Genomic DNA, 55,844 nt, shown 5'->3' with positions numbered 1-55,844 from the left:
TTGCCCCAGCCGAACAAACAGCCATTCCCTTAGTAGTGGAAGAACAGCATTTACTTTCGGCTAATTCCCTGTACACCACAACCATGATGGCCTCGGTGATTGTGGGTTTTGCTGTTGGAGAACCACTATTAGCGATCGCGGATCAACTGTGGTTACAAATAGGTGGACATGGTGGATTAGGTAAGGAAATTTTAGTCGGTGGGAGTTATGCGATCGCGGGCATAATTTTGAGTTTCTTAGTAACTAAAGAAAAACCCCACGACGCCGCCACGGAATTTCCCCATGTTTTTGCTGACTTACGCGATGGATTGCGTTATCTCAAAGACAATCATCGTGTACGTAGCGCTTTAGTGCAATTAATCATATTATTTTCTATCTTTGCTGCCTTAACTGTTTTAGCTGTGCGCATGGCAGAAATAATTCCTAACATGAAAGCCTCACAATTTGGCTTTTTACTAGCAGCTGGTGGCGTCGGGATTGCTGGAGGAGCTACAATACTCGGTCAGTTTGGTCAACGCTTCTCTTATACAGCCTTAAGTCTTTGTGGTTGTTTGGGTATGGCAGCAGCGCTGATTGGTTTATCCATCTTTACAACCAACCTCTGGATCGTACTTTTGTTAGTAGCAATGTTGGGTGTTTTTGGCTCACTCGTTGGCATTCCGATGCAAACCACAATCCAAACCGAAACCCCACCAGACATGCGGGGTAAAGTCTTTGGTCTGCAAAATAATGTCATTAATATTGCCCTTTCATTACCTTTAGCATTAGCTGGGGTTGCAGAAACCTTTATCGGCTTACAAGCTGTGTTTTTGGCATTAGCTGTAATCGTCTTTTTTGGAGGTATCTTTACCTGGTATAACGCTCATCGGTAGTTATTAATCATTAATTTGACAACCTTAATCATTTACTGCAAGCTGAAGTTTTCGTGATAGACTGAACTCAGCCATAAATTACCATAGGCATAACTAGGGAGCATTGTGAATCCTGGCTCAAAAGGTTTCATTAACTCATATCTATTAACAAATTCTCCATAGCATAACTAAAGCGATAAATAGACATTGTTGCTGTTGGGAAGTGCAAACATCAAAGCTAAAGATTTAGACCTTTGTTGAGTTTGAATGTTATCTTTATTCCATTCCGAATTTACAAGTTGAATCAAGCTGAAAATTTGCCTATTTGAACCGGAGAAAATTATGAGGTTTGATGACTGCTAACCAGCCAGTGATAACAACAAGATAAAAGCGAAAGCATAAAGGAAAAATAACTAAATACTAAACCCGCTCTTCCTATAACTAAATAAAGAATGCGTATAGCCTGGATTGGAAAAAAATCACCATTTTGTGGCAATGTAACCTATAGTCGAGAAATTACAAATGCCTTGCTAGATCGAGGGCATGAGGTTAGCTTTCTCCACTTTGCCCAAGAAGAATCTGAACCTGATAACTGGCCCAAATTTCAAGAAGTTTCCTTACCCTTCCTTTACAAGTCGCAGGTTTACACAATTCCCACATTTAAAGCAACCAAAGTATTAACTGAGTCGTTGCGGGAAATTAAACCAGATATCGTCCACGCTTCTTTGACTTTATCTCCCCTGGACTTTATTCTTCCAGAAATTTGCGAGCAATTGAATTTGCCCCTCATCGCTACTTTTCACACACCATTTGCAGGTAAAGGGGCAAAACTGATCTCCGGAACTCAACTTTTGGCCTATCAGCTATACGCACCTTTTTTGGTGAACTACGATCGCGTGATTGTATTTTCCCAAATTCAGCGAGATTTATTAGGGCGGATGGGCGTGCGGGAAGAAAAAGTTGCTGTGATTCCCAACGGAGTTGATACCACTAAATATACTCCTGGAAGTTCTCAAGTCAAAGCAGAATTTAAAGCCGAACGCTTATTTGTCTATCAAGGAAGGATAGCACCAGAGAAAAACGTCGAACCCCTGCTGCGTGCTTGGAAGCAGTCGGAAATGGAAGCAAATAGCAAGCTGCTAATTGTTGGCGATGGCCCTTTGAAATCTTCTTTACAGCCGTTTTATGGTGCAGAAGAAGGGATTATTTGGCTAGGATTTATTGCTGATGAACACCGCCGCATCGAGATTTTACAGGGAGCGGATGTATTTATTTTACCTTCGCTGGTAGAGGGGCTATCTTTATCGCTGTTAGAAGCAATGGCTTGTGGTTTGGCTTGTTTAGCCACAGATGTGGGTGCTGATGGGGAAGTTTTGGAAAAAGGCGCGGGTGTAGTTTTAAATACTAAGACAGTGCGATCGCAATTAAAAACCCTCTTACCACTATTCCAAGATCATCCAGAGTTAACAACTGTGTTGGGACAGAAAGCCAGAAAGCGTGTATTGGAACGCTATACCCTCACTGATAATATTACTCAGTTGGAACAATTGTACCGTGAAGTTTTACTACAGCGACCTTTACCCCTAACTCATAGATTTTAAGTAAAGGTGCTGATATAAATTTTGGTTAGCTGCACTGCATCTGAGAGGATAGAATAGTGCAGCTAATCAGTAATTTTTCCTTAAACGCTACAGGATATCGAAACAACCAAGCCCGAAGGTGAAGTGATAAAGGTGATTTACAATGTCGAAGAAGAAATCACTAATTCTTGAAGCTGTTCACAAAACAGCTAAAGGGTTGCATAAGGCTGGACTTATGGATCTGACTACATTGCGTGAATTTAATTGCCTGTGCTTGTCTGTGAATGAACCGCTAGAACCTGAGCAAATTAAATGTAAAAATGACCCTTACTTTTAATTCAGATAAATATAAAAATTTATTAGTGCAGTATCAGCCAAAACTGATTAGGAATGAAGAAGAGAATGAAAAAGCTTTAGCTATTGTAGAAGAATTAATGCACCGCTCTAACCTCAGCCCAGAAGAAGATAAGCTTTATGATTTGCTGATTATTTTAATTGAAAAGTTTGATCAAGAATACTATTCGCCAGGGAAAGCTTCTCAGCCTGATTCTATATTGCGTTTTTTGATGGAACAAAGGGATATAAAAGAATCAGATTTGGTTGATATTATTGGTTCTCAAGCTGTTGTTTCGGCAGTGATTAATGGAGAGCAAGAAATCAGTAAAGCTCAAGCTAAGGCTTTAGGCGAATTCTTTAGGGTTGACTGTGGTTTGTTTATTTGATTTATAAAGTACTGTAAAAGTGCGAATTTAATCGAAAGAAATTAAATCAATTTCTGCTTGAAATTCGATACTTGAAAACACATCTTCAATTATTTCTTCTATGCTGTCGTTTAAGAGAAAGTAGTCCCGAAAATCATCTGTAAATTTAATATTAACGTTGCCTTCGCAGAAAGCTAAAACGGAGTTATACCCATCTTCGCCATCGCTAGTAACGTAGCCAATATCTGCCGTTCCGGTTACTTTAAAAGCAATTGTCCATTCCAAGGTATAAAAATCACCATCTTCAATTTTAAAAAATGCTTGAGCAGGTTGGTAGTATGTCACATAGCCATCCATTAAACCGTCGTGTCTATCGTAAGCTGTTGCTTCCTGTCCAATCATTTCAGCTACTATAATATTTTGAGATTTTTCAATGAAGTCTTCATGTTGAAGAAGTTGATTAATAATAGATGATATTAATGTTTCCAAAGCTGAATTATATCTAGTAAGTTCGCTTTCACAGGAGCCACTTTGAACATTTTCACTTGGGGAAGGTATTAAGCTTTTTAAGTAACTATATAAACCACCACAGTATAGCAATTCATTTATACCATATGAGGCAATATTATTACCTTCACTGAACTGAATCATATTTGTTGGCAAAAATCCTGATAAAATCAGATTGTATGTATTCTGTGATTCGTTTACTTCTTCTTGAATTAAGATACAAACTAAAACAGCATTTTTATCAACTTCTTCTTTGCTAATTAACCACTTGACTTGATTAATATCGCCTTGACGTGCTTTTACCTGGATGCCAATATTTGGCTGAGAAGTCAATGTAAAATCAATTTTTCCATCGCCGCCGATGCGTTTTTCATAATCTACTTCAGTCACGAAATTAGTTAAACGGGATTTTACAACTTCTTCACCGAGCTTTCCTTTTAGGTTATTAATAAAGTACTGTTTTGGGTCGTTTGGCTTATACTTTTTCACCATCTCCCAGCAAAAGTCCCTTAGTTTTTTTAATCTCTCGCCTGAAATGACTGTTAACTCACTATTTTGTCCTTCTATTTCACAATGAAGTATATGACCAGATTTCAGCCTTTTAATAAAATCATTCTGTTGCTCTATTAACAGTGTTGTCCATTCCATACAAAGACAAATATAAAAACTTTACATCGCAGCTTATCATAATAAAGGCAAGACTTAATTCTCTACTAAAGACCACCCCAAACTCGTTAGCTGTTCATAAACTCGCTTCAAGGTATTCACATCTCTAGCAGAAATCGGCGGTGGTTGGCGAACTTGAGAAAAGTATAAAGCATCGGTTTGTAGCGGACTATGACCCCAAATTCCCAAAGCATGGCCGAGTTCGTGACGCGCTGCGGCTAGGACATAATTACCAGTTTGGCTAGGGCTTAATAATATAGTGAAGCGATGCAATAAAACTTTGTTGTTAGTATATAACTCGTAGGTAGTTAAAGCGGAACGCGCACGGGGAATTTTATCGGTAGGGGAAATTTGCAGAGGTGGTGCTTTGCGCAAAATTTTAATATCTGCAACTTCTGGTTTTTCTACTATTAATAAAGGTAAATAAGCATTCCACTCTTGCGCAGCTTGTAAGACGCTGTTAACCCAAGCTTGCGCTTGCTGGCTGTTAATTGTTGTTGGCGTTTCTATGTAAACTTTAATAGGAAACTGCGACCAAACTAAATAACCAACTTGAGTGGGTGTAATTTCTCCAAAATAATCGCCACTGTTGGTATTATCTTGCCATTGGGCTAAGGTTGGCGGTAAAGGATGGGGTTTTGGTGAAGGAAATGAGGCGGTAGCAGGAAGATGAGTAAAAATAACTAGCAGCCCTGTACCTATGGCTAAGGTAAGAACTGCTAGCAACTGTCGTAGATATAAATTTTTCCGGGGGTTGGGTGTTGGGTATTGGATTTTTTGCCCCATATCCCTATTCCCTATGGTTACTTAGGTAGCCAGCCGGCGCTTAAAACTACTGTTAAACCGAGAAAAATTACTGTTAATGCCCAAGTAATTCGGTTTAAGGTGTTTTCTGCACTTTTGGTGCTGCTAAATAGTTGAGCTTGTCCGCCAATGGCTCCAATACCATCTCCTTTAGGACTATGCAGCAACACTAAGACGATTAAACCAACGGCGGAAAGTGCCCAAATTCCTTGAACAATATTAGAAACTGTCATGGTAGCAATCTAAATAGATAGTCAATTTCAAAACAAAAGTGTCAGGGTGAAGCTAACAGTTAAATGTTAACTGTTATCTTGTTTACAAACCTACTTGGGCAGGAGTACGACTGCGTTGCACATCATATCCGGCTGGGACTACTAGCGATCGCCCTGTCATTTCTGATGGTTGAGGTAGTTGTAAAATCTCAAGAATAGTTGGTGCAATGTCGGCTAGCTTGCCATCGCTTCGCAGTTCGACGTTTGTACCATGTCCAGGGATTTTGACTTTTTCTCCTTCCAACAGAATTAAAGGTACAGGGTTGGTGGTGTGGGCTGTCCAAGGATTACCCGCATCATCTAGCATGTACTCAGCATTACCGTGATCGGCAGTAATAATTGTGGTTCCCCCGATTTTAGTAATGCTAGCAAGTAGGCGACCCAAACAGCGATCAACTTTTTCAATTGCTTCTATCGTAGCTTCTATCTGACCCGTGTGCCCGACCATATCTGGGTTGGCATAGTTAATCACAACTAACGAGTAGATACATTTTTCAATCGCGGCGATCGCTACATCTGTGACTGCTTCTGCTGACATGGCTGGGGCTTTGTCGTAAGTTGCTACCATTGGACTGCTTACGAGTTCCCGATCTTCGCCTGCAAAAGGTTCTTCTAGACCGCCATTGAAAAAGTAGGTAACGTGGGCGTATTTTTCGGTTTCTGCGGTGCGGAACTGCTTTAAACCCTGATTAGCGATGACTTCTCCCAAAATATTGGTGAGATTTTGCGGCTCAAAGGCGATCGCTACTTTTAAATCTGGATCGTACTGAGTAAAAGTAGCAAAGGCTAGGGGTTGAATCAGCTGTCTTTCAAAGCCTGTAAATTCTGGGCTAACAAAAGCTTGAGTGAGTTGTCTAGCGCGATCGGGGCGGAAGTTGAAGAAAATGACTCCATCGCCGGCTGCAATTGCGCCAGAAGCAATGCGTGTGGGGTTGATGAACTCGTCTGTGACTCCGGCGGCGTAGGATGCTTTTAAGATTTCTACAGCTTGGCGATTGTCAGTCACTTCATCTTGGGTCATTACGTCATAGGCACGTTTAACCCGATCCCAACGATGATCGCGATCCATCGCGTAGTAGCGACCGCTCAGGGTGACTATTTGCCCAATACCTATGCGGTCTATATATTCTTGCAATTGCCCAATTGCTTTGATACCTTCGGTCGGTGTGGTGTCACGACCATCGGTAATGGCGTGGATACAAACTTGGGAAACTTGCCGATCCTTAGCTAACTCTAGTAGACCTGCTACGTGGGTGAGATGGGAATGTACGCCACCCTCCGAACACAGACCGACTATATGCAGCTTGCCATTGCGATCGCGCACTTCCTGGCAAATTTTGACAAGTGCTGGGTTGAGCTTGATAGAACCGTCTTCCACCGCATCGGAGATGCGTACCAATTCTTGCGGTACTACCCGTCCAGCGCCAATGTTCAAATGACCAACTTCCGAGTTGCCCATTTGTCCATCTGGCAACCCTACGGCTTTTCCTGAGGTGCGGATGAGGGTATGTGGATAAGCTGCCCATAAGCTATCCATGACTGGAGTTTTCGCATTAACAATCGCGTTTCCACGCTTCTCCTCGCAGTAGCCCCATCCGTCTAAAATGACTAGCACCACAGGAGCAACAGGTGCTTTGGTCATAGTAAAATTGCCCTTTACTTTTTGTAATACCCGAATGATACCACTGCTAATCACCACTGCAAGAGGATTTCTGCTTATTAACTTCTTTTATGAAAAGTTTCAGTATTTTTTAGATTTTTTTTAACTTTAGTAACTTTTGCGTATTATTTGTGATAATTGTGTGGGGCTAATTATCCCAAAAAAGCTTTTGTGTACCGTCAGTAGTTAATCTCTAACTTGGGTTTTACCACAGATGTTGCAGCTTGAGTGGTATTTCTGCAAGTGTGTGTTAATTCCTGGTTAATAAATCTTTAAATCGTAGTAGTGCGTAATGCTTAAACTTGGGTATTAATCCTTGTCAACCAAGGGATTTTAGCATCACGCACCCGATTTAAATTTGACTGCTACGACCTGCTTATTTACGTTTTGCTGAGGCTTTAGCGCCTTTAGCGGCTTTCTTAGCAGCCTTTTCAGCTGCGATCGCCTCTAACTTGGCTTGTTCTTTTTCTTCAGCAATTTTATCCAGATAGTAATGATAATCGCCTAAGTAGACGCGGAATTCACCATCGCGAATTTCCACAATTTTATTGGCTACTTGGGAGATAAAATAACGGTCGTGAGAGACAACTATCGCTGTACCCTCATAATTTTGCAGTGCTTCTTCCAACATTTCTTTTGCTGGAATATCTAAATGGTTTGTCGGCTCATCTAATATGAGTAAGTTCGCTGGACGTAAGAGCATTTTTGCTAAAGCTAAACGTGCTTTTTCGCCACCACTTAATGCGCCAACTTGTTTAAATACTGTGTCGCCAGTAAATAAGAAACGTCCTAACAGTGTGCGAACTTCTTCATTTTTCCAGTCAGGAACTTCATCGTGAATTGTTTCCATGACTGTCTTTTGTAAATCCAAAGCTTCTGCTTGATTTTGCTCAAAGTAACCCGGAATTACATTGTGATCGCCTAATTTTACAGTACCTTCTGTGGGTGGCTCCATACCCATAATTACCCGTAATAGGGTAGATTTACCTGCACCGTTGGGGCCTAAGAAAGCAATGCGATCGCCTCTTTCAATAAAGAGATTCGCGCCCAAAAACAAGATTTTATCATCATAGATATGAGTCAACTCTTTAATATTCACCACTTCTCTACCGCTACGAGGTGCATCGGGGAAGCGGAAATGCAGAGTTCTTACCCCTGCGGTTGGTGCTTCAATGCGTTCAATTTTTTCTAGTTGTTTTTCGCGGCTTTTGGCTTGGGTACTGCGGGTAGCACTAGCGCGGAATCTATCAACAAATGTTTGTTGTTTTTCGATTTCTTTCTGCTGGCGTTCGTAAGCACTTAATTGTGCTGATTCATTTTCCGCTTTTTGTAGCAAGTATGCAGAATAATTACCCAGGTAACTAGTAGAAACACCGCGTTCAGTTTCCACAATTTGATTACAGAGACGGTCAAGAAACTCTCGGTCATGGGAAACTATTACCATTGGAGTTGTCAGACTTCTGAGGTAATTTTCTAACCATTCAATAGTTTCTAAGTCTAAATGGTTAGTCGGTTCGTCCAGTAGCAATAAATCGGGTTTCTGCAACAGAATTTTACCCAAACTCATCCGCATCTGCCAACCACCAGAGAAGGCGCTAACGAGGCGATCGCCATCTTCTTGTTCAAATCCCATTTCTGGTAAGATTTTCCCGATGCGTGATTCTAAACCGTAGCCGTCTAAGGCTTCAAATTGACGCTGTAATTTGTCTAATTTGTGGATTAGTTTATCCAGTTCCTCTGGAGTTGCAGTTTCCATCTCTCTTGTCACCTCAGCGATGGAAAGCTGTACTTGATTCGCTTCTTTAAATACAGTCCAAAATTCTTCTCTGACAGTCCGACTGGGGTCAACTTCAAATTCTTGGTTCAGGTAAGCTATATGTAAACTCGCAGGACGAATAATTTCGCCTGATGTGGGTTCCATTTCCCCAGATATAATTTTTAGCTGGGTAGATTTACCTGCACCGTTGACACCGACTAAGCCGATGCGATCGCCTGGTTTGACTTCCCAGTTGATGTCCTTAAGAACTTCACCTGTAGGGTAAATTTTACTAATATGTTCTAGTCGCAGCATCAAGTTTCTCTCAGGTAGGGGATGGGTAGTTGGGGGATGAAGAGTTATTGCCGTGTCAATCTTAACAAAATTTAATTAATATTTCGTCAGGGAAATTTTCCGCAATGATAAAAAAAGAGTCTGAGATTGTCACGCTCACATCTAATTAAGTTATATATACCTAAATTACAGCCCCCATTTCGGCATTCGCCTACCCCATTATTCAAATTCTGCTGCTATGCTTCGCTGCTTGTGGAATCAGAAGCCTGTTGCTGTACTATCTGGCTGACTTCCTCTACACTCAATTCCAAAGCTTGAGCTATTTGCTCTACAGTCAACCCAGCAGACAACATTGGTATTACTGCTTTTAACTTACCTCTACGCTCACCTTGCGCTATACCTTGTTCTACACCTTCTTCTTTCCCTTCCTGAAAAGCTTCTTGATAAAATCTAGTTTGTTTTAACTCGCTCAAGCTAAACATTGCTTCAATTTCCTCCCGACTCATATTGGGGAATTTATAAACCAAAATAGTCTCTATTAATTGTAATAATTGTTGCTGTAATTGAGAGTTGGTCTCTTGTTTAGTTCTGGCGATCAACTCCCTTGCTTGGTTAATAGCTATATCTTTGTCTTCAATGACTAATTTAACAGTAGCTATGCCAATTGGTAATGTTGCATTATCACCTAATTCATCGAGATAAATTCTTCTCACCCTTTGACTATCAAAAAACTCCCGATAGTGTTTTATATCTCCTGTATCCACATTCCTGTTCGGATATAAAACTACAGCATTCCAATCATTTTGGGGTTTGTTCTGACGCAGGTATAAACATATTTCTGCTATCAGTCTTGAGTAAATTTCGTCATCTTGTTGAAATTGCACTTCAACGAAGTAAATCGGTTTATCAATGGTTTCTACAGGTAAAAATACACCATCAATCCGAAATGAAGTTTGTTTAATTTCAACTGATGCAAACTGATAATTGTTGGCTTCCTCAGGATGATTGCTAATCAGTTCAAAGAAAATACTCGGTATTTCTTGAAATAGCCGATAAAATATAATGTCAGTTTTCACAAGATTCTACCACTATGATATATAGAAGTTCTGAGAGAAAATATTTTTATTTTTCCCCTGCTCCCTGCCCCCTGCCCCTCTGCCTAAACAGTGATAGTATATTTTCTTAGTTCTAAGTCCTTTATTCTTTTGAACCATCCCGCACTTCTAGTAACTGTTCTTTTGTAATACCTAGTATCCTGGAAAGTGGTGCTAATAAATTATCTTCAATAGCTTCACCAGCATAAATATTATTGAGTGCATCTGGTGAAAGTTTAAATGTATCGCAGAATTTAGCAAACTCCTGACTACTCAAATCAAGCGCCTTTTGTCTTTCAGTTAATAAAAGCGCGATCGCTCTCGTTCCGTACTTGGGACGCTTACTCATTTTGATATATTTTTTGATCAAATTGCTTACTTCTTTGCTATCACCATTAGTTTCTTTCACTAAATCAATACAAGCCAATTTCAGTGCTTTTTTTAAAACTTCGTCCTCATTTAAAAACTTAATAATGTCATGAGCATATTCTTTTTTAAAAAACCCAGCTAGATCACCTTTATAATAAACTGGTACAAAAGCATCGCTTGATTCTACTTGCCAAGCTGAAGGTTCATTAGGTAGTGACATAAATACACCTCAAAAAAATAAAATTTTTTCACATTATCTCAGTTAATTCCAGAGGTTTCCACACCCAATCCTGGCTTACTTTTCTCTTTACCAGTGCTATCTTATGCACAACAAATAAAAAGCAAGACTTTGATAAAATTTGTATTTATTATTATTTAATTGTAACAAAAATTAATATTTGCGTATAGTTATGTCAATAAATTTACAAGTAAACTTGTAAACAGAAGCGCGATCGCTCAAAAACATTCAACTAATTATTTAACTAGCTTTAACTTCATCTACCACAGCTTCCGCAGCTGCTGCTAATCTATCCATTACTACTCTGCCAATAATGGCGACTTCGCTTAACGGCATAGATTTAATGTACTTGACAATCTGATTTACATCGGAGGATTCTGACACTGGCTTAACACCAAGGTAGTTAAGCAATTCCTCCATCGTATAGCCTGCTCTCGCTGCAATGTTGGCTAAATTTTGTGTATCTGGAATCGACTCGCCTTTTTCCCACAATTGCACCGCAGTAGCCGAAACGCCCAGAAGTTTACCAAAAGCTCTTTGACTCATCGAGCCACGAGCCATTTTCACGACTTCAATCAGTTTCTTTCTAGCTTCTAAATCCACTGCTGTAGTATTTTTCCCCTGAATTGACTAGTTTATTCTCAGCGATAAATAAATATTTAATTTAGGCATTTAGGCATTTACAAGTTTACTTGCCAATGGTAAATTAAATCTAGGCTTGACAATTACAAGTTTAAATATAAATTTGTCTAAATTAACGATACTCATCCATTTTATCGCGGAAATTCGTTACAGACTGCAAGCTGTCAAATTAGGGGAAAAAGGTGCATCATGTTGCGTAAGCCGCGCAAAATCATGTTATGGATTGGTTCAACTAGCTTTGGCTTCATCTTCAGACGCTTGGGCTACAGCAGCCAGTCTATCAGCCGCCGCCTGAACAATTTGCGCCACTTGGTTAAGAGGCATGTGCTTGATTTGTCTCAAAATCAAACTTAAATCTGAAGTTTCTGGTATTGGTTTGCCATCTAAGCAACCGAGTAATTCTTCTAATGTATAGCCTGCTCTAGCTGCTATTTTGGCTAAATACTCGGTATCAGGAACGTTTACACCCTTTTCCCACAATTGAACAGCAGTAGCCGAAACTCCCAAAAGCTTGCCAAATGCTCGCTGACTCATGGAACCACGAGCTAATTTGATAATTTCAATCAGTTTTTCTCTGCTTTCAATGTTCACTGCTTGTTTAGCTATTCAACTGCGTTATTTACAAGTTTAATCAGCAATCTTTACAATTTTAATTTTCGATTGACATTGATAGTTGTCAATAGTATATTAAAGTTTAAGTTTTAATATAACAATTTTCCTTTAAATATTGAGATAACGCCAGTAGTAAATTTGTGCCATGACTGTTACTTGCTTAAAAGGTGCATTATGTTGTGTAGTCCGCGCAAAATTAACTCCTATCGCCGTAAAGGTCACAGCCTGATTAGGGCTAATAAAATTAAACCAGAACAATGGTTTATTTCTCATCCTGAGGCGAAAGCAGCTTTAAACGCTAAAGGCTACAAAGTGAAGCAAATCAAGAAAATCCATTGCCTGAAGCATCAAGTTTGTATTTCCTATTGGGATGAAAAAGGTAATATTTGCAGCAGCTTTTTCAGTTACCGAATTTTTCAGCGTTGGCAACAGGAAGTAGAAAAATTAATTGATACTTGCCAAACACTGAGTGATTGGAAAATATTAAATCATATTCTCAAGCATGAATTTCTTTACTATCAATATTTTCAGGAAATGGTAGAGGCAATTTCTACTGCATTAGAAAACCGCTTATCGGTGTTAAAAGTAACATCACAACAAGCGGTTGAAGATAAATTATTGAACGAACAATTAGCTTGTAGCACCAGAAGCCGCTAACTCTGCCAAACGTTCCTGCTGGTCTTGAGAGATACAAGATTGTATAACTGATTCTAAATCGCCTTCCAATACAGGGTTAAGAGAATAGTTTTGTCCCAGACGGTGATCGGTAACGCGGTTATCTTTATAATTGTAGGTGCGAATTTTTTCCGATCGCGATCCTGTACCAACTTGCGATCGCCGCATGGAAGTTACAGCTTCTTGTTGTTCCCGTAACTTCATTTCATACAGTTTCGCCCGCAAAATTTGCATCGCCCGTTCTTTGTTTTGCAACTGGCTGCGTTCTTCTGTACAGAAAATCCGAATCCCGGTAGGTTTGTGCATCAAGTCAACAGCAGTTTCCACCTTGTTGACGTTTTGTCCACCAGCACCACCAGAACGAGCCGTAGTCATTTCAATATCCTTAGGGTCAATGTGGATTTCCACATCATCCACTTCTGGCATGATAGCGACTGTGGCTGTAGAAGTGTGAACTCTTCCGCCAGCTTCCGTTGCTGGTACGCGCTGCACCCGATGGACTCCGGCTTCAAACTTCAGCTTACTGTAAACACTCTCACCCTGAATTTCCAGGATTACTTCTTTAAAACCGCCCATTTCCCCTAGTGACTCGCTCACTAGTTTCACTCTCCAACCTTGGCTGTCAGCGTAGCGAGAGTACATCCGCAGTAAATCGCCAGCCCAAATACTCGCTTCATCGCCACCAGTACCAGCGCGAATTTCCAACATGATGTTTTTATCATCGTTGGGATCGCGGGGTAGCAATAATATTTTTAAGCGGTTCTCTAAATATTCTATTTTTTGTTCTAGTTCGTCTACTTCCAGGGCTGCCATTTCTTGCAACTCCGGATCGCTCGCCGATTCTTTGTAAACCTGACGCGCTCCGATCAAATCTTCTTGAGCTATTTTCCAAGTGTCATAGGTATTAACTACCTCTTCCAAAGAAGAACGAGATTTAGCAATTTGTTGAAACTCGTCAGGATTTCTCGCTGTATCGGGATCACCAAGACGACGAGTTAATTCATTAAAAGTTTGTTCAACAGATTTTAGTTTGTCCAGCAGGTATGATTCAGCCATGATGAGTGCGATCGCTCCTTAAAATAACAAATTGGCTCAAGCATTAAATGACAATCGACCCAGCTGATTGCAGGGTCGTCGTTAACCGCAGAGCCAACCCGCTACTTTTTGTTTGAGTCGCCAGCGCTTTGAGTGCTGCTCATACCGTACTTGCGAAGGAAGCGCTCTACTCGACCCTCAGTATCAATAATCTTCTGAGTGCCGGTGTAAAAAGGATGGTTTCCAGACCAAACATCTACGTGCAGTTCTGGCTTAGTAGAGCCAACAGTCATAACTACTTGACCGTTGCAGTAAACTTTCGCATCTGGATACCACTTGGGATGAATATCAGGTTTAGCCATTTTTCCTTTTGTGGTCAATCTATATAAATTATAACTTTCAGTTGCTTGCAGAGCGTAGGGAAGAGAGACTAACAGGACAAGGCAAAATCATCAATGCCCACTCGCCCTGAGCGGAGCCGTACTGCGTTCGACGAAGTCGTTCCCGCAGGGTAGCAGAACCCGCAGGGTAGGGATACCCAATGCCCAATGCCCAATGCCCCATGCCCCATGCCCTACCGTTTTGAGTACTGAGGTGCTTTGCGAGCTTTGTGTAAACCGTATTTCTTCCGCTCTTTAGCTCTAGGATCGCGAGTTAGGTAACCTTCTGTTTTTAAAGGCGAACGGTTGTCTGGATCTAGTTGGCATAAAGCACGAGCTACACCCAAACGAATAGAATCAGCTTGTCCGGTCAAACCACCGCCTTCAGCTTTCACCAAAATGTCATATTCACTCTCTAGTCCCAAGGTTTCTAGAGGGCCTTTGATGACACCTAAGTAGTTGGCGTTGAACTGGAAGTACAAGTTACCATCTTTACCGTTAACAATCAGTTGACCGCTACCGGGAACGAGGCGAACTCTTGCTACTGCTGACTTACGACGGCCAGTACCCCAGTATACGGCACGACCGCTAGTAGTTTCTGCTACTGCTACCATTAACTTTCTGCTCCAGGAATTGTATTAACTTTGAGTTCTTTGGGTTGTTGTGCTGCATGGGGGTGAGTGGGGCCAGCATAAACTTTCAGCTTGGTGAACAACTGCTTACCCAAGCTGTTTTTAGGTAACATCCCTTTTACAGCATGTTCGACAATTCTTTCTGGCAAACGCTGTTGCAGCTTGGCGAAGGTTTCAGTCTTCATCCCGCCAGGACGACCAGAATGACGACGGTAGAGTTTTTGGGTACGTTTTTTACCTGTAACTGCTACCTTATCGGCATTGATCACGATGACAAAATCACCTGTATCTAGGTGGGGAGTATATTCAGCTTTCTTTTTGCCTCTCAAAACCATAGCGATTTCACTAGCGAGGCGGCCGAGGCGTTGGTCTGTAGCATCTACTACGTACCACTCACGCTCAAGAGAATCTTGAGAAGGAAGGTATGTTTTAGTCATTTGTAATTTGTCCCTTGTCATTTTTGGTTGTCAGTTGTCAGTTGTTCAGTTGTCAGTTGTCATTGGACTATTGACTGTTGACTTTTGACCATTGACTCTTGACTAAAAACGAATTTTGGCAGATTGTCATACCAAACATCATGTGAAAAAGGGAAATCTGGATAGCCGACTCGCAACAAGCATAAACCTTGGGGAGGTGCGGCATATTTCACTTCTTCTCGTCGTTCAGCTTTCCACAATTCAGTAAAGTTAGCTAGGGTGCGCTGTCCAGTACCTACTTGTACCAGCATCCCTACTAATAGCCGAACCATGCCATACAAAAATCCATCTGCCTGGATTTCAATATGAATTAATGGCCCGTTACGATGACATTCTGCTGCTTGTACTTCTACCCAAGAATGCGATCGCTTTGAGCCTGCACGATGAAAAGCAGCTAGATGATGCTTTCCCAGCAGGGGTTTCAGGGCAGCTTTGATTAAGGTTTCATCTAGGGGTGCATAATAATAATGCCAACTGAAGGGTCGCACAAACAAGTTCGGCTGATCTTCAGTGTATATCGTGTAGCGATACCGTCGATAGGCTGCACTAAAACGAGCGTGCCAACGGTGACCGACACCTGCTGAAGCCCTGATTAATATATCATTGGGCAAATAGCTATTAAGAACGGCTGCCCACTTGTGAGGTGGAATTAAACCCGTAGCTTCAAAATGGGCAACTTGGGCGGCGGCGTGAACTCCCGCATCGGTTCTGCCTGCACCATGTAGTGTTACATGATACCCAAGAATTTTCGCGATCGCTGTTTCTATCTCTTCTTGAACTGTACGCTGTTGCTTTTGCCGTTGCCAGCCATGAAAATGAGTGCCCAAGTATTGGATTACCAGGGCTACTCGATGAGTTTCTCTTGGCTGGTGGCTTTCTATCATACAGATTTGTTTTGTCAGTTGTCAGTTGTCAGCTGTCAGTTGCAAATGACCAATGACTAATGACCAATGATTTAAACTAGTTCAATAATCGCCATCTCAGCATTATCGCCCCGACGAGGTACTGTATGCAGGATGCGGGTGTAACCGCCTTGACGATTTGCATAGCGAGTGGAAGCTTGCTCAAAGAGAGCATGAACTAGTGATTTATCGTAGATATAGCCCAAAGCTTGCCGACGTGCTGCTAAGGAGCCATCTTTAGCTAAGGTAATCATTTTATCTACTTCAGCACGCAGAACTTTAGCTCTGATTAAAGTAGTGGTAATTCGTCCATGACGGACTAGTTCAGTAGTCAGCGCCCGTAACAAAGCACGACGCTGATCTGCTGGTTTACCAAGTTTCTTGACCCGACAACGGTGACGCATAATAATGCAATATCAATTACTAACGTACTAACGGTTTTGATTTTAGCTGTGTTTAGAGCTTCTTTCTTGGGGTAGGGTAATGCCTAAGCGTCGCTGTAAAGCTTCAACTACTTCTTCGGCTGACTTCTGACCAAAGTTTTTAATTTCTAACAGGTCTTCTTGGGTATAGTCCAGCAAGTCGGCTACAGAGTTAACTTGTGCGCGCTTGAGACAGTTGTATGCCCTGACAGAAAGCTGTAATTCTTCGATGGGAATTTGGGCGGTAGGATCGTCGGGAATATCAGAACCTGTATCGGTGGGTTCTAGTGATATATCTTTTAGTGGGTTGAATAAATCTACCAGAATGCCCGCAGCCGATGATAGTGCTTCTTGGGGAGAGATACTACCATTAGTCCAAACTTCTAATAGCAATCGGTCTTTGGCGATCGAGCCGTCCCCACGGGCATCTTCGACACTATAGTTAACTTTTCGCACTGGCATAAACACCGAGTCGATTTGCAAGAAGTCCAAAGATGTGGCTTCTTCTCTTCCTCGTTCTACGGTGCGATAACCTTTACCTCTCTCGATCCGAAATTCCATTTCTAGTTTGCCGCCTTCAGCTAAGGTGGCTACATATTGGGTGGGATCGATGATTTCTACTTCACTTGGCAAATCAAAATGTGCCGCCGTAACGGTTGCAGGGCCATTAACGAGTAACCGCCCTATTTGCGGTTGAGAGGAATAACTTTTGAGAATGACTTCCTTCATTTTCATGAGGATTTCCAGCACATCTTCCCGCACGCCTGGAACTGTGGCGAACTCGTGTGAAACACCTGCAATCCTTACTGCTGTAACTGCTGTCCCCTCTAGATTAGACAGTAAAACCCGCCTTAAGGCGTTACCTACTGTCGTTCCTTGACCGCGTTCTAGAGGTTCCAAGACAAATTTACTGTAATGGCTTCGACTTTCCTCAGTTGTAGACTCTACACATTCAATTTGAAACTGCGCCACGGAGTTGCCTCCCTCTGTTTAAGGTGCTGCTAGTAGGCAAATCGCTTGCCTCCCGAATTTAGTTCTTGCCCTGAAGCTTACTCTAGGTATGTCAATCTGCCAACTGCAAATGTCGCTAATTGCACTCCTAATTCAGCTTTTGGGCGATAGTATTTAATTTTTGGGTATTCCGAAAAATTTTCAGCTTCCTGTTGCGAGGATTTGCTCGTTTTTAGGTTACCCAAGCCGTCTGAAGTCCAAAGCCACAATTTGGCCACAGCAGTTTGCTTTTCTTTGGTTCAAGCAGGCATTACAGGTGACTTTTCCGTGCTCGAACTTCTTGCTTTCACCGCCCTCAAGGTTGGTGTTAAACTCGGCGGCGCTTGGGCGGACGGCAACCGTTATGAGGAATCGGAGTGATATCCCGAATCAAGGTAATTTCCAGTCCTGCACCTTGGAGTGCGCGGATCGCAGTTTCTCTACCTGCGCCGGGGCCACTTACCATGACCTCAATTTGCCGCATTCCTTGGTCGATGGCTCGACGCGCAGCACTTTCAGCAGCAGTTTGCGCAGCAAAGGGAGTTCCTTTTTTTGCGCCTTTGAAACCGCTAGAACCAGCACTTGCCCAAGAAATCACATCGCCGTTTTGATCGGTAATGGTGACAATGCTATTGTTGAAAGTAGACTGGATGTAAGCCATACCGTTGGGTACGTTGCGCTTTTGCTTCTTGCTTCCGGTTTTTTTGGTTGGTTGTCGCGCCATATTTGTGTAGTGAATGTAAGGTAAACCTTGCTCGGATGAGCAAGCATGAACATATTATTTATTTGCCTGGTGCTTTCTTCTTACCTGCCACTGTCTGCCTTCTACCGCGACGGGTTCTGGCATTGGTGCGAGTTCTTTGTCCTCTTACTGGTAAGCCCATCCGATGACGCCGACCTCTGTAAGTACCAATATCAATCAGGCGCTTGATGTTCATCGCTTCCCATCGGCGCAAGTCACCTTCAACTTGATAGTTGCTTTCGATTTCGGCTCTTAGGGCAGCAATATCAGCATCACTTAGTTCTTTAACGCGGGTGTCTGGGTTAACACCTGTAGTCGCTAAAATTTCTTGCGACCGAGATAAACCAATTCCATAGATATAGGTGAGACCAATCTCGACACGCTTGTCGCGTGGCAGGTCTACTCCGGCAATACGTGCCACAATGAATTTCTCCCTCTTGTTCTGGCTATTGCTGTGATAAAAATGCGGTTAAGCGCATTTTGGGCTTTGTCTGGCGTTTTTGTGTCGCATTTAGTTCTGATAATTAATCAGAACACTAGCCTTGACGTTGCTTATGCTTGGGGTTAACACAAATCACCATAACGCGACCACGGCGTTTGATCACGTTACACTTTTCGCAAATCTTTTTGACTGAGGCTCGGACTTTCATGCCTTTTGTAATTAACTCCAAATAGTGAATTATAGCATTTTTACAGAAATTAGTCAGTTAAATGACTAGGGAACACCCAACAAAGGGATTATATGGTAATATTCTCTACATAACCTTACTTCTTGCGCAGTCGATAGGTAATTCTACCTTTAGTCAGGTCGTAGGGAGTTAACTCCACTTTGACGCGATCGCCAGGTAAAATTTTGATATAATTCCGGCGGATTTTGCCGGAAATGTGTGCCAGGACATTAAAGCCATTATCCAAGTCAACGCGAAACATCGCATTGGGTAATGACTCGGTGACCGTCCCTTCCATTTCAATCAAATCTTGTTTAGACAACTTGTTTTTTCCTCAACTCAACATTCTCCTGTTCTATTGCTTGAGCTTCATTTGCAAGAGAACATACTTTACGAAATATATCAACAGTTTCTTAATATATCTTAGCTAAAGTTGCTATCTGCCCTACACAGCCAGACAGCCAAGAATTTTATCTGGGCACTTAATTGGGGATATGGGAGAAATTTCATCTAGGGATTTCTCCCGCCTACCCCTGATATATCTGCTTGCTTAAGACTTGATTACTTTTTGCAGCGCGCTTGTGACTTCTTCTGGGGATTGATTACCATTAATAGTGAGTAGCTTTTGGCGATCGCCATAATAATCAATCAAAGGTGCAGTTTCCGAGCGATAAACTTCTAGACGACGACGAATCACTTCTTCGCTATCATCCTTTCTCCCTCTAGCCAGTAACCTAGTAACCACCACATCATCGGGGACATCAAGGTTTACTACCTTTTCGCCACCTTGATGAGTTGTTTCCAGCAGTTCTCCTAAAAAAGCTGCCTGTGTTACTTTCCGAGGAAAGCCATCGAGAATCCAACCAGATTGAGCATCAGGTTGCTCTAGCCGCTCCTGTACCAAATCCTGTACTAGCTGATCGGGAACTAACTCGCCGCTATCAACATAACTTTGAGCTTTAACTCCCAAAGGGGTTTGGTCTTTCATCGCTTGTCTTAAGATGTCACCCGTAGAAATATGGGGAATCTGCAAGTGAAGAGCCAATTTTTGAGATTGTGTTCCTTTACCAGCTCCAGGTGGCCCCAAGAAGATTAATCGCGTCACTATTGTTTCACCATTCCTTCATAGCGCTGAGATATTACGTAGGTTTGGACTTGCTTCGCTGTGTCAATTGCCACACCAACTAGGATTAATAAAGATGTAGCTCCTAATCCCTTAAAGGTTGGTACTCCTAAAGCACTTTCCACAGCAGTGGGGATAATTGCCACAAAGCCCAAAAAGATTGCACCTAAAAAAGTCAGTCGATTAATTACCCGCTCGATGTACTCACTAGTTGCTTTACCAGGGCGAATTCCGGGAATACTTGAACCCATCTTCTTCAAGTTCTGGGCTACATCTACTGGGTTGACAATCAACGAAGAATAGAAATAGCTGAAGAAAACAATAGAAATTAAGTAAACCAAGGCATAAGCCCAAGGCTGAGAACCACCGGGACTGAGGTAAGTGTTAACAATTCTCGCCAAATCCGGGTTTTTCGTGAAATTAGCAATTAATAGTGGCAAACTCAGGATAGCAGCAGCAAAAATAATTGGCATTACACCACCAGAGTTGAGTCGCAGAGGTAGGTAGCTACGTTGTTCAGCCAAAACTCGCCGCCCTACTTGACGCCGTGCGGAAATAATCGGGATGCGACGAATGCCTTCCTGCACAAATACAATACCAACAATTGTCGCTAGGAAAACCAATACCAACACAATTACCCGACCGACAATTTCCCGACCGCCAACTTGCACCAAATCGATGGTATCGCCCAAAGATTTTGGCAGGGATGCCACAATATTGACAAAAATCAACAATGATGCTCCATTACCAAGACCTCTTTCAGTAATCAGTTCCGATGCCCACATGACGAACATGGAACCGGCGGTAAGAGCGATCGCCGTTTCTGCTACAAATAAGGGGCCTGGTTGTAAGGCAAACTGTTGGAGGAAAAAAGCTGAAAAAGCAGTACTTTGAATAATCGCCCAACCTACAGTGACGTAGCGAGTAATTTGCGAAATTTTCCGCCGTCCCGCTTCACCTTCATCTTTCTGTAACTTTTCTAAAGATGGGATGGCAGCCGTGAGTAATTGGATAATAATGGACGCATTAATGAAGGGCAAAATCCCTAAAGCAAAAACGCCCAAAGTCGAAAATCCGCGCCCAGAAAATATATCCAATAAACCGAATATGGCATTATTGTTTTGGAGTTGTCTGGCAAACTCAACTCTATTAATACCTGGTACAGGCAGAAAGATGCCCAGGCGAACCAAAATTAAAATACCGACAGTTACAAGCAGCCTACCTCTCAGTCCAGCTGCTTGAGCCATCTGCATAAAAGTTTCTTGAGCCGTTGGGGCTTTGTCTCGACTGATCATAGAGTGCTACCTTTATCGTGAACCAGGCGCTGGAAGCGAGTTGGCTAGCATTTTAAGTGCGCTATTGGGCTTCACTCTGTCACTTCGCAACTTCCTCCAGCTGCCTCAATTTTGCTACGAGCTTGGCCCGTGAAAGCTGCTGCCTTAACTGTGAGTGGAACGTTCAGTTCCCCGTTACCCAAAATTTTCAATGGGCCTTTTGCCGCAGTCAGGATACCTGCTGCTCTTAAGGATTCCAAGGTTACTTCTGTATTGGCAGGCAAAGAAGCTAGCTTATCTACATTAATCGTAGTGTAAATTTTCCGATTAACTTGGGGAAAACCTTTCAACTTGGGTAAGCGGCGGTACAATGGCTGCTGACCACCTTCAAAACCTGGGCGAGTACCGCTACCAGAACGGGATTTTTGCCCCCGCATCCCTAAACCAGCGCTGGCACCTTGTCCTGCGGAAATACCTCTACCTACACGCTTACGGCGTTTTTTTGAGCCTTTTTGAGGCTTGGCATCGTTGAGTCTCATGATGTAAATAGTAATTTTTTACACAAATACTCGGAAAAATTGGCTCTACTAAACAATGTAGAGATTTTCAATAGGAACACCTCGGTCTTCAGCGACTTCATTTAAGGTACGCAGGGTAGATAAGGCGTTGACTGCGGCTCTGGCATTGTTGAGTGGATTGTTGGAGCCGAGTTGTTTCGCTAGGACGTTACGCACTCCAGCTAATTCCAATACAGTCCGCACAGCACCACCAGCAATTACCCCAGTACCGGGTGCGGCTGGGCGCATAATCACCTTAGCTCCACCACCTACACCGTCAATGGGATGGGGTATAGAATTAGACTTAGTAATGGGGATGTCAATGAGATGTTTTTTCCCATCGGCTACGCCTTTTTTCACCGCGCCAATGACATCTGAGGCTTTACCTACACCCACACCAACTTGACCGCGTTCGTTACCGACGACGACGATCGCGCGGAAGCTGAGTTTTTTACCACCTTTGACGACTTTACTCACCCGGCGGATTTGAATGACTCGCTCTTGCCAGTTGGTTTCTTCTTTTTTTGCGCGGTTTGCTTTACGACGACCAGTTGCCATAATTAAATGCTCTCTGTTAGTCAATTGTCAGTTGTCAGTTGTCAGTTGTCAGTTGTGAGTCAGTGTGGTCTTGGGGGTTTCCCCCATGAACAACTTACGAACCCGAAGGGTCAGTTGTTTTTGAACAAATGACTCATGACTGATGACAAATGACTTTAGAAATCTAAACCAGCTTCACGAGCGGCATCAGCTAGTGCTTGGATGCGACCGTGGTAGAGGTTACCACCGCGATCAAAAACGACTTTGGTGATGCCTTTTTCTAGCGATCGCGCTGCGATTAATTTGCCAACTTGCACTGATGCGTCACGGTTAGCACCTGAGGCTAAACTCGATTTCAACCCTGGTTCTACAGTTGAAGCTGAAACCAAAGTATGATGCTGAGTATCATCAATTACTTGAGCGTAAATATGCTCGTTGGAGCGAAATACAGCTAGGCGTGGACGTTCTGGAGAGCCTTGAACTTTACCACGGATACGTCTATGGCGACGTGTTTTTGATTCTCTACGAGTAAGTTTCATGTTTACTTCTTACCACTCTTACCAGTCTTACCAGCTTTCCGTCTGACCACTTCACCGGCGTAGCGAATACCCTTGCCTTTATAAGGTTCTGGTTTCCGAACCGCACGAATTTTCGCTGCTGTGTTGCCTACGATTTCTTTGTCATAGCCACTGACTATGACGTTAGTTGTACCTTCCACAGCAAACTGAATGCCTTCGGGTGGTTCAATTTGTACCTGATGGCTGTAACCCATGTTTAAAACTAGGTTACGACCCTGCACTTGTGCCCGGTAACCAACACCTTGGATTTCTAAACGGCGTTGAAAACCTTGAGACACGCCCTCAACCATGTTGGCTACTAAGGTACGGCTCAAACCGTGCATTTGTCTGGCGGTACGAGAATCATCCCGACGGGTCACCAGTAATGTTTCGCCTTCTTGAGAGACTATCACTTGAGTAGGTAAATCACGAGAAAGTTCTCCTTTAGGCCCTTTGACGACAACTTTTGTGCCATCAATCGCCACTTGCACTTTGGCGGGAATAGTAATTGGACGTTTACCAATACGAGACATGACTTTATTTGTCCTTTGTCAGTTGTCAGTTGTCAGTTGTCAGTTGTCAGTTGCCAGTTGTCAATGAAGATTGACCATTGACTATTGACTATTGACTATTGACTATTGACGATTAATTACCAGACATAGCACAGTACTTCGCCACCCAAGTTCTGACGCCGCGCTTCGCGGTCGGTCATGATTCCACTGGATGTTGAAATAACGGCGATGCCGATACCACCGAGTACTCTGGGTAAATCTTTGCGATTAGAATAAACCCGCAAACCAGGCTTACTTACGCGCTTGAGGGCAGTAATTAGTGGTTGACGATTTTTACCCTTATATTTCAGGGAAATCACCAAGTTACGTTTTACGCCTTCTCCTGATTCTTCAAATTCAGCAATAAAGCCTTCATCTCGTAGTACTTTCGCAATACTACGGGTGATTTTTGTCGCAGGCACTAGTGTAGTTTGATGCCTCGCCAAATTGGCATTGCGGATGCGCGTCAGCATATCTGCAATTGTGTCGTTAGCCGCCATCGTTCCCTCTTTAGATGAACTTATTGATCGCGAAAAGGCATACCCAATTCTTTCAGTAGGGCGCGACCTTCTTCGTCGTTTTTCGCTGTGGTGATGATGGAAATATCTAGACCACGGATTTGATCGATGCTGTCGTACTCGATTTCTGGAAAAATTAGCTGTTCTCTTACACCTAGTGTGTAGTTACCGCGACCATCAAAGCTTTTGGGGCTAACGCCGCGAAAATCTCTAATTCTAGGTAGGGACAAGCTAATCAGTCTATCAAGGAAGGCATACATTCTTTCGCCTCTCAAGGTGACCATGATGCCAACAGGCATACCTTGACGAATTTTGAAGCCTGCGATCGCTTTTTTCGCTCTGGTTACTACTGGTTTTTGACCAGTAATCACCGCAATTTCGTTGAGAGACGCTTCTAATGCTTTAGCATTTTGAGCCGCTTCCCCTAAACCTCGGTTTACAGTAACTTTCACCAACTTTGGTACTTGATGAACGTTAGTATACTGAAACTGATTGGTCAGTTTGGGAACGATTGTCTCTTGGTATAAGGTTTTTAGTCTTGTTGTCGCCATAGTTTTTTCCTGTTTATCCCTGGGCTTGGTCAGGGAACCTCGAAGTTTAGATTTTAGATTTTGGATTTAAGATTGAATTTAAAATCTCATCTAAAATCGTCCCTTGGCGGATGATTATTTATCTAAAATCTCGCCAGTTTTCTTGAGCTTCCGCACTTTTTTACCTTCAGCAGTGAAGGTGTAGCATACGCGACTGGCGACATTTTGCTTAGTCGAGTAAAGCATCACGTTAGAGCTATGAATCGGGTATTCTTGGGTAACTATTCTTCCTGATTCACCCTCTTGCTGAGGCTTTACATGCTTAGTTTTAATATTGACGCCTTTGACAATAACTTTACTCAGTTGAGGTAGTGCCTTGATCACTTCACCAACTTTTCCTTTGTCTTTACCAGCAATCACTTGTACAGTGTCGCCAGTTTTGACGTGCATTTTATGAAACACCTTGGGTTGTGGCTGTTTTACCATTACAGCACCTCCGGAGCCAACGAAACAATTTTGGTGAAGTTTTTATCACGCAGTTCCCGTGCTACCGGGCCAAATACCCGTGTGCCTCTGGGGTTACCATCTTTGTTGATGATTACTGCGGCGTTATCATCAAAGCGAATGCTCATACCGCTATCTCTATTGATACTTTTGCGAGTGCGGACAATTACTGCCTCGACCACATCTGACTTTTTCACAGCCATGTTGGGTTGAGCATCTTTGACAACGGCAATAATTTTATCACCCACGCCGCCATAACGACGGTTGCCAGCGCCTAATACGCGGATGCACATTAGCTTTCGGGCACCGCTATTATCTGCGACATTCAGGTAAGTCTGGGGTTGAATCACAATTTGTCTCCCTTGTTAAGTTGTTAATTTGATAACAACTATTAAGTTGTAGCTTTAGCGTTGAGAATTTCTGTGACTTGCCAGCGCTTGGTTTTGCTCAGGGGTCTAGTTTCCTGAATGCGAACGCGATCGCCCACTTTGCACTGATTCTCTTCATCGTGAGCTTTATAGCGCCGGGTCTGAACTACAATTTTGCCGTACTTGGGGTGAGGAGCGCGGTTTTCTACGGCTACTACTACCGTTTTTTGCATTTTATCGCTCACTACCAAGCCAACTCGTTCTTTGACTGCCATAATCTCCTACTTTTGTTCTTGAGACTGTTGACTTGCTGCCCGTTTCCGTTCTCCTTCTACCGTTAGCAGTTGTGCTAGGCGATGTCGGGCATGTTTAAACTGATGGGGCTTGTCTAATTGTCTGGTCGCTTTTTGCAAGCGCAATTGAAATAGTTGTCTTTTAACAGCAACAATTTCCTCAGCCAGTTTCTCGTCAGTTAATTCTCTAGCTTCTGAGACTTTGGGAAGAGGCATAACCTACTCCTGCTCCTGTATTTCCTGTATTTGGGGGCGGACAATAAATTTGGTTTTGATTGGCAGCTTGTATGCAGCCAAACGCATGGCTTCGCGGGCGATTTCTTCAGAAACACCAGCGATTTCAAACAAAATCCGCCCTGGCTTAACTACAGCTACCCAAAATTCTGGGTTACCTTTACCAGAACCCATCCGGGTTTCTGCTGGGCGCATGGTTACGGGTTTATCAGGGAAAATCCGAATCCAAATTTGTCCACCCCGGCGAATGTAACGAGTCATGGCTCGACGGGAAGCCTCGATTTGCCTTGAGGTAATCCAAGCGGGTTCTTGAGCTTGGAGTGCAAAATCGCCAAAGTTCAGGGTACTACCACGGTGGGCTAGACCCTCCATCCGTCCGCGTTGTTGTTTGCGGAATTTAGTTCTTCTAGGACTTAACATGGTTTGTCACTTGTCATTTGTCATTTGTCATTTGTCATTTGTCATTTGTCATTACCAAGGACTAAGGACTAATGACTAATGACGATTTACCCTTCATTTGAGCGGTCTTCAAATTGTTGGCGACGGCGTTGTTGTTGACGGCGGCGAGGTTCGCGTTCCCGTTCGCGGGTAGCGGTGGGTGCTGCTTGGGTTTCTTCTTGTCCGGGGATGATTTCGCCCTTAAATACCCACACTTTGATGCCTAAAATACCGTAAACGGTTTTGGCTGTGCAGTAAGAGTAATCAATGTCAGCTCTTAAGGTGTGTAAGGGTACTCTACCTTCACGAGTCCATTCTGTACGGGCGATTTCTGCGCCGTTTAACCGACCGCTAACTTGGACTTTAATACCTTGCACACCAGCACGTTGGGCACGTTGAATAGCTTGGCGGACTACGCGACGGAAAGATACGCGGCGTTCCAATTGTTGAGCGATATATTCAGCAATCAAGTAAGCATCAGCATCGACTCGTTGAACTTCAACTACGTTGATGCGAATTTGGCGATTGCTACCCAACAGTTCTTGGAGTCCGGTACGTAAGGATTCGATACCTTGACCACCACGACCGACAACTACACCAGGTCTAGCTGTGCGGACTTCTAAGTCGATTTGGTCGGCTTTACGCTCAATTCGGACTTCTGAGATCCCGGCGTTGTTTTGCGCCAGTCTGCCCAGTTTTTGTTCTATATACTGACGGAGTTTGTGGTCTTCTTGGAGCAGTTCTGGATATTTGTCAGGAACGGCAAACCAGCGAGATTGGTGTTCTTGTGTAATACCCAGCCGAAAACCAACTGGATGAATTTTTTGTCCCACAAATGCTTCCTCTAAAATTTCTTACTTTACGCAATGTTTCGTGTCTATGAATTATTCCGCAGCAGCGCCAGCGCCTACAGCTACGGTGATATGACACGTTGGCTTGCGAATTTGGTAAGCTCGACCCTGCGCTCTGGGTTGGAATCGTTTGAGTACTGGGCCTTGGTCGGCGTATGCCTGGGTAATGATTAGCTGGGCGCGATCTAAACCAGCATTATGCTCGGCATTAGCGGCAGCGCTTCTGAGAACCTTTAAAATAGGATCGCAGGCGCGATAGGGCATAAATTCCAGGATAATCAGCGCTTCTCGGTACGATTTGCCCCGAATTTGATCGAGTACACGACGCACTTTAAAGGGAGAAATGCGGATAAAACGAGCGATCGCTTTGACTTCAGTAGTATCAGTAGCCATATTTTTTTCCTTTTGTCAATAGTCAATAGTCAATAGTCAATAGTTTTTACTTTGAACTATGGACTTTGGACTTTTGACTATCTCCCTGATTTTTTATCACTTTTGCCATGACCCCTGTAGGTACGTGTAGGGGCAAATTCTCCCAGTTTGTGTCCTACCATTTGCTCGCTGACAAACACGGGAACGTGTTGGCGACCGTTGTGAACAGCGATGGTGTGACCAACCATCAGGGGTAAAATTGTCGATGCTCTCGACCAAGTTTTAATAACTTGTTTTTCGTTTTTGGCGTTCAGCTTTTCAATTTTGCTGAGTAAGTGATCGGCTACGAAAGGACCTTTTTTTAGAGAACGACCCATAGTGCTATTTTGCTTTTAGGATTTCGGATTTTGGATGCGTGAATTTCGGATTTTGGATGACTAGGTATTTTAATTAAGCTTTAAAAGTTTTGAATGCTCATTAGTTAAACCCAATCGAAAATCCAAAATCTAAAATCTAAAATTCTAGGATTCACGACCACCGCGACCGCGTTTAGAAGATTTACGGCGACGGCGCACAATGAATTTACTGCTAGCTTTCTTAGGTTTGCGTGTTTTGGCACCCAAAGTAGGTTTACCCCAAGGAGTAACAGGCCCAGATCTCCCAATCGGCGCTCTACCTTCACCACCGCCGTGGGGATGGTCTACTGGGTTCATGACGCTACCTCTAACTTTGGGACGGCGTCCTTTCCAGCGATTGCGTCCAGCTTTACCTGCACTTAAGTTTCTGGCGTCGGTGTTACCTACTTGTCCAATGGTGGCGTAGCATTCGCGGCGAATTAAGCGTACTTCACCAGAAGGTAGCTTGAGGGTAACGTAATTACCTTCTTTGGCGACTACTTGCGCTGTCGCACCAGCAGCACGCACAATTTGACCACCTTTACCAGGTGTCATTTCCACATTATGTACACTGGTACCCAAGGGAATATTCGCTAGGGGTAAAGCATTTCCATCTTCAATAGGAGATTCTGGCCCAGCAATAATTTTGGTACCAACTTTTAAGCCGTTGGGATGAAGAATGTACCGCTTTTCGCCATCTTCATATTGCACCAAGGCAATCCGCGCGTTGCGGTTGGGATCGTATTCAATTGCTGTAACTGTAGCGACAATATTTCTTTTATCTCTTTTAAAATCGATAATCCGATACAGTCTTTTGTGTCCGCCACCCCGACGACGGCTGGTAATCCGGCCTTGGTTGTTCCGTCCTTTAGCACGATGTACGTACTTAGTCAGGGATTTTTCTGGCTCGGTTTTGGTGATTTCCGCAAAGTCAGAGATTGTAACTTGGCGAGTACTAGGGGTATAGGGGCGATAAGAACGAGTACCCATCTTTGTTTTAGACCTCTGGGAATAGAACTTGTCTAACCTTCTCTACATCCCCAGCTGCGATAGTAACAACCGCTTTCTTGTATTGGGGCTTGTAACCAATAAATTTACCCACGCGCTTCTTTTTTCTTGGTGGGTTACAAGTATTGACTTTGACAACCTTGACCTGAAATAAGTCTTCGATGGCAGCTTTAATTTCTGGTTTGGTAGCCTTGGGAGTTACTTCAAATGTATATTTGTTTAACTCCATGAGGATGGTCGCCTTTTCTGTAACAATGGGGCGACGAATTAAGTCAGCTAGGTTGCGGGGGTCGAAGTTAGGCACTGTAGACCTCCTGAATTTTTGCAAGGGCTGATGCTGTAACGACTATTTTGTCTGCGTGCAGTAAATCGAAAACGTTTAACTGGTCTGCTGGAATTAGCTTTAAATTTTCGACGTTGCGGGCGGATAAATTCACGTTTTCCGCAATGTCAGACAAAATTAACAGTGTCTTATTTTCTGGTGCAGCTCCCCAACGCGCTAGTGCTGCGACTAATTCTTTCGTTTTGGGGCGGGATAGCTGTTCGCTAAATTCTTCTACAACAATCAAATCGTCCACACGGCTCACAAATGCTGTGCGCAGTGCTAAACGCCGCTCTTTGCGGTTCATTTTTAAATCATAATCTCTGGGTTTGGGGCCAAAGATTACACCACCACCACGCCACAGGGGTGAACGAATAGACCCTGCACGGGCACGACCTGTACCTTTTTGCCGCCAAGGTTTGCGGCCACCACCTCTAACTTCAGAGCGGGTTTTTGTACTAGCGTTTCCTTGACGAGCGTTGGTTTGTTGTCTCACCAAGGCTCTGTGGACAATATGGGCTGCTGTTTCTTCTTTGGCAACCCGCAACTCAAACGAAGTCTCTCCGACTTGTTCTCCTTGCCAATTTTTAACTATAGTCTCAACCATCTTTGTCACTTGTCCTTTGTCATTTGTCCTTTGTCATTTGTCCTTGTCACTTGTCCTTAGCCAATGACTAATGACTAATGACTAACAACTAATGACTCTTGACTACTTACCAACTTTCTTGGCAGGTACGATATTTACCAGCGCACCTGGTTTACCAGGAATAGCTCCCTTGATTAGCAGTAAATTGCGCTCTGCATCCACTCGTACTACAGTCAATTTGCGGATTGTGACGCGACTACCACCTAAACGTCCTGCCATCCGTTTACCGGGATAAACACGACCTGGGGTGGTACCTGCACCAATGGAACCGGGTGCTCTATGGTTTTTGGAACCATGTGACATGGGCCCGCGACCAAAGTTGTTGCGCTTTTGGTTGCCTGCAAAACCGCGACCGATACTTGTACCGATTACATCTACAATTTGACCTGCACTAAAAATATCTGCTTTAATTTCTTGACCTAAAGCATAATCGCTGGCAGTATCTGTGCGATACTCGTTCAAATGGCGCAACGCTGGGGCAGATGATTTTGCTAAGTGCCCTAACAAAGGTTTGTTTAGCGCTTTGGGTTTAACTTCACCAAAACCAACTTGAATGGACGAATAACCATCAGTTTGTTTGGTTTTTACTTGGGTAACAGTGCATGGGCCCGCTTGGACGACAGTAACAGGAATTGCTACTCCTGCTTCGTCAAATATTTGGGTCATGCCCAGCTTGGTGCCGAGAATACCTACAGACACAGTAACTGGTTCTCCTTATCTACTTGCTAACCTTGGCATCGGACTCTAAAAGACAGGCTTTTTGTCCACCGATAAATTTAGAGCCGTGTTGGAGGCTCCAAGTTTTCCGGGACACAAAAAACTATGTCCTTACTGTTTGGTGAATCCGTTTACTTTCACTCACCAGTTCACCAGAACAGCCATAAGCACCTTCTTTATCAGAAGGGTTAACTTCTGGAATTAAGGCAAGGCTTGAGGGCTTTGCACTTTGTGCAGCAATGCTTTTATCCAAGCAATTGCTTAGGCACTTTCTGGAGGCAGGCGCTAAAACCGGGCTGGCCGACATTTAGCGACAGCCGTGCTGTAGTGGGACTTAAGCAGCTTCTTGCCACTCAGTATCCTTTAACTAAGGCTGATGTAATGCGACCAAACCAACACTACTGCTTAGTTTCTACTCCGACTAAAATACCTTAAACTATTGTTCAAGGTTTTGCCTACTTTTTCAGGACTACAGGAGTGAATGTAGCCTGGAACTTAGGGTTGGCTTGAATTTTCCAGCCATAAGTTCTATATTTGACCCGAAAGCTTTTTTAGTTTACCAGTCTCCGATCGCTCTACGCTAGCTTTTTGCAAATTTGCTATCAAGTCATTAACCCTTGATGCTTACACTAGCTCAGAATGCCAATAAGAGGGCAGCCTAATTTGCGTATTTGGTCACAATCTAACAATATATATGATTTATTTAGATTTGTCTATAAAGTTTTTGGGCATGGGGCATGGGGCATGGGGCATTGGGCATGGGGCATTGGGCATGGGGAAGACGAGAATAGGTAATAATTATCTTTTCCCTTTGTCTCTCATTCCGGTGCTGTCTAGAGAAAGCAAGTTGGTGATGAAGCGATATTGCCGGATGAATTGACAGCAAGTAATCCTAATCTAGATCATAAATTAATTGTTGAGCCTAATTGAACGGTTCACGATAAATAATAGAGATATCTAAAGTGAGATAGAACGAAATATCTATGGCACTACTTACCACTGGCAACGCTTTTATTCGCGAACTAGAAAAAGTTGGTTCTCTTGGTGTTTATGTACCTCCAGAAGGGGGTTATGAAGGTCGGTATCGCCGCCGACTGCGTGCAATCGGCTACGAAACTCTCCACATTAGTGCTAAGGGGCTAGGGGATTTGGCTGCCTATCTCACCGGAGTTCATGGAGTCAGACCACCTCATTTGGGTAAAAAAAGTACTGGTAGTGGTGCGGCAGTAGGTAATGTATACTATTTGCCACCTCTAGTCGGTTCCCACTTAGAACAGTTACCACCAAAGTCCAAAGGACTGGTGTTGTGGATTATTGAGGGGCATATTCTTTCCAATCAGGAAATTGATTACTTAACAGCACTACCACGATTAGAACCAAAAGTCAAGGTAGTAATTGAACGAGGTGGCGATCGCGCTTTTCGTTGGACACCTCTCAAAGATACTTACTCTGGTAGTTATCAGGCTGTGTAATTAACCGCAATTGGGCGATCGCATCTGCAAACAATTAGATTAGCTGGCGATCGCCCAATTTTTTGTTGCAAAACTCAAAAAAATTTTACTAAACCACTAATTCAGACATTTTATCTTCTTTCAAGACTTGATTTTCTAAAAGCTTGCCCAAAGATGTAAAGCAAAAATCTTGTAGCAATCGCCGCAGTTTCGTCTTTGTTGAGTGGAGATTAATGTTGTGTGTAAGACGTTCTTTCCAATGTAGTGATAGCGGTGGATGATCGGGATCTAGTTCCCAAGGATGAGTGTAAAAGACGACATTCTTTCCTTCACGTTCTGCCGCCAGAAAGTTATTTTTTGTTAGTATATAGGGATAAAGGCGAAAATAAGCCCCGCCACTGATGGGTATATTTTGTCCTATAACCTGCCGAACCGAAAGCGGTATTTCATAAATTGAACCAGTGGATGTGTCAATCTGTTGTAGTTGTGGCTCAAAATCTGGTATTCCGTAGCGCCAATTTTTTACAGGAAAAATACTGGAGTCATATCGAAATCCCAATTCAGCCAGGATATCTAGCGCCCACAAAGATTTACGTACGATTGAGAAATATGGCGCACGATATGCAACAACTGACTTACCTGTCAAGTCAGCAAGTATGTTCTGGGCACGTTGAGTATCACTTCTAAACTTTTGAGGTGACATATTGTATATAAACTCGTGTAATAAGCCATGACAGCCAATTTCGTGACCAGCTTCAGCTACTTGCTTAACAAGATGTGGGTTATCTAATGCTGCTTGACCTAGCCAAAAAAAAGTTCCTTTAACTTCAAATTCTGCCAAGAGTTCTAATAAAGTACCTAAACCATAATGCAGACGACGTTCTGCACAGACTTTCATGTCTTCGTCAGTTGTACCGTGATACCAGTCTTCAACATCTACTGTGAAGGCATGTTGCTGTCGTTGACTTACTTTTGCCATTTGTAAAAATGGTATCATGTTTACACCAATATCATAAAATTTGCCTAAATTCTCTTATTATTTTGTATTAAATAATAATCAGAGGTATCGAGGTATGTTTTAATTCTTTTTAGCTGAGATTAGATTTGGTAATTTTCCTATTATTCATCAGCTAAAATAGTGATTTTTATCTAAAAAATATTGTTCCAGATGGCGTAAATCAAGGAGAAATTCGCACTCATTTACCTAAAAAGCTGGGGCAGGTAATAATGCAAGTATCAGTATTAATTTGAGAATTTGACGCGCAAACATAACTATAAATCTAGGGCTATGCCTAAAATTTCTATACCATAGGCGACGAGGTTCTAAACACAATCGAAAGAGCCACTCTAATCCTATGTTTTGCATCCAACATGGTACTTGAGGTTTAGTACCAGCAAGCATATCGAATGCTCCTCCTATTCCTAACATGACGGCAGGAATTTGATTTTTATGTTGAGCTATCCAGCGTTCTTGTTTAGGACATCCTAATCCTACAAAAAGAATTTGTACTCCAGTTGATTTAATCTCTCGAATGACATCATCTTTCTCTTGTGGGGTTAGAGAACGAAAAGGCGGTGAGTAAGCATAAGCGATATTTATATCTGGGTAATTCTGTTTCATTTTTGTGACTAAAGCGCTGAGAACATTTTTACTGCTCCCATAGAAACCCACCGATATTCTGCTTAATGCTGCAGCTTTCAAGATTTGAAGAGTCAGTTCTCTGCCACAAACCTGCTGCTGGTTGGTAGCTCCCAATGCTTGTAAACTCCAGCTTAATGGTTTACCATCGGGAGTCACTATATCTGCTGCATTTACAATTTGCCGGAATTCAGCAGAGTCATATGCTTCCATGACCATATGTACATTTGCTAAGAAGACATAGCTTGACTTCCTAGCTTTAGCAAATTTAATGACTTGTCTAGTTGCATCTTTATAGTTGATAACATTGACTTTCATGCCCAGGATGTAGTGCTGTTTAAGTGCAACGTTTTCCTGTATCATTGTCATCCTTATTCCCAGATTTTTTGGTGTTACTTTTTGCACTCACCCTTGATAATAAGCAAGCTTATTAAGGGGTGAGACTTGAATTAAGCACCGAGATTAACTATTGGAGTATTTGAAATTGTTGAGATAAAAATTATGGACTGTATCAGCACAGATGACGATGGCTGAACTCTGATTTACTAGCTGGTAGATACTTTGTCTATTGCCTTACTTAGGTATAATTAGATAACATTTCCATAAAAACAACTCTTTTTAAAAAAATTTACTAATAATTTATAATTATTACTTTCCTTACATAAAGAAAAAATATCCTAAATGTAGATATGGCAATGCTTCTACACATTAACAATGTGAGTAGTAATATAAAGATTACATGAATTTTTCTACTTCAAGAGAATTATTCTTGGATATATAAGGATATTTCAATGGCTTATTGACTATCAGCAAGTCCTAACTTATGTCTCAGATATGACATCAATCTCTATCAGCATTTCTATAGTGCTGATGCGAAAACCACAAGATGCAAATAATTTACGTGCGGCTTCGTTGATGGCTGCGGTGTCTAATCTAATTTGTTTCACCCCCATTTGCTCAAAGCGTTCCACAGCTTGCATCACCATCTGTTTTGCTACTCCTTTTTGGCGGTATTCTGGCTCAACCCATAGATCGTGGATAAAAGCGTATTCTTGTAACCGATAAATTGGGATTTCGCGTTCAACTGTCGCTACTAAAAACGCTACTAAGTTCTCTGCATCTTCAGTTACTAAAAATACACTACGCTCGCTATTTGCTAATCGTCCTAACCAGTTTTGATAACGCTGTTCTGGATTGGGCAAAAATCCGTATTTGGCTGAGTCCCAAGCATCATGCAAAGCACAAATCTTTGCAACCATAGGTAAAACTTTGGGGACATCGGCTGGTGTCGCATTGCGAATTTGCATAAGCTTCAGGGTTGGGATGGAAGATGATGTTTGAATTGTAGCGAATGGATACGCAAGATTAATTTGTATAAAGTTCTCGCCTGATTTCCGATGCTGAGAAATTGAGTTTGTAACAAAAACTGTAACAACGGCATTATTTACCCATTTCACCGTCTAGATTGATGAAAAATCTGCGAGGAATCCCGGAGTAGACGGGTAATGGTGTTAAATGATATCCGAGATTATCAAATTCTGTTTTTGTCGTTGTTCCTTGTTTTGGGAATTGGGACTAGGGATTGGACGCTGCGTCCAGAGTTAATTGCAGTTGCGATCGCAACTTGTCTATTAACTCAATGGATTTTGTCATCGCTAATTAGCCAAGAACACAAGCTGAATCTTCGTAGCGCCCTAATTACCTCCTTAGGACTCAGCTTACTGTTGCGGGCGGATCATTGGACAACAATGGCTTTAGCCGCAGCAAGTGCGATCGCAAGTAAGTTTCTCTTTCAAGTCGGAAATAAACATTTCTTCAATCCGGCGAATTTTGGCATTATTACCGCTTTATTACTCACCTCTGACGCTTGGGTTTCTCCCGGACAGTGGGGTGAGGACTGGTGGTATGGGCTGTTATTTGTGGGGACTGGGGGGATGATTTTGCAACGAGTTGGTCGTTGGGATACTACAGCCGCTTTTTTGGGTTCCTACGCCATGCTAGAGGCGATGCGTAATGTCTGGCTGGGCTGGACTTGGGATGTTTATCTGCATCGGTTGATGAGTGGATCTTTGCTGTTATTTGCCCTATTTATGGTCACCGATCCTCGGTCAATTCCTAATGCCAGAATTGGGCGTATACTGTGGGCAGTCTGCATTGCTCTATTCACTTTTATACTGCGCAATTACTTCTTTATTTCCAGCGCAGTTTTTTGGGCATTATTTATCCTAGCGCCATTAACGCTGCTATTCGATGCTTTTTTCTCCGCACCAGAATATTCTTGGCTAAGTAAAGAAGATAACATTAGTCCTGAAAATTCTCCTGTCCCTAGTCCCTAATTTTTTGAACAAAATCGAGAAATAAATGAAACCTTTAAGATTCTTCATCCCCATAGTGATGGCGTTGGTAGCTGTGCTGTGTTTTGCGCCGACAGCATGGGCATTTTGCGGATTTTATGTGTCTAAAGCTGATGCCAAATTATATAACAAAGCTTCTCAAGTAGTAATTGCGCGAGATGGCGATCGCACTGTGCTGACAATGGCGAATGATTTTCAAGGGGAAGTCAAAGATTTTGCGATCGTTGTTCCCGTACCAACTGTTTTGAAAAAAGAGCAAGTTCGCGTTGCTGAACCCAAGATTATTGAACGTCTTGACGCTTTTAGCGCACCCCGCTTAGTAGAATATTTCGATTCAGATCCCTGCGCTCGACTTGATGAGGAAAGAATGCAAGCGGTACCTGCACCAGCAGCCAGAAGTGAAGGCGGAGCTAGCAGAGCAAGTGCTGACAATTTGGGTGTTACTGTCGAGGCGCGTTTCAACGTTGGCGAATATGACATTGTGATTCTTAGCGCTAAAGAATCGGGTGGATTGGAAACCTGGCTGCGTCAAAACGGTTACAAAATTCCTCAAGGTGCAAAAGATTTACTCAAGCCATATATCCGTTCGGCGATGAAATTCTTTGTTGCAAAAGTCAATCTTGATAAATTTGAAGACTCTGGTTATCAGTTTTTGCGCCCAATACAAATTTCCTATAAATCGCCAAAGTTCATGTTACCCATCCGCTTAGGTATGGTTAATGCTGCTAGCGAACAGGATGTGATTGTTTATATCCTATCGCCCAAAGGACAAGCGGAAACTACCAATTACCGGACAGTAAAAATCCCTTCTGATGCCAATATTCCCCTGTATGTCAAAGAGGAATTTGGCGAATTCTATAAGTCTATGTTCCAAACAGCCTACAATAAAGAAGACCGCAAAGTTGCTTTCTTGGAATATGCCTGGGATATGAGCAGTTGCGATCCTTGTTCTGCTGAACCTTTATCGCCAGAAGAATTAAAGCAAGCTGGTGTATTTTGGCTAGATGGGGATTCTAGTGATGACTTTCCCGCATCCCGTCGCAGTGTCCGTCCTCCAGTTTATAACAGTGGTGTTTTCATCAGTCGCTTACATATTCGCTATACGCGCAACAAGTTTCCTGAAGATCCAATGTTCCAAGAAACTTCTAATCGCGAATCTTTCCAGGGACGTTATATTTTACAACATCCGTTTTTAGGTGAGGTCAAATGTCCTGCTGGAAGAGAATATAAACAGTCTTTACCTAAACGCTTTGAACAAGAAGCGCAAACTTTAGCCAAGCTAACCAACTGGAATATTCAAGATATTCGCCGCAAGATGAAGTTAACTGTAGGCGAAATTACAAATTCTTGGTGGAAACAATTCTTTTCTTGGTTGGGTTTATAGATATATAACAGTTAAGTAATTGGGCTGGAGATTCCATAATTTCAACGCTTTTGCAAGACGTGGGGACAGTTTATTTAACAAACTCTCTACGTCTTTCCTCTGACTATCAATCAAAATTCTTATTTTCCCAATGAACCATCAGAATTAATATCACGACAAAGGGTAATTCTTTAGTACATTGTTATACGCCATACTGTGCTATTCTTGCTTTTTAAACCCAGATTAGTATGCTTAAATTGGATGAAGAGCTACGCCACTTAGTTACCCAAGCCTGTAAAAATCCACCTGGAAGTTTACAGCGTCAAAAGTTGCTTACACAAATCATTCGCCTGACTGCAAACAAACTCTGGAAGGAAACTACTTCTTATTATCAAGACGCTCTCCAACAAACTTGGTTATATTTTTGTCGTAATATTTGTGAAGCTAACACAGGGCAAGCTTACGATCCTAACTATGGAAGTGTTGTAACTTGGTTGAATGCATATTTAAAACGCCGATTACAAGACTTTTATATCAACCAACAACGAGAACAAATTATTAAGGTTCCTTTAAAAGTACTTCAGTCTGGTTCAGGCGATCGCAGTGAGATAATTGATCCTGTCGAAAACCTCGCTGCTACCCCTGAAGCACCGCCAATTTTAGAAAATGTCAGAATATGGGTAAAAGCGGATACTACGGGAGATTTACGGGCTACTTGTGTGAAAGGCCGTCCCGATGTGAATTGTCAAATATTAATTTTGAAACGCCTACCCCCAGAAGCTAGCTGGAAGGAATTATCTGAGCAATTTGGCTTACCTATCCCGACTTTAAGCAGCTTTTATCAACGCCAATGTTTGCCAAGATTACGTAAATTTGCTGAAGTTGAAGGTTATTTATGAGTTAATTAAAGGTAAGCGATCGCTTATTCTTATTTCTCTATAAAATACCTAATTTTGTATCATTAGCAAAAGACGATCCTTTGCTGCTAGCTGTATCAGAATATGTCTCTATTTGAGCAATCAATTTATCTCTTAGGACTTCTATAATCTGCGTTGAGTTTTGCTAGCGTGGTGATATAGGTTGCTCGTTCTCAGCAATTAGCTAGGCGGAAAGGATTTTAATATGGCGAATTTAAAACTACGTCGCTCAGAAAATGTTCACGGCGATTTTTATGTAGATAATACTTGTATAGATTGTGATACCTGTCGCTGGATGGCTCCGGAAGTATTTCGTAGTATTGACGAACAGTCAGCAGTTTATCATCAACCAACAAATTCTACTGAAAGATTAGCAGCACTACAAGCACTTTTATCTTGTCCTACTAATTCTATTGGTACAGTTGAAAAACCAGAAGATATCAAAATTGCGCAAGAAACTCTGCCAATATTAATAGCAGAAAATGTTTACCATTGTGGCTATCACTCGGAAAAATCTTTTGCTGCTGCTAGCTATTTTATTCAACATCCAGCAGGGAATATTTTAGTAGATTCTCCCAGTTTTTCAGCGCCTTTAGTCAAGCGTTTAGAAGAGATGGGGGGAATTGCTTATATGTATCTCACCCACAGAGATGATATTGCAGATCATCAAAAGTTTGCCGAACATTTTCATTGTCAGCGCATTCTTCATACTGATGATATTACTGCGGGTACTCGCAATGTGGAAATCCAACTGACTGGTGGGGAACCATTTGCTTTAACTGCAGATGTATTAATTATCCCAGTTCCCGGTCATTCCCAAGGGCACACTGTTTTACTTTATCAAAATAAGTTTCTCTTTACTGGCGATCATCTCGCTTGGTCAAATAACTTACAACAATTGGTTGCGTTCCGCGATTTCTGTTGGTATTCTTGGTCGGAACAGATTAAATCCATGAGTAAGTTAGCTGATTACTCATTTGAGTGGGTACTACCCGGTCATGGTCGAAGATTTCATGCTGATGTTGATACCATGCACCAAGAAATGAAAAATTGTATTGAATGGATGAAAGCTGTTTAGAGATTTTAGTCAGTATGCATTGATGAATAAAACTGCCCTTAGTTCATCTAGAACAAAGCTCGGTGACAAATTAACTACTCAAGTCTTGACTAGAAAATATTCAGTTGTGGATAAAAATTGAAAAAGGAGAGCCACTTGGGCAGCTCTCCAGATCATCAGGGTGCATCTATATATCAGATTATAACACATTTGCTATGAGGGGCAAGACCCCTTAGTTAAAAAATATAAAAAAATGATTAATCTTTTTTTGCTGTTGTATCGCCAATAAAAAAAGAGAGCTACTTAAGCAGCTCTCCAGGTCATCAGGGTGCATCTACGTAGCATATCATAGCATTTTAAGCATGAGGGTCAATACCCATCGATCAGCTATTTTTGTGCAAAGATATGATGAAGTTTTATGGAAGCTTTAAAAAAGAGAGAGCTACTTGGGCAGCTCTCCAGATCATCAGGGTGCATCTATATATCAGATTATAGCACGTTTGCAGTGAGGGGCAAGACCCCCTATTAAAAATTTTGAGATATTTTTGTCTAAGTTGCTGGAGTTTAGAAAAAGAGGAGCCATTTAAACAGCTTTCCAGACTATCATGCTGTATTCAATTAACAGAGTATAGCACTTTGGGATTGAGGGGTATAACCCATCTTTGCATTAATCAGAGACGCGATGAATCGCGTCTGTACAATTTTTATTGTTAAGGGGTAAAAATCCCCTGGTGGTTAAACAGGGGATGAGGGAAAAATCATTGATTGAATTGGGGTTAAGAATTGAGTTTCTTTTCTACCAATTCATTTGTGAGCTTGGGATCGGCGCGTTTTTCGGTTTTTTTGAGGACTTGTCCAACAAAGAAGCCTTTGAGGTTGGTGTTACCGTTGCGATATTTTTCGAGTTCTTTGGGATTGGCGGCGATGACTTCATCTACGATTGGTTCTAAAATAGCAGGATCGCTGATGAGTTCTTGTCCGGCGAAAGCTTTTTCAGGAGATACGCCTTTAAGCAAGTCTGGTAACTTTTGTTTGGCTTGGGCGTTACTGATTTTACCTTGTTCAATCCGCAAAATCACATCAGCTAAATTTTGGGGAGTTAAACCAATTTCGCTGATGGTGAGTTTTTGCTTGTTGAGGTAGGCTGCAATATCTTGGGTAATCCAGTTAGCAGCAGCTTTAGGACTTGCGCCAGATGCGATCGCGGCTTCAAAATAGTTAGCAACAGGCTTATCTTCTGTCAAAACTCCGGTATCGTAGGCAGAAAGCCCTAATTCACTTTCGTAACGATGGCGTTTTTGGGCGGGGAGTTCGGGAAGTTCGCTGCGCCAGTTTTCTAATTGTGCTGGGGAAACTTCAATTGGTGCTAAATCTGGTTCGGGGAAATAGCGATAATCGCTAGAACCTTCTTTTGTCCGCATACTAATTGTACGTTGCGAACCTTCTTCCCACAGCCGAGTTTCTTGAATAATGCGATCGCCTGCTTCTGTGGCTGCGATTTGGCGTTCAATCTCATATTCAATCGCCTTTTGGATGGCGTTGAATGAGTTCATGTTTTTAATTTCTACTTTTGTGCCAAATTCTTTTTGTCCTACAGGACGAATAGAGATGTTGACATCGCAACGTAAAGATCCTTCTTGCATGTTGCCATCACTAACGCCAAGATAGCGTACAATGCGCCGCAATTCTTGGGCATAAGCAGCAGCTTCTTGTCCAGAACGCAGATCTGGTTCGGAAACGATTTCAACTAATGGTACACCTGCGCGATTGTAATCTACTAGAGAATAACTAGAGCCGGAAAGCCTTTCGCTACCTGCGTGGACTAATTTACCTGCATCTTCTTCCATGTGCAATCGGGTAATCCCAATGCGTTTGCGAACAGGATTGCCATCAGCATCTACCAATTCAATTTCTAACCAACCATGTTCGGCGATTGGTAAGTCATATTGTGATATTTGGTAATTTTTGGGTAAGTCAGGATAAAAATACTGTTTACGGTCAAATTTGCTATATTTAGCGATTTGACAATTGAGTGCCAAACCTGCTTTTACGGCATATTCGAGTACTTTTTGGTTGAGAACTGGTAATACTCCAGGTAAACCCATACATACTGGATCGATGTTAGTATTGGGGTCACCACCGAATGCTGTCGAACTGGTAGAAAAAATCTTGGTATTTGTACTCAGCTGACAATGGGTTTCTAGACCAATAATCGCTTCGTACTCGGTTTTTACAGTTGTAGCAGAAGTCATAAAATCAAAAATCGGGCATAATCCTTCTTAAGGGTACTATTGTAACTGCCCTAGAAGTTGCGTTGAAGTCTTAAATAGTGTTGATTGCTGAGTTTGTGAGATAGGGATTGCCGACTATACAGGTATGCGATCGCGATTATGAGGCGCATCAAAATCAATCAACGGCCCTTTTGGTACAATCCTAGTGGGGTTTACCTTGGGATGACTGCGGTAATAATGCCGTTTGATATGGTCTAAATTACAAGTTTCTTTAACTCCCGGTACTTGGTAAAGTTCTTTGAGATAATTCCACAGATTAGGATAATCAACAATTCGCCGGATGTTGCATTTGAAATGGACGTAATAAACGGGATCGAAGCGAAATAAGGTAGTAAACATACACCAATCTGCTTCGGTAATTTGATTACCGCAGAGATAGCGTTGTCGATCTAAAACTTGTTCCCAACTATCCAGCGCAGCAAATAATTCTGTAACAGCTTCATCATAAGCTGATTGACTAGTAGCAAATCCTGCGCGATACACACCGTTATTAATTGGTTTATAAATTGCGTCAATCGTCTCGTCAATTAGTTGCTGTAATTCAGTGGGATAGAAATTAACATTTGTTTTCGCAAAATCATTAAATTCTGTATCCAACATGCGAATGATTTCGCGAGATTCATTATTAACAATTGTCTGTTGTTGAATATCCCATAAAACGGGTACAGTTACCCGTCCGCTATAGTTAGGTTCAGCCTTGAGATAAATTTGCCATAGATATTGAGTCCCGTTAACTGTATCGGGAATTGCGCCGAGTTCATTGGTAAATTCCCAACTATTTTCATCGATTACCGCCCCAACTACAGATAAACCAATTACATCAGTCAGCCCTTTTAACTGACGCATAATTGCAGTTCGACAAGCCCAAGGACAAGCCCAGGAAATATACAGATGATAGCGTCCAGGTTCAGCTTTAAATCCACTAGAGCCATCAGCTGTAATCTTATGGCGGAAAGTGGTGGAGGGACGAATAAATCTACCTTGAGAATCTTCTTGATCCCGTTCCGATATCCACTTTCCATCTTTGAGGATTCCCAAACCCATAATTATCTCCTTGGTTAGAGACGCGATGAATCGCGTCTGTACAATTGTCAGTTGTCAGTTGTCAGTTGTCAGTTGTCAGTTGTCATTTATTATTGGACTATTGACTATTGACTATTGACTATTGACTGTGGACTATTGACTATTCCGCATTGAGAATTTTTGGTACTTTGAAAAAGTCTCCTTCCTGTTCCGGCGCACCTTGGAGGATGGCTTCGCGGTCAGGATAGGGTTTTAATTCATCTTCGCGGGTAACATTGCTGACATCTATCGCCCTGGTTGTGGGCGGTACATCACTTACATCTAGTTCATTTAACTGTTCGATGTAATCGAGAATACTGCCTAGTTGAGTGGTAAATTGCTCTTCTTCTTCTGGTGTTAGTTCTAACCTAGCAAGAAGGGCTACTTTATGGACTAGTTCGCGGTCAATCATTGTGAATAAGAGTCATTGGTCATTGGTCAATTGTCATTAGTCAATGGTCAATGGTCAATAGTTAGTTGACTTTGGACTATTGACTATTGACTTTGGACTATTGACTAAAAGAATACGTCAATTTGCATTCTGCCAGTGGTTTTTAACCAGTTTTGGGCTTCAATATAGTTGTTGGGAGCCATGCGAATTGCTCTAATCCAGTAATCGGCGGCTTGGTCAAACATAGCTTCACCACCGTCATGATCCCCAGTTTCTTTAAGTTTTTCGCCTTTGTAGTGATAAATCACGGCGACGTTGTTTAAGGCTTGGGGTAAACGGGGGTTTAATTCTATTGCTTGGTGGTAAAGTTCTAAAGCTTTGTCATGATCCCCGTTGCTGGCATAGATTAATCCCATATTGTAGAGGATATAACCGCGATCGTTAGGATCTTCCTCTAATGTCAGGGCTTCTTCGTAATATTCTAAAGCTTCAGCATATTCGCCTTCTGCCTGGGCTGACATGCCATCTCGGTAATAAACAAAGGCTTCCTTAGCTTTTCTGTTGGTTGGCAGAATCTTGAGAATGATATCTGCCATGACTGTAAAAGATTTGTCAATAAAATTATCGTTTTTCTGGGTTCTTGGCATATTTGCTTCTGTGGGGTTGCAGCTATTGGCTTAAAAGATGTTCAAAGGGGAGTTTGTTTAGCCGTGGTTATTTTGTGGGTATAGGCGGAACTTCCTTATTGTCCCTCTTTAGTCAAACGGATGAAAGGGGAGAGCCGCAAATTGTATTAATTTGGTAAATTAGCGATCGCTATATCGCTACACTTAATACCTAATTTTACTGATTTGTCAGGGATTGTTCTCACTGATTGGCAGAATGCACTCTGGGGTATTATGCTGGGGTTTATTGACCAAAGTGCTAACTGGATAGCTGCTCATAGCTGCGGCTGGATAGGGACGCAATAGCGGCTGTAAGACTTCCGGCTTTTGCTGTTGGGGATCTAACCACAGATTGTAATCTTCCTGTGCCAAAATTACTGGCATTCGGTCATGGATTTGTTGTAGCACTTCGTTAGCGGCTGTAGTCAAAATTGTACAAGAGTTTATTTCCTCACCTTCAGGAGATTGCCATTTCTCCCACAAACCAGCAAAAGCAAATGGTTGACCATTTTGCAAGCGAAAATAAAAAGGTTGCTTTTTACCCTGTTTTTGATGCCATTCATAAAAGCCATCAGCCAAAACTAAGCAGCGTCTGTGCTTAAAAGCTGAACGAAAAGAAGGTTTTTCTGCCACAGTTTCAGCTCTAGCATTAATCAATTTTGCTCCTATTCCTGGGTCTTTCGCCCATGAGGGGATTAACCCCCAACGTAACTGCTGAAATTGTCGCTTGTCACTCTCAGATTTTTGTACTACTGTCGCCACCATTTGCGTAGGTGCAACGTTATATTGCGCCGTCAAGTCGGGTACTGCTTCTAGTTCAAAAGCTTGAGCTAGGGTGGCTGCTGTCTGGTTTAAGGTAAATCTTCCACACATATTTTTATTTGTGACCACAGATTAAAATCACACATCTAAAATAATGATAAATAATTAATATTTTTTTTATTTCTTCAGATAATTCTACTTCACAGTCAGATACTGAATATAAATCAGAAAATATCCGGTTTTTTGAAAATCATTTGGTAAGATATTGTATTTTAAACCCCACATTCTGCACATATTCCCTATTATATTTTTGGCATGGAAATATTACGGCTGTACGATTTTTTACCTTCAGGTAATGGCTACAAGATACGTCTTCTATTGACACAAATTGGAATGCCATTTGAGAGAATAGAAGTTAATATCACCAAAGGCGAGACTCGAACACCCGAATTTTTGAGTAAAAATCCTCACGGTAAAATTCCCCTTTTGGAGATTGAGCCTGGAAAATACTTATCAGAATCAAATGCCATTTTGGTGTATTTAAGTGAAGGCACAGAATTTCTACCTTATGACAGATTTCTCCGCGCTCAAGTGATGCAATGGTTATTTTTTGAGCAATCTAGTCACGAGCCTTTTATTGCGACATCGAGATATTTAATCTCTATTTTAGGTAAAGCTGAAGAATATCAAGAAGCTATCAAACAAAGGCGCGAACCGGGTTATGCTGCATTAAAACTGATGGAAAAACATTTAAGCGCTAATCAGTTTTTTGTTGGCGAACGCTACACTATTGCTGATATTGCATTGTTTGCTTATACCCATGTTGCCGATGAAGGTGGATTTGATTTGACACAATTTTCAGCGATTCAAGCTTGGATAGAACGGGTCAAATCTCAATCAGGATATATAAGTATTAACCAAGAATGATCGCATGATGATTATCAAAAGTTATTAGTTAATAGTTATCAGCTTTACCCTGATAGCTGTTAACTAACTCCTAAATACTGAGTTAAGTAGGTCGGCGTAACGAAAATACTGGCAAGGGCTGTCATTAGTCATTAGTCATTTGTCATTGGTAAGGGTTTTAAGTCTAATTACGTGTCGTAATGTAGTTTGATTGATTTATACATACTGAGTTAATACTAAATATCGGTGTCGATTTCTACCAATTTTTGACGAGAAGATGCGCCCAGTTTAATTGTAATGTGAGATTTGGGGACATTAAATTTTTCTGCTAGTAGTTTAATTAACTCTTCATTAGCTTTACCATCTACTGGCGGGGATTTTAAATGTACATTTAGACTACCATCGGTTTGTTCTGCAATTTTTTGCTGTTTAGAATTAGGTTTCACTTTAACTTTTTTCTGCATTTTTAATTATTGGGATGTAATTTAGGCATAACTAAGCTCAAGCATAACTCAATAGTTAATCAATATGGACAAGGGAAGGCAAGGGAAGGAGGATTGCTCTGTTTGTTGGTGAGATTGGCGAACCTATCAGCAAAAACCGGATTTGAGGGATAGTTGCGTAATTTTTATATTTGACCTCCTCTCCCGCTACACCGAAGGTTAGCGGGAGTCTTCTAGCTTAAACTAGATAAAGAAAAAGCTCATCGCAACTATGATGAGCAGGAATGAATAATAAATAGCGATCGCTATTTATTTAAATTAATTTTTCAGTTCTTTGAGTTGCACCAAACAAAGTGAAGGTGGTTAATGCCCCTTTAGTGAGTGTATTTAATTACATGGTTTCAGGTATTTAGGGATATCTTGTACTACCAGCACCTACTACACCGATTTTATGACGATAGGAAAGTTCAGCACCAAACCAGCCAGAAATGCTAGTTAAGGTGCCCACAATTAATGAGATGAGAAGTCCCCAAGGTAGGATACGTGAGTCAACATTACCTAGACGGATGAGGAAGTTGACGAGAGTTAAGACGAGAATAGAAACGTTAAGAATCAAATGCGCCCAGCCTGCTTGACGCTTGCGGACTCGTTCAATTTTTGTAAAGTCGCTGAGTCCGGTTAAAGCTGCGATCGCACCTCCGGCTAATCCTAAACCAATTAACCACATGGAAGCCCTAGCCCAGAAGAAATCTTTGGTTAACCAATAGCCAAAGTCGCTTCCCAAAGCTGCTGCTAAAAAGGCGATGGGGAAAATTACAGTTAAGGGATGGAGGGGATGACCGGCGATCGCCACTGTACTTGGTACACCAGTATCATTAAATTCGCGATCGTCACTTTCAATAATTGGGGGAATATTTGGAAATGGTGTGGAGGTTGTTTCTGTAGTTTCCATTATTTTATTACCTTATTTTTCAGTGGAAGGGATTTGCTCAACATAAGCTTGAGCTTGAAGAATTAATTTGCCTGTTTCTACCTGTAAACTATTAACTTGTAAGGTCATTCCTTCCAAGTCAAAGTTGCTTAAATTCAAAAGTTCACTGGTTTGATTAACCAAAGCTTTTGTCAATTCTGGCGATATTTCCTCACCTTGGCCATATTCCACATTTTCTAAAGAAACAGTTTTCCCATTTGCACTTACGCGAGGTACTGCTTCAAAAGCCACTTGGTGAGCTTCCCCAGTTTCTCCTAAAAGGATATTGGCATTGATAGCAACTTTTCCCTCACCAGGTAGGCGAAATTCTACATTTTGGGGGTTAATTGTTGTTGCTTTCCCATTCACTTGGATTTGCTGACTTTGCAGTTGAGAACGAACATAATCAGAATTAAAGGCGCGGTTAATATCGGCTTCATTTAACACAACTCGCGCACTTCCCACAGTTGGCTTTGTCAGTTCAATTTTGCCAAATGCAACACTCAAAGGATTAATGGCGACGCTTTGGATTTGCATATTCATCTCCTCAACGCGGAGGTCTTTTTGCATCACCATCCCTTCTCCATCAATGGAGACTGAATCTACCTGTCCCTGAACCAATTTGAGCGGATCGGTTTTGATATTGACATCTAAATTTTCTACTTCATCTAATTGGCTAGATAAACCTACTTCTGCTGCTTTATTTAGGGCTTGCTCTCCTAGTCCAGGACTTTCGGGCATTATCAATTAATCTCCTATTTGATGTTGCCAATTTGCAATTTTGGATTTTTTTGATTGCCTAAATGCTACTGCTTGGAAACATAAATGGCGCTCCTAGCTTAGGTAAATGTGGTCAATATCAAATCATTGACTCTAAAATCCAAAATTATTTGACTATCTTTGAGCAAATCTAAAAAATCTGCAATAAAAATTTATCTATCTAGCGAAAGACTCAAGAGTAAGTTTCTATCTATCTAAAAGTAGAAGTATAAATTTCAGAGTCACTTTTTTTATTTTCTACCTGAAGTCACTCAAGTAATCACTCAAAAGAAAGAGGGAAGGATTCTCAGCAGTATGCAAACTTGGTATTAGTGACAACTAAGAATTCTTTTCCTGAGGAGAACTGAATAATGGTAGTTAATTTAGATGATACTAAACGTAATGCAATTGCCGTTAAATTGGCAAATATCAAAGCTCTGCAACAGTTGGTTTTAGAAAATGAACAGCAACTTTTGCAGCAAGGTTTAGACGCCGAAATTTCTGACCGCATCCGGGATTTTATCCAAGACGACCAAAAAAACCTGGGCATTTTAGAAACTGTCATCGGTCAGTATGGTATTCAAGCTGAACCTAAACAAACAGTTCAACAATTTATTGACAGTGCTAGAAAATTATTCCAAGGTTCTGAACTCAGCTTGTATGAGAAGGTATCTCAGCATGAATTGCTGAAGCATCAAATAGTTATGAGTGGCTTGATTGTTCACAAAGCTGCGCAAAAAGTTGGTGCTGATGTCATGTTGGCGATCGGGCCTTTGAACGCCATTAACTTTGAAAACCGCGCTCACCAAGAGCAACTCAAAGGTGTTCTGGAAATCTTGGGTGTTCGCGAACTCACCGGACAAGAAGCAGATCAAGGTATTTGGGCGAGAGTTCAAGATGCTATGGCCGCAGTTAGCGGTGCCGTTGGTAGTGCAGTTACCCAAGGTAGTGACAAAAAGGATATGAATATCCAAGATGTCATTCGTTTGGATCACAACAAGGTAAACACTTTGTTTACCGAACTGCTGCAAAGCAAAGATCCGCAAAAAATCCAAGAGTACTTTGGTCAAATTTACAAGGATTTAACGGCTCACGCTGAAGCTGAAGAGGAAGTTGTTTATCCTAGAGTGCGTGCTTTCTACGGTCAGGATGACACCCAAGAACTGTATGATGAGCAAGCTGAAATGAAGCGGGTGTTGGAAGAAATTAAGGCTATTAGCCCCTCTTCTCAGCAATTCAAGGATAAAGTTAAGCAGTTGATGGATGCAGTTGGCGACCATATCCGTCAAGAAGAAAGCACAATGTTTGCTGCTATTCGCAACAACCTCAGCAGCGACCAAACCGAACAATGGGCTACTGAGTTCAAAGCTGCGAAGAAGAAAATTCAAGAAAGACTTGGCGTTGTCAGCGAAGCCAACGTGTAGAACGAATTCAGCTTTTCTCTAGAGGTTAGTAAAGGTTAGTTAGAGTTGTACACTCCCAGCATTTAGGTGTTGGGAGTTTTTATTGCGCTGCCTGCCTGTGTCAATTTTTTTCTAAAAACGCCTACAAATTTAGGATTTACGCACCGAACACAAAAACCCTCACAAGGGTGGTCAAAAGTCAAAAGTCAATGGTCAAAATTCAAGTTTTTGGACTATGGACTATTGACCATTGACAAAAAGCATGAAAAATATCTGACACTGCGTAAGTCCTAAAATTGCTATTATGTAAGTACATTACGTATATACATAATGAGCAACCCATACAAAATTCGCAGTACCAAAATTGGTAACAGCGCAGGATTTCGCTTACCGGCGGATTTTTACCGCGAATATCCCCAATTTGCTAATGCTTCAGGTTGGATAGAAGTATTGTCCCCCAATACTGCGATCGTCAAAATTATTCCCGAATCAATTGATGAGGAGGATGAAGACGATTCCCTAATGATGCGGCTGTTTCTTGATTTTGCCATGATAGAAGCATTGAAAAATAACAGCTTGCAACCTTACACAACTGAGATGTCTGAGGCGGCACATAAATTAATTGAGAGTGTGGAAATAGAAGATTAGCTGCTAGAAGATGCCTAAGTTTGTCAGTAATAATTGGGAGATTTATTTTCATCCACAACTATTTGGTACTCAGTATCAAGAATTATTTGATCGGGTTTCAGAACTAAGGAAAAACTTACCAGAAGCTGAGTTTAAAACCCATGCAACGGTAAAGTTATTTGCTGCAATTACTATTCCCATTGAAACTAAAATACCTGCCGATCCCCTTGCCAGTCACTTTGCTTTGACGGGAGCATTAAAACGCTACGGACGGGTAAAGAAGATGGGTTTACCAGAAAGATATCGCCTGTTTTTTCGAGCATTCTACACTACAAAATTAAAGGCGATTGTAATTTTGTGGTTAGGATTTCCGCGCAAAGAGGGAGCGAAGGATGATTGTTATGAAGTGTTTACCAAGATGGTTGGGCGAGGGACGTTTCCAGATAGTTTGGATGAATTGATTGCAGAATCAGAGACATCCCAGGATGAACCTGAATAATATTTACACCCTATTCTTAATTTGTAGTTGCACAAATCAAAAGTTGCTTCAACTCAGGTAATCAAGTTGAAGCAAAACAGGAATCAGCAATTGAATTATGTTTGAGAATTTTGACAGTATTTATACGCAGCATATGCCATTGTTACGACACCAGTAATAATGGCAGTTTCATCAACTTCAAATTCGGGGTGGTGTAAGGGGTGATTGAGAATTCTCTCTTTGTAGCCTACACCCAAGCGAAACATAGAGCCGGGGGCGTGTTCTAAATAGACGGAAAAATCTTCTGCGCCTAACGAGGGTTCGGGTAAGACTTGGACGCGATCGCTACTCCAAGCTTCTTCGCCGGCTGATTGTAACAATTGTGTGAGGGCATAATCATTTTGCACGCTGGGTACACCCTGGTGATAATTGACTTGATAAGTAGCGCCATAGGAATGGCAAACACTAGCAACTATGTTCTCAATCCAGTTGGGAAGTTGAGCGCGGGTTTCGGGATGGAGCGATCGCACTGTTCCCAATAACCTCACTTTATCAGCAATTACATTCGGCGCTCTCCCACCGTTAATTTGTCCTATGGTTAACACCACAGGACGTAAAGGATTTTGTGTCCGGCTAATTGCTTGCTGTAAAGCCGTAATTACCTGAGAAGCAATCCAAATCGCATCAACTGCTTCATGGGGACGCGCACCATGTCCAGATTCGCCAATAATCAAAATTTCTAAATCATCAGCCGCAGCTGTCAATGCACCATAACGCACGCCGATAGAACCTGCGGGGATGGAAGGAAAAACATGTACCCCTAATATTGCTGAGACATTTTTCATTGCCCCATCTTCTACCATCCAACTAGCCCCTTGGGCAATTTCCTCTGCTGGCTGAAATAAAAACCGGATTTTCCCACCTAATTCTTCTGCCATTTGGGATAGTACCATTGCCGTGCCTAACCCGACTGTGGTGTGGACATCATGACCGCAAGCGTGCATTACACCTTCGGCGCGAGATGCGTATTCTAAACCAGTGCGTTCTTGAATTGGCAAAGCGTCCATATCAGTGCGAATTGCCAATATCCGCTCATTGCTACTATTAACCCGTAATTCGCCAATTACGCCGGTTTTACCAATACCTTCTTGTACATACAAACCGCTAGAAGATAGCACGCCAGCAACAAAGGCTGCTGTTTGGTATTCCTGACCGCTAAGTTCTGGGTGTGAGTGGATGTGGCGACGAATTTCAATCAGGCGAGGTGCTAACTTTGTAGCCAAGTCTTTTATTTGGTTCAGCATGAATTGATCGCAGTTGACAGCTTTGTTTCCATGATAAAGAAGTGTTAATCGATCGTTAACTAGGGGGTAGGGGATAAGGGGCAGGGAGTAGGGCGCAGGGGGGAGGAAAGAAAATATTATTTTCTGGATTTCTGGAAGTCTACTACTAAAAACTAAAAATCCCGCTTACGCGGGATTTTTTGAGGAATCTGACACAAAAGTGTAGATTTTGGTGAAAGCGCTATTTCCTCGGATTTACATCTGCTTCTGTACCTTCTTGTAATGACCAACCGTAGGGTTTATCGGAAGTGACGACACCATTAGCTAGGGTAGTCAGGCGGAAATTGGCTCCCCGGAAATTAGTAAATAGCAATGTTGCATCCTTGAGGTTAGCAGCTTCTAAGTTAGCGCTAATAAATCCAGCGTAGGAAAGATTAGCTTTTTCTAAGGATGCTGACTTTAAATTTGCACCTGTGAACGAGACACCGGTGAGATTGGCAGAACTAAGAATAGCAGTTTCTAGATTTGCCCCTGTGAGATCGCCATTTGTCAGGTTGACTTGGGATAAATTGGCTGCTCTTAAGTTAGCGCCGCGTAAGTTAGCCCCTGTTAAGGGAACTTGAGTGAGATCGGCACCACTTAAATCGCATCTAGGACAACTTTTAGTTGCTTTCAATTGCTCTAAGTCTTGGGGATTGAAAGCGAAGGCTTGTCCTGCTAGCCCAAAACAAGCTAACAGGGTGAGAGTGGCGGTAATGTGGAGTTTCATATTTTTTAAGGATATTTACAAATGATGATATGTAATAGCAAGTGCAGTTGAACACCTGTAATACCTAAATTCTCCTAACCTGTCGCGAGATACGGAGAGGCTAATTTGTGGCTCATACCACAGTAAAAGCGGATCGTTTGGATTACAGCTAATTTACGATTGTTGGGGAAGGTATAACAACTATACCTATTCTCATACACAAGATATCCGAATTTTTCGGCAAATTACGGGTAATGAAGCGACAATGAAGAAGTTATAAAATTCTTATAAATTCGAGTGAATATACTACCCAAAACTAAATTTAGGGATTAGAATCGTGTCGTAACGAACTATACTGAACCTTTTATAGACTATCACATATGCGATCCCCCTAGCTCAAGCTCAGAAGCAGCTAGGGGGATTTTAAATTTTGGGGCTTTGTTTGAGGACAAGGGAAGAGGGACAAGGGGGACAAAGAATTTTAGATTTTAGATTTTAGATTTTAGATTCAAACCCAATCCAAAAGACGCTCGCGGACTCGCTAACGCTGCGCTATCGCAAATCCAAAATCCAAAATTGAATTGCCCAATGCCCAATACCTAACGCCAGCCTAAGAAGCGCAAGCCGGGTACTATGAGGTAATAGCTCACTCCTAACCAGAAGCTCATCAAGATGCCTTCTATGGCAAAAAATGTACTAGGTATTAAGACTTGATACCATCGGGGTGGGCTGGAAAATTGGAAGATAGTTGGCAGAATGCCTAAGCGAATGGCTCCTGCAAATAACATTGCAGTACCTAAAGAAGCAATAACTGCGTACACTATGCGATGGCTGCGTAGTCCTAAGCTCAATGTCAGCAGGAATACTGCAAACACTATGGAAATGACTAATCCTTCATTGCTGTTGGTGGGTATGGTTAGTTGCAAAATTAACCAAGCTAGGCTGTAACTAATTATACCCATGAGTGACACAACCAAAAATCGCCGTCGTTGGGCGAAACCGCCTGCTACAGTAAGTCCCCAAGCGGTTCCTAAGCCAGCGATCGCAAATACTAAAATTTCGGCGATCGCAATTGTTTGATCTGGAGTAAACAACCCTGGTAGCTGAGTTAAAATCTGTTGCGCCAGGCGATCGCCTAAAATTGTGCGATATGCTAAAAAGAATCCGGCGATTGTACCGAGTACCGCACCACTCCCTGTAAGGATCATCGCCCAAATTGTGATTAAACAGGCGAGGAGGAATTTGCCGATACTTTTGAAAATTAATAGCGTAGTTTTACTTACGGCTTTAGTAATTTTTTTAACAGCTTGCTCGATGGCTTGCATCAACATTTTCCATCGGACTGATGCTTGCTGTAGATGATTTTTAATAAAAACTGATAATTGTTGAGGCGAGGAGACTTGAGCGATTCTGGTTAACCGTCTTTGGATGATTTTGGCATTTAAAGGACGCGATCGCACATCTTCTTGGATCATGTCATCTAATAAATCTGCCAATCTGGGGTGAATATTCACCCGATTGCGCCATTGCAATAACCCAGTTTGCGGATCTTCTAATTCTGGCGGATATTTACCTGTGAGTAATTCAATCATTGTCCGCCCTAGAGCATAAAAATCTGCACTAGGCCCGACATTACCGCCAATGACTTGTTCTGGCGGACTGTAACCAGAAGAAAATAACCTTGTAGAACTGGATTGCGATCGCACTTTCGCCGGACTAAATTGTTTTGCACCGCCAAAATCAATCAAGACTAGCTGATTTTGCCCAGTTATTGATGTATTTCCCAGCCGATTACGCAGCATTAAATTAGAAGGTTTAATATCCCGGTGGATAATCTGGCGTTTGTGCAATTCCTGTAAAATTTGTACAGCTTGGGTTAACCAGGTTACTACTAGATTTTCTGGACAGCCTTGAGGATAATTTTTCAGTACCTCCTCTAAAGTCTGACCATTAATTTTTTCCATCACCAAACAATGCATTTGGCGTTGTTGGGGGTTTGCTAAATTGAGTAAAAAATACCCATCAGCTTCTACTTTTGGGACACCTGGATGGCGTAAACTACTTAAAACATCAGCTTCTTGTTTAAACAAGTCTAGCGCCTTGGCGGAACTTTCCACCAAAACCTTGAGTACCTTTTCTGTTTGAGTTTTTTCATCCCAAACTGTGTAAATTTGGGCAAATCCTCCCGCACCTAAAGGTTGAATTGGTACATAACGATCTAACAGCTGTAACGGTGCGCCACAGTTGTTACAAAATTTGTTTCCCCAAGGTTGAGGATAGGGACGTTGACAATCGGGATTTATGCAGTGAACCGCACTCAGAGTGTTGTGAGACACAACCGCTAACATACAAAGGCTGAATCGATTTTAGCGTTTATTGTCGGTTGTAGTCAGAAGTTGCCACAGATTGCACTTTATTGTTGAGTGTTGACTGTTAACAGTCTGTAGGGGCGGGTTTTGTGAGCGTTGGTGTCAACTTAATGCGAAACCCATTTACCGCAAGGAACTGAAGTTCCTTGCTCATAGCCAAAGTCATCTCAAGATGACTAAATATTCTCAAAATCTTGAGTCTACTGAAGTAGACTTGGGTTATTAGCCTGAGAATTCATTCTCAGGCGAGCAACAAAGCTAAGATAGAAGCTATTTTTAGGTGGTTTTGTGACATACTCATGTCGAAAACAGATATGTCGGTTAAACCCGCCTGTACAACAATACCAATGGAATATTTTTTTACTTGGAAGTCTCTTAATCTCTGTGTTCTCTGCGCCTCTGTGGTTCAATAAATTATTTTTGAACCACAGAGGACGCAGAGTGCGCAGAGAGGAAAGCGGAGATTTTTTAAGTAATTAGGAATTAAACTGTCCATCCCATAGTACGGGGAAAGCATAATCGGAAAATGAGGGAAAATCTTGACTATCGCTGCGGGTTTCTTGATCCAAAACTTTCACCACCCGGTTATATATATCTTCTGCTTGTTGCAATGAATCGCCGATGCTGGTTAATCCCAATTTGCCAAACTGGGAAAGACAACCCATCAGGTGAAATACTGTACCCGTCTCAGTGCAACTATCAAAATGCAATCTGTGATGGGCAATAATATCCATTAAATCGTTGGGTAATAAGCCTTGATAGCGGTCTTTTTGCAAATTATCGGTGGCGATGTAGTATTTTGGACGACCTTGTTGACTGTAGAATAACCCTGTTGATAGGTCATAGCGTCCATTAGTTAATAATTTCAGGGTCATGAATGGGTGAGTAGTGCCACCTTTACGCAGGTTAATTTCAATGGCTTGAATATCCCATTTACCATTTTCTTGCTCTACGGCGATAAAATCTACCCCAAATCTTTCTAAAGCGCCTTTTTCCGCCAGTTTTCTGCCAACTTTTAATCCTAATTGCTGTAATTCCAAGCGGTAGCTTTCATCTGCGGGAAAGCGACAACCAAGATAAATTTGACCGTCGGGGCCGCCTAAAATTTGGTCATGGGTGGAAAGTATTTCGATTTCGCCTGTG

68 protein-coding genes (2 of these 68 cut by a window edge) are annotated in these 55,844 nt (G+C 42.1%); 13 read left to right on the top strand and 55 right to left on the bottom strand.

The window, feature by feature from the left end; all coding sequences use genetic code 11:
* The 3 genes from AACW45_RS14450 to AACW45_RS14440 form a co-directional block, all read left to right on the top strand.
* Positions 1-872: the 3' portion of an MFS transporter gene (locus tag AACW45_RS14450; protein WP_190633285.1), read on the top strand. 739 nt of this gene lie to the left of the window's left edge; only the last 872 of its 1,611 coding nucleotides appear in the window; the start codon falls outside the window, past its left edge; it ends in the stop codon at positions 870-872.
* Positions 873-1,303: 431 nt separating this feature from the next.
* Positions 1,304-2,452, top strand: coding sequence for a glycosyltransferase family 4 protein (locus AACW45_RS14445; RefSeq protein ID WP_190633260.1), 1,149 nt, complete (start codon positions 1,304-1,306; stop codon positions 2,450-2,452).
* Between the two features lie 299 nt (positions 2,453-2,751).
* The gene (locus AACW45_RS14440; protein ID WP_190633259.1) at positions 2,752-3,153 is read left to right on the top strand and encodes a helix-turn-helix domain-containing protein; all 402 of its coding nucleotides are present in this window, start codon (positions 2,752-2,754) and stop codon (positions 3,151-3,153) included.
* Positions 3,154-3,180: 27 nt separating this feature from the next.
* Here AACW45_RS14440 and AACW45_RS38415 read toward each other — a convergent pair whose 3' ends face one another.
* From AACW45_RS38415 to AACW45_RS14395, 9 genes are all read right to left on the bottom strand, one after another.
* The gene (locus tag AACW45_RS38415; RefSeq protein ID WP_190633258.1) at positions 3,181-4,287 is read right to left on the bottom strand and encodes a hypothetical protein; all 1,107 of its coding nucleotides are present in this window, start codon (positions 4,285-4,287) and stop codon (positions 3,181-3,183) included.
* A 54-nt stretch (positions 4,288-4,341) separates the two neighbouring features.
* Entirely contained in the window at positions 4,342-5,091 is a 750-nt protein-coding gene (locus AACW45_RS14430) for a peptidase (RefSeq protein ID WP_190633257.1), read from the bottom strand.
* Between the two features lie 17 nt (positions 5,092-5,108).
* Entirely contained in the window at positions 5,109-5,342 is a 234-nt protein-coding gene (gene secG, locus AACW45_RS14425) for a preprotein translocase subunit SecG (protein ID WP_086762869.1), read from the bottom strand.
* An 82-nt stretch (positions 5,343-5,424) separates the two neighbouring features.
* Positions 5,425-7,023 (bottom strand): 2,3-bisphosphoglycerate-independent phosphoglycerate mutase, encoded by a 1,599-nt coding sequence (gene gpmI, locus AACW45_RS14420; protein WP_190633256.1) that lies wholly within the window; start codon positions 7,021-7,023, stop codon positions 5,425-5,427.
* 394 nt (positions 7,024-7,417) lie between these two features.
* Positions 7,418-9,112, bottom strand: a complete 1,695-nt coding sequence (locus AACW45_RS14415) for an ABC-F family ATP-binding cassette domain-containing protein (protein ID WP_190633255.1) — start codon at positions 9,110-9,112, stop codon at positions 7,418-7,420.
* Positions 9,113-9,327: 215 nt separating this feature from the next.
* The gene (locus AACW45_RS14410; RefSeq protein ID WP_190633254.1) at positions 9,328-10,167 is read right to left on the bottom strand and encodes an Rpn family recombination-promoting nuclease/putative transposase; all 840 of its coding nucleotides are present in this window, start codon (positions 10,165-10,167) and stop codon (positions 9,328-9,330) included.
* 121 nt (positions 10,168-10,288) lie between these two features.
* Entirely contained in the window at positions 10,289-10,774 is a 486-nt protein-coding gene (locus tag AACW45_RS14405) for a hypothetical protein (protein ID WP_190633253.1), read from the bottom strand.
* Positions 10,775-11,032: 258 nt separating this feature from the next.
* Complete coding sequence (locus AACW45_RS14400; RefSeq protein ID WP_190633252.1) at positions 11,033-11,395, bottom strand: helix-turn-helix domain-containing protein; 363 nt, start codon at positions 11,393-11,395, stop codon at positions 11,033-11,035.
* Positions 11,396-11,662: 267 nt separating this feature from the next.
* A complete protein-coding gene (locus AACW45_RS14395) occupies positions 11,663-12,025 on the bottom strand; it encodes a helix-turn-helix domain-containing protein (protein WP_096643322.1) in 363 nt (120 codons plus the stop codon).
* 195 nt (positions 12,026-12,220) lie between these two features.
* Between AACW45_RS14395 and AACW45_RS14390 the strand changes: the two genes are divergently transcribed.
* Positions 12,221-12,703 (top strand): hypothetical protein, encoded by a 483-nt coding sequence (locus AACW45_RS14390; protein WP_190633251.1) that lies wholly within the window; start codon positions 12,221-12,223, stop codon positions 12,701-12,703.
* Here AACW45_RS14390 and prfA read toward each other — a convergent pair.
* The 31 genes from prfA to rplC form a co-directional block, all read right to left on the bottom strand.
* Complete coding sequence (prfA, locus tag AACW45_RS14385) at positions 12,677-13,777, bottom strand: peptide chain release factor 1 (protein WP_190633250.1); 1,101 nt, start codon at positions 13,775-13,777, stop codon at positions 12,677-12,679. The two genes, AACW45_RS14390 and prfA, sit on opposite strands and share 27 nt — an antisense overlap.
* Before the next feature lie 101 nt (positions 13,778-13,878).
* The gene (gene rpmE, locus AACW45_RS14380; RefSeq protein WP_190633249.1) at positions 13,879-14,118 is read right to left on the bottom strand and encodes a 50S ribosomal protein L31; all 240 of its coding nucleotides are present in this window, start codon (positions 14,116-14,118) and stop codon (positions 13,879-13,881) included.
* A gap of 212 nt (positions 14,119-14,330) precedes the next feature.
* Positions 14,331-14,750, bottom strand: coding sequence for a 30S ribosomal protein S9 (gene rpsI, locus AACW45_RS14375; RefSeq protein ID WP_190539943.1), 420 nt, complete (start codon positions 14,748-14,750; stop codon positions 14,331-14,333).
* The gene (gene rplM, locus AACW45_RS14370; RefSeq protein WP_096647671.1) at positions 14,750-15,205 is read right to left on the bottom strand and encodes a 50S ribosomal protein L13; all 456 of its coding nucleotides are present in this window, start codon (positions 15,203-15,205) and stop codon (positions 14,750-14,752) included. The genes rpsI and rplM overlap by 1 nt, the downstream gene beginning before the upstream one ends.
* 59 nt (positions 15,206-15,264) lie before the next feature.
* Entirely contained in the window at positions 15,265-16,128 is an 864-nt protein-coding gene (truA, locus tag AACW45_RS14365; RefSeq protein ID WP_190633248.1) for a tRNA pseudouridine(38-40) synthase TruA, read from the bottom strand.
* 71 nt (positions 16,129-16,199) lie between these two features.
* On the bottom strand, positions 16,200-16,550 hold the full coding sequence (rplQ, locus tag AACW45_RS14360; protein WP_190633247.1) for a 50S ribosomal protein L17: 351 nt from the start codon (positions 16,548-16,550) through the stop codon (positions 16,200-16,202).
* Between the two features lie 42 nt (positions 16,551-16,592).
* Positions 16,593-17,540, bottom strand: coding sequence for a DNA-directed RNA polymerase subunit alpha (locus tag AACW45_RS14355; protein WP_096643315.1), 948 nt, complete (start codon positions 17,538-17,540; stop codon positions 16,593-16,595).
* Between the two features lie 346 nt (positions 17,541-17,886).
* Complete coding sequence (gene rpsK / locus AACW45_RS14350) at positions 17,887-18,282, bottom strand: 30S ribosomal protein S11 (RefSeq protein ID WP_096558115.1); 396 nt, start codon at positions 18,280-18,282, stop codon at positions 17,887-17,889.
* A gap of 58 nt (positions 18,283-18,340) precedes the next feature.
* The gene (gene rpsM / locus AACW45_RS14345; RefSeq protein ID WP_096643314.1) at positions 18,341-18,721 is read right to left on the bottom strand and encodes a 30S ribosomal protein S13; all 381 of its coding nucleotides are present in this window, start codon (positions 18,719-18,721) and stop codon (positions 18,341-18,343) included.
* A 115-nt stretch (positions 18,722-18,836) separates the two neighbouring features.
* Complete coding sequence (rpmJ, locus tag AACW45_RS14340; protein WP_015129703.1) at positions 18,837-18,950, bottom strand: 50S ribosomal protein L36; 114 nt, start codon at positions 18,948-18,950, stop codon at positions 18,837-18,839.
* A gap of 115 nt (positions 18,951-19,065) precedes the next feature.
* Positions 19,066-19,290 carry a translation initiation factor IF-1 gene (gene infA / locus AACW45_RS14335; RefSeq protein ID WP_006276978.1) on the bottom strand — a complete coding sequence of 75 codons (225 nt, stop codon included), beginning with the start codon at positions 19,288-19,290 and terminating at the stop codon, positions 19,066-19,068.
* Between the two features lie 228 nt (positions 19,291-19,518).
* Complete coding sequence (locus tag AACW45_RS14330; RefSeq protein ID WP_190633246.1) at positions 19,519-20,073, bottom strand: adenylate kinase; 555 nt, start codon at positions 20,071-20,073, stop codon at positions 19,519-19,521.
* Positions 20,073-21,386, bottom strand: coding sequence for a preprotein translocase subunit SecY (secY, locus tag AACW45_RS14325; protein ID WP_190539938.1), 1,314 nt, complete (start codon positions 21,384-21,386; stop codon positions 20,073-20,075). Before secY ends, AACW45_RS14330 begins: the two co-directional genes overlap by 1 nt.
* A 71-nt stretch (positions 21,387-21,457) precedes the next feature.
* Positions 21,458-21,904 (bottom strand): 50S ribosomal protein L15, encoded by a 447-nt coding sequence (gene rplO, locus AACW45_RS14320; RefSeq protein WP_096643311.1) that lies wholly within the window; start codon positions 21,902-21,904, stop codon positions 21,458-21,460.
* Positions 21,905-21,952: 48 nt separating this feature from the next.
* Positions 21,953-22,480 (bottom strand): 30S ribosomal protein S5, encoded by a 528-nt coding sequence (gene rpsE, locus AACW45_RS14315; RefSeq protein WP_096643310.1) that lies wholly within the window; start codon positions 22,478-22,480, stop codon positions 21,953-21,955.
* A gap of 155 nt (positions 22,481-22,635) precedes the next feature.
* Positions 22,636-22,998, bottom strand: a complete 363-nt coding sequence (rplR, locus tag AACW45_RS14310; protein ID WP_190539936.1) for a 50S ribosomal protein L18 — start codon at positions 22,996-22,998, stop codon at positions 22,636-22,638.
* A gap of 2 nt (positions 22,999-23,000) precedes the next feature.
* Positions 23,001-23,549: a 50S ribosomal protein L6 gene (gene rplF / locus AACW45_RS14305; protein ID WP_096643308.1), complete on the bottom strand. Its 549-nt coding sequence runs from the start codon at positions 23,547-23,549 to the stop codon at positions 23,001-23,003.
* 116 nt (positions 23,550-23,665) lie between these two features.
* Complete coding sequence (rpsH, locus tag AACW45_RS14300; protein WP_096643307.1) at positions 23,666-24,067, bottom strand: 30S ribosomal protein S8; 402 nt, start codon at positions 24,065-24,067, stop codon at positions 23,666-23,668.
* A gap of 20 nt (positions 24,068-24,087) precedes the next feature.
* On the bottom strand, positions 24,088-24,636 hold the full coding sequence (rplE, locus tag AACW45_RS14295; RefSeq protein WP_096643306.1) for a 50S ribosomal protein L5: 549 nt from the start codon (positions 24,634-24,636) through the stop codon (positions 24,088-24,090).
* A gap of 114 nt (positions 24,637-24,750) precedes the next feature.
* Positions 24,751-25,101 (bottom strand): 50S ribosomal protein L24, encoded by a 351-nt coding sequence (gene rplX, locus AACW45_RS14290; protein ID WP_242045484.1) that lies wholly within the window; start codon positions 25,099-25,101, stop codon positions 24,751-24,753.
* Positions 25,101-25,469, bottom strand: a complete 369-nt coding sequence (rplN, locus tag AACW45_RS14285) for a 50S ribosomal protein L14 (protein ID WP_015129713.1) — start codon at positions 25,467-25,469, stop codon at positions 25,101-25,103. The genes rplX and rplN overlap by 1 nt, the downstream gene beginning before the upstream one ends.
* A gap of 41 nt (positions 25,470-25,510) precedes the next feature.
* Entirely contained in the window at positions 25,511-25,762 is a 252-nt protein-coding gene (gene rpsQ, locus AACW45_RS14280) for a 30S ribosomal protein S17 (protein WP_096643304.1), read from the bottom strand.
* Between the two features lie 6 nt (positions 25,763-25,768).
* Positions 25,769-25,996 (bottom strand): 50S ribosomal protein L29, encoded by a 228-nt coding sequence (gene rpmC, locus AACW45_RS14275; RefSeq protein ID WP_096643303.1) that lies wholly within the window; start codon positions 25,994-25,996, stop codon positions 25,769-25,771.
* Positions 25,997-25,999: 3 nt separating this feature from the next.
* Positions 26,000-26,434 carry a 50S ribosomal protein L16 gene (gene rplP / locus AACW45_RS14270; RefSeq protein ID WP_096643302.1) on the bottom strand — a complete coding sequence of 145 codons (435 nt, stop codon included), beginning with the start codon at positions 26,432-26,434 and terminating at the stop codon, positions 26,000-26,002.
* 86 nt (positions 26,435-26,520) lie between these two features.
* Complete coding sequence (gene rpsC, locus AACW45_RS14265; protein WP_096643301.1) at positions 26,521-27,285, bottom strand: 30S ribosomal protein S3; 765 nt, start codon at positions 27,283-27,285, stop codon at positions 26,521-26,523.
* Between the two features lie 51 nt (positions 27,286-27,336).
* On the bottom strand, positions 27,337-27,696 hold the full coding sequence (gene rplV / locus AACW45_RS14260) for a 50S ribosomal protein L22 (RefSeq protein ID WP_096643300.1): 360 nt from the start codon (positions 27,694-27,696) through the stop codon (positions 27,337-27,339).
* A 77-nt stretch (positions 27,697-27,773) separates the two neighbouring features.
* The gene (rpsS, locus tag AACW45_RS14255) at positions 27,774-28,052 is read right to left on the bottom strand and encodes a 30S ribosomal protein S19 (RefSeq protein ID WP_017651197.1); all 279 of its coding nucleotides are present in this window, start codon (positions 28,050-28,052) and stop codon (positions 27,774-27,776) included.
* A 144-nt stretch (positions 28,053-28,196) separates the two neighbouring features.
* Positions 28,197-29,060: a 50S ribosomal protein L2 gene (gene rplB, locus AACW45_RS14250; protein ID WP_096643298.1), complete on the bottom strand. Its 864-nt coding sequence runs from the start codon at positions 29,058-29,060 to the stop codon at positions 28,197-28,199.
* Positions 29,061-29,067: 7 nt separating this feature from the next.
* Positions 29,068-29,382 (bottom strand): 50S ribosomal protein L23, encoded by a 315-nt coding sequence (locus AACW45_RS14245; RefSeq protein WP_096643297.1) that lies wholly within the window; start codon positions 29,380-29,382, stop codon positions 29,068-29,070.
* A complete protein-coding gene (gene rplD, locus AACW45_RS14240) occupies positions 29,375-30,007 on the bottom strand; it encodes a 50S ribosomal protein L4 (protein WP_190633284.1) in 633 nt (210 codons plus the stop codon). Before rplD ends, AACW45_RS14245 begins: the two co-directional genes overlap by 8 nt.
* A gap of 102 nt (positions 30,008-30,109) precedes the next feature.
* On the bottom strand, positions 30,110-30,745 hold the full coding sequence (gene rplC / locus AACW45_RS14235) for a 50S ribosomal protein L3 (protein ID WP_190539926.1): 636 nt from the start codon (positions 30,743-30,745) through the stop codon (positions 30,110-30,112).
* A gap of 1,001 nt (positions 30,746-31,746) precedes the next feature.
* On the opposite strand from rplC, the gene AACW45_RS14230 reads away from it, so the two are divergent.
* The gene (locus AACW45_RS14230) at positions 31,747-32,235 is read left to right on the top strand and encodes an NAD(P)H-quinone oxidoreductase subunit N (protein WP_190633244.1); all 489 of its coding nucleotides are present in this window, start codon (positions 31,747-31,749) and stop codon (positions 32,233-32,235) included.
* Between the two features lie 88 nt (positions 32,236-32,323).
* Here the strand turns inward: AACW45_RS14230 and AACW45_RS14225 are convergent, their stop codons facing one another.
* From AACW45_RS14225 to AACW45_RS14215, 3 genes are all read right to left on the bottom strand, one after another.
* A complete protein-coding gene (locus AACW45_RS14225; protein ID WP_190633243.1) occupies positions 32,324-33,193 on the bottom strand; it encodes a polysaccharide deacetylase family protein in 870 nt (289 codons plus the stop codon).
* A gap of 225 nt (positions 33,194-33,418) precedes the next feature.
* Entirely contained in the window at positions 33,419-34,258 is an 840-nt protein-coding gene (locus tag AACW45_RS14220; protein WP_313933779.1) for a WecB/TagA/CpsF family glycosyltransferase, read from the bottom strand.
* 416 nt (positions 34,259-34,674) lie between these two features.
* Entirely contained in the window at positions 34,675-35,160 is a 486-nt protein-coding gene (locus AACW45_RS14215; protein WP_190633242.1) for a GNAT family N-acetyltransferase, read from the bottom strand.
* A gap of 198 nt (positions 35,161-35,358) precedes the next feature.
* Between AACW45_RS14215 and AACW45_RS14210 the strand changes: the two genes are divergently transcribed.
* The 4 genes from AACW45_RS14210 (at position 35,359) to AACW45_RS14195 (ending at position 39,565) form a co-directional block, all read left to right on the top strand.
* Positions 35,359-36,189, top strand: a complete 831-nt coding sequence (locus AACW45_RS14210) for an RnfABCDGE type electron transport complex subunit D (protein ID WP_190633241.1) — start codon at positions 35,359-35,361, stop codon at positions 36,187-36,189.
* A gap of 25 nt (positions 36,190-36,214) precedes the next feature.
* On the top strand, positions 36,215-37,591 hold the full coding sequence (locus AACW45_RS14205) for a DUF2330 domain-containing protein (protein ID WP_190633240.1): 1,377 nt from the start codon (positions 36,215-36,217) through the stop codon (positions 37,589-37,591).
* Positions 37,592-37,818: 227 nt separating this feature from the next.
* Positions 37,819-38,469: a sigma-70 family RNA polymerase sigma factor gene (locus tag AACW45_RS14200; RefSeq protein ID WP_190633239.1), complete on the top strand. Its 651-nt coding sequence runs from the start codon at positions 37,819-37,821 to the stop codon at positions 38,467-38,469.
* A gap of 223 nt (positions 38,470-38,692) precedes the next feature.
* Positions 38,693-39,565 carry an MBL fold metallo-hydrolase gene (locus AACW45_RS14195; protein ID WP_190633238.1) on the top strand — a complete coding sequence of 291 codons (873 nt, stop codon included), beginning with the start codon at positions 38,693-38,695 and terminating at the stop codon, positions 39,563-39,565.
* Between the two features lie 755 nt (positions 39,566-40,320).
* Here AACW45_RS14195 and gatB read toward each other — a convergent pair.
* The 5 genes from gatB to AACW45_RS14170 form a co-directional block, all read right to left on the bottom strand.
* Positions 40,321-41,796 (bottom strand): Asp-tRNA(Asn)/Glu-tRNA(Gln) amidotransferase subunit GatB, encoded by a 1,476-nt coding sequence (gene gatB, locus AACW45_RS14190; protein ID WP_190633237.1) that lies wholly within the window; start codon positions 41,794-41,796, stop codon positions 40,321-40,323.
* Positions 41,797-41,910: 114 nt separating this feature from the next.
* Entirely contained in the window at positions 41,911-42,879 is a 969-nt protein-coding gene (locus AACW45_RS14185; protein WP_190633236.1) for a glutathione S-transferase family protein, read from the bottom strand.
* 139 nt (positions 42,880-43,018) lie between these two features.
* Entirely contained in the window at positions 43,019-43,309 is a 291-nt protein-coding gene (gatC, locus tag AACW45_RS14180) for an Asp-tRNA(Asn)/Glu-tRNA(Gln) amidotransferase subunit GatC (protein WP_190633235.1), read from the bottom strand.
* Positions 43,310-43,413: 104 nt separating this feature from the next.
* Positions 43,414-43,935, bottom strand: a complete 522-nt coding sequence (locus tag AACW45_RS14175; protein ID WP_190633234.1) for a photosystem I assembly protein Ycf3 — start codon at positions 43,933-43,935, stop codon at positions 43,414-43,416.
* Between the two features lie 207 nt (positions 43,936-44,142).
* On the bottom strand, positions 44,143-44,826 hold the full coding sequence (locus AACW45_RS14170; protein ID WP_190633282.1) for an SOS response-associated peptidase: 684 nt from the start codon (positions 44,824-44,826) through the stop codon (positions 44,143-44,145).
* A 204-nt stretch (positions 44,827-45,030) separates the two neighbouring features.
* Here AACW45_RS14170 and AACW45_RS14165 point away from each other — a divergent pair, with 204 nt between their 5' ends.
* On the top strand, positions 45,031-45,642 hold the full coding sequence (locus AACW45_RS14165; RefSeq protein WP_190633233.1) for a glutathione S-transferase family protein: 612 nt from the start codon (positions 45,031-45,033) through the stop codon (positions 45,640-45,642).
* A gap of 215 nt (positions 45,643-45,857) precedes the next feature.
* On the opposite strand, the gene AACW45_RS14160 is transcribed toward AACW45_RS14165, so the two are convergent.
* The 3 genes from AACW45_RS14160 to AACW45_RS14150 form a co-directional block, all read right to left on the bottom strand.
* Positions 45,858-46,085 carry a DUF167 domain-containing protein gene (locus AACW45_RS14160; protein WP_190633232.1) on the bottom strand — a complete coding sequence of 76 codons (228 nt, stop codon included), beginning with the start codon at positions 46,083-46,085 and terminating at the stop codon, positions 45,858-45,860.
* A 388-nt stretch (positions 46,086-46,473) separates the two neighbouring features.
* Entirely contained in the window at positions 46,474-47,016 is a 543-nt protein-coding gene (locus tag AACW45_RS14155) for a DUF2231 domain-containing protein (RefSeq protein WP_190633231.1), read from the bottom strand.
* A 12-nt stretch (positions 47,017-47,028) separates the two neighbouring features.
* Positions 47,029-47,775, bottom strand: a complete 747-nt coding sequence (locus AACW45_RS14150) for an LmeA family phospholipid-binding protein (protein ID WP_190633230.1) — start codon at positions 47,773-47,775, stop codon at positions 47,029-47,031.
* Between the two features lie 389 nt (positions 47,776-48,164).
* Here AACW45_RS14150 and AACW45_RS14145 point away from each other — a divergent pair, with 389 nt between their 5' ends.
* The 3 genes from AACW45_RS14145 to AACW45_RS14135 all read left to right on the top strand — a co-directional run bounded on the left by AACW45_RS14145 (position 48,165) and on the right by AACW45_RS14135 (position 50,322).
* Positions 48,165-49,217, top strand: a complete 1,053-nt coding sequence (locus tag AACW45_RS14145; protein WP_190633229.1) for a hemerythrin domain-containing protein — start codon at positions 48,165-48,167, stop codon at positions 49,215-49,217.
* A 309-nt stretch (positions 49,218-49,526) separates the two neighbouring features.
* Entirely contained in the window at positions 49,527-49,844 is a 318-nt protein-coding gene (locus tag AACW45_RS14140; RefSeq protein ID WP_190633228.1) for a hypothetical protein, read from the top strand.
* A 10-nt stretch (positions 49,845-49,854) separates the two neighbouring features.
* Entirely contained in the window at positions 49,855-50,322 is a 468-nt protein-coding gene (locus tag AACW45_RS14135) for a type II toxin-antitoxin system YhaV family toxin (RefSeq protein WP_190633227.1), read from the top strand.
* A gap of 95 nt (positions 50,323-50,417) precedes the next feature.
* On the opposite strand, the gene AACW45_RS14130 is transcribed toward AACW45_RS14135, so the two are convergent.
* From AACW45_RS14130 to AACW45_RS14115, 4 genes are all read right to left on the bottom strand, one after another.
* Positions 50,418-51,605, bottom strand: coding sequence for a M20 family metallopeptidase (locus AACW45_RS14130; RefSeq protein ID WP_190633226.1), 1,188 nt, complete (start codon positions 51,603-51,605; stop codon positions 50,418-50,420).
* 220 nt (positions 51,606-51,825) lie between these two features.
* A complete protein-coding gene (locus AACW45_RS14125) occupies positions 51,826-52,353 on the bottom strand; it encodes a pentapeptide repeat-containing protein (RefSeq protein WP_096643273.1) in 528 nt (175 codons plus the stop codon).
* 578 nt (positions 52,354-52,931) lie between these two features.
* A complete protein-coding gene (locus AACW45_RS14120; RefSeq protein WP_190633225.1) occupies positions 52,932-54,680 on the bottom strand; it encodes a serine/threonine protein kinase in 1,749 nt (582 codons plus the stop codon).
* A gap of 497 nt (positions 54,681-55,177) precedes the next feature.
* Positions 55,178-55,844 carry the final stretch of a peptide ligase PGM1-related protein gene (locus AACW45_RS14115; RefSeq protein ID WP_190633224.1) on the bottom strand. Its footprint extends 941 nt past the window's final position, so 667 of the gene's 1,608 nt are visible here — the last part of the coding sequence; the start codon falls outside the window, past its right edge; its stop codon occupies positions 55,178-55,180.

Origin of the sequence: Calothrix sp. FACHB-168, assembly GCF_963889195.1 — a bacterium.
Classification (GTDB): Bacteria; Cyanobacteriota; Cyanobacteriia; order Cyanobacteriales; family Nostocaceae; genus Aulosira; species Aulosira anomala_A.
This window is presented reverse-complemented; position numbering and strand designations above follow the sequence as displayed.

What these genes read in the sequence shown, in the direction of transcription:
- rpsS (WP_017651197.1), bottom strand. Translation starts at nt 28,052, where the DNA reads ATGGGTCGTTCTCTAAAAAAAGGTCCTTTCGTAGCCGATCACTTACTC.
- AACW45_RS14390 (WP_190633251.1), top strand. Translation starts at nt 12,221, where the DNA reads ATGTTGTGTAGTCCGCGCAAAATTAACTCCTATCGCCGTAAAGGTCAC.
- AACW45_RS14175 (WP_190633234.1), bottom strand. Translation starts at nt 43,935, where the DNA reads ATGCCAAGAACCCAGAAAAACGATAATTTTATTGACAAATCTTTTACA.
- rpmJ (WP_015129703.1), bottom strand. Translation starts at nt 18,950, where the DNA reads ATGAAAGTCCGAGCCTCAGTCAAAAAGATTTGCGAAAAGTGTAACGTG.
- AACW45_RS14185 (WP_190633236.1), bottom strand. Translation starts at nt 42,879, where the DNA reads ATGGGTTTGGGAATCCTCAAAGATGGAAAGTGGATATCGGAACGGGAT.
- rplR (WP_190539936.1), bottom strand. Translation starts at nt 22,998, where the DNA reads ATGAAACTTACTCGTAGAGAATCAAAAACACGTCGCCATAGACGTATC.
- AACW45_RS38415 (WP_190633258.1), bottom strand. Translation starts at nt 4,287, where the DNA reads ATGGAATGGACAACACTGTTAATAGAGCAACAGAATGATTTTATTAAA.
- AACW45_RS14230 (WP_190633244.1), top strand. Translation starts at nt 31,747, where the DNA reads ATGGCACTACTTACCACTGGCAACGCTTTTATTCGCGAACTAGAAAAA.
- AACW45_RS14205 (WP_190633240.1), top strand. Translation starts at nt 36,215, where the DNA reads ATGAAACCTTTAAGATTCTTCATCCCCATAGTGATGGCGTTGGTAGCT.
- AACW45_RS14445 (WP_190633260.1), top strand. Translation starts at nt 1,304, where the DNA reads ATGCGTATAGCCTGGATTGGAAAAAAATCACCATTTTGTGGCAATGTA.
- AACW45_RS14430 (WP_190633257.1), bottom strand. Translation starts at nt 5,091, where the DNA reads ATGGGGCAAAAAATCCAATACCCAACACCCAACCCCCGGAAAAATTTA.
- AACW45_RS14150 (WP_190633230.1), bottom strand. Translation starts at nt 47,775, where the DNA reads ATGCCCGAAAGTCCTGGACTAGGAGAGCAAGCCCTAAATAAAGCAGCA.
- rpmE (WP_190633249.1), bottom strand. Translation starts at nt 14,118, where the DNA reads ATGGCTAAACCTGATATTCATCCCAAGTGGTATCCAGATGCGAAAGTT.
- rplQ (WP_190633247.1), bottom strand. Translation starts at nt 16,550, where the DNA reads ATGCGTCACCGTTGTCGGGTCAAGAAACTTGGTAAACCAGCAGATCAG.
- AACW45_RS14210 (WP_190633241.1), top strand. Translation starts at nt 35,359, where the DNA reads ATGGTGTTAAATGATATCCGAGATTATCAAATTCTGTTTTTGTCGTTG.
- AACW45_RS14130 (WP_190633226.1), bottom strand. Translation starts at nt 51,605, where the DNA reads ATGCTGAACCAAATAAAAGACTTGGCTACAAAGTTAGCACCTCGCCTG.
- truA (WP_190633248.1), bottom strand. Translation starts at nt 16,128, where the DNA reads ATGATAGAAAGCCACCAGCCAAGAGAAACTCATCGAGTAGCCCTGGTA.
- rplE (WP_096643306.1), bottom strand. Translation starts at nt 24,636, where the DNA reads ATGGCGACAACAAGACTAAAAACCTTATACCAAGAGACAATCGTTCCC.
- AACW45_RS14145 (WP_190633229.1), top strand. Translation starts at nt 48,165, where the DNA reads ATGGTAGTTAATTTAGATGATACTAAACGTAATGCAATTGCCGTTAAA.
- AACW45_RS14165 (WP_190633233.1), top strand. Translation starts at nt 45,031, where the DNA reads ATGGAAATATTACGGCTGTACGATTTTTTACCTTCAGGTAATGGCTAC.
- rpsK (WP_096558115.1), bottom strand. Translation starts at nt 18,282, where the DNA reads ATGGCGCGACAACCAACCAAAAAAACCGGAAGCAAGAAGCAAAAGCGC.
- secG (WP_086762869.1), bottom strand. Translation starts at nt 5,342, where the DNA reads ATGACAGTTTCTAATATTGTTCAAGGAATTTGGGCACTTTCCGCCGTT.
- AACW45_RS14140 (WP_190633228.1), top strand. Translation starts at nt 49,527, where the DNA reads ATGAGCAACCCATACAAAATTCGCAGTACCAAAATTGGTAACAGCGCA.
- rplF (WP_096643308.1), bottom strand. Translation starts at nt 23,549, where the DNA reads ATGTCTCGTATTGGTAAACGTCCAATTACTATTCCCGCCAAAGTGCAA.
- AACW45_RS14415 (WP_190633255.1), bottom strand. Translation starts at nt 9,112, where the DNA reads ATGCTGCGACTAGAACATATTAGTAAAATTTACCCTACAGGTGAAGTT.
- AACW45_RS14120 (WP_190633225.1), bottom strand. Translation starts at nt 54,680, where the DNA reads ATGTTAGCGGTTGTGTCTCACAACACTCTGAGTGCGGTTCACTGCATA.
- AACW45_RS14135 (WP_190633227.1), top strand. Translation starts at nt 49,855, where the DNA reads ATGCCTAAGTTTGTCAGTAATAATTGGGAGATTTATTTTCATCCACAA.
- rpsI (WP_190539943.1), bottom strand. Translation starts at nt 14,750, where the DNA reads ATGGTAGCAGTAGCAGAAACTACTAGCGGTCGTGCCGTATACTGGGGT.
- AACW45_RS14155 (WP_190633231.1), bottom strand. Translation starts at nt 47,016, where the DNA reads ATGGAAACTACAGAAACAACCTCCACACCATTTCCAAATATTCCCCCA.
- rplO (WP_096643311.1), bottom strand. Translation starts at nt 21,904, where the DNA reads ATGAGACTCAACGATGCCAAGCCTCAAAAAGGCTCAAAAAAACGCCGT.
- AACW45_RS14215 (WP_190633242.1), bottom strand. Translation starts at nt 35,160, where the DNA reads ATGCAAATTCGCAATGCGACACCAGCCGATGTCCCCAAAGTTTTACCT.
- AACW45_RS14440 (WP_190633259.1), top strand. Translation starts at nt 2,752, where the DNA reads ATGACCCTTACTTTTAATTCAGATAAATATAAAAATTTATTAGTGCAG.
- gpmI (WP_190633256.1), bottom strand. Translation starts at nt 7,023, where the DNA reads ATGACCAAAGCACCTGTTGCTCCTGTGGTGCTAGTCATTTTAGACGGA.
- rplB (WP_096643298.1), bottom strand. Translation starts at nt 29,060, where the DNA reads ATGGGTACTCGTTCTTATCGCCCCTATACCCCTAGTACTCGCCAAGTT.
- rpmC (WP_096643303.1), bottom strand. Translation starts at nt 25,996, where the DNA reads ATGCCTCTTCCCAAAGTCTCAGAAGCTAGAGAATTAACTGACGAGAAA.
- AACW45_RS14225 (WP_190633243.1), bottom strand. Translation starts at nt 33,193, where the DNA reads ATGGCAAAAGTAAGTCAACGACAGCAACATGCCTTCACAGTAGATGTT.
- AACW45_RS14160 (WP_190633232.1), bottom strand. Translation starts at nt 46,085, where the DNA reads ATGCAGAAAAAAGTTAAAGTGAAACCTAATTCTAAACAGCAAAAAATT.
- gatB (WP_190633237.1), bottom strand. Translation starts at nt 41,796, where the DNA reads ATGACTTCTGCTACAACTGTAAAAACCGAGTACGAAGCGATTATTGGT.
- AACW45_RS14195 (WP_190633238.1), top strand. Translation starts at nt 38,693, where the DNA reads ATGGCGAATTTAAAACTACGTCGCTCAGAAAATGTTCACGGCGATTTT.
- AACW45_RS14405 (WP_190633253.1), bottom strand. Translation starts at nt 10,774, where the DNA reads ATGTCACTACCTAATGAACCTTCAGCTTGGCAAGTAGAATCAAGCGAT.
- rpsH (WP_096643307.1), bottom strand. Translation starts at nt 24,067, where the DNA reads ATGGCGGCTAACGACACAATTGCAGATATGCTGACGCGCATCCGCAAT.
- gatC (WP_190633235.1), bottom strand. Translation starts at nt 43,309, where the DNA reads ATGATTGACCGCGAACTAGTCCATAAAGTAGCCCTTCTTGCTAGGTTA.
- AACW45_RS14200 (WP_190633239.1), top strand. Translation starts at nt 37,819, where the DNA reads ATGCTTAAATTGGATGAAGAGCTACGCCACTTAGTTACCCAAGCCTGT.
- rpsE (WP_096643310.1), bottom strand. Translation starts at nt 22,480, where the DNA reads ATGGCAACTGGTCGTCGTAAAGCAAACCGCGCAAAAAAAGAAGAAACC.
- rplV (WP_096643300.1), bottom strand. Translation starts at nt 27,696, where the DNA reads ATGGCTACTGATACTACTGAAGTCAAAGCGATCGCTCGTTTTATCCGC.
- prfA (WP_190633250.1), bottom strand. Translation starts at nt 13,777, where the DNA reads ATGGCTGAATCATACCTGCTGGACAAACTAAAATCTGTTGAACAAACT.
- AACW45_RS14125 (WP_096643273.1), bottom strand. Translation starts at nt 52,353, where the DNA reads ATGAAACTCCACATTACCGCCACTCTCACCCTGTTAGCTTGTTTTGGG.
- rplM (WP_096647671.1), bottom strand. Translation starts at nt 15,205, where the DNA reads ATGACTAAAACATACCTTCCTTCTCAAGATTCTCTTGAGCGTGAGTGG.
- rpsQ (WP_096643304.1), bottom strand. Translation starts at nt 25,762, where the DNA reads ATGGCAGTCAAAGAACGAGTTGGCTTGGTAGTGAGCGATAAAATGCAA.
- secY (WP_190539938.1), bottom strand. Translation starts at nt 21,386, where the DNA reads ATGATCAGTCGAGACAAAGCCCCAACGGCTCAAGAAACTTTTATGCAG.
- AACW45_RS14170 (WP_190633282.1), bottom strand. Translation starts at nt 44,826, where the DNA reads ATGTGTGGAAGATTTACCTTAAACCAGACAGCAGCCACCCTAGCTCAA.
- rplD (WP_190633284.1), bottom strand. Translation starts at nt 30,007, where the DNA reads ATGGTTGAGACTATAGTTAAAAATTGGCAAGGAGAACAAGTCGGAGAG.
- rplX (WP_242045484.1), bottom strand. Translation starts at nt 25,101, where the DNA reads ATGGTAAAACAGCCACAACCCAAGGTGTTTCATAAAATGCACGTCAAA.
- rplP (WP_096643302.1), bottom strand. Translation starts at nt 26,434, where the DNA reads ATGTTAAGTCCTAGAAGAACTAAATTCCGCAAACAACAACGCGGACGG.